The sequence below is a fragment of the uncultured Phenylobacterium sp. genome, assembly GCF_902826855.1.
GTDB lineage: Bacteria > Pseudomonadota > Alphaproteobacteria > Caulobacterales > Caulobacteraceae > Phenylobacterium.
Genome location: NZ_CADEGK010000010.1, coordinates 1 through 47,436, shown reverse-complemented (window position 1 = coordinate 47,436; position 47,436 = coordinate 1). Strand labels below are relative to the sequence as shown.

Below are 47,436 nucleotides of genomic sequence, written 5' to 3'. Positions count from 1 at the left end.
CTCGGATACAGGCGATCTTCACCTCAAACGCCACGCCACTTGGGGAATGCAGGTCCAGTTCGAACAGCAGGGTGTCGTAGTTGACCGCCGCCATGCCGGAGAGCGCCTTGCGGTCGATGGCCTTCAGGCGGCGCAACTGGTCGGTGTTCAGCCGCTTGCGCCGCTCCACGCCCGCAAAGGAGGCGTCGTGGAGTTTCGACTTGGCGTCGGAGCGGGCGCCGTTGTCGAGGCCCAGCGAGGTGGCCAATTCCGGGTTCTCCGCCAGGGTTTCCGCAAACACGTCGTCCAGGAGCTTTGCGAGCTGGGCCTCCGCGCCGGGGGCTTGCTGGGCGAAAGCGCGGCCGGCGAAGGCGCTGGCGGCGGCCGCGGCGACGATCAGCTGGCGGCGGCTCGGCATGCGCGGGTCCCGTTACGTGAAGTGACATGCAAGGCTTAGGGCTCGCTTGCGCGCGGCGGCAAGCCGGCGCCGCCCGCCACGGCATTAAATCCCGGTAATGCAGAGGAGCGCCACCGACCCTAGCGGGGGAGGCGCCGATCGGCTGATATGGACGCCTCTTTCCGGAGGACTCCATCTCGATGTTGCGCATGTCGCGGTCCTTGCTCGCCGCAGCCCTGATCGCCACCCTGGCGGCCGGGGCGCACGCGCAGGCGGCCAAGCCGACTCCCGCCGACCGCACCGTGGCCGCGATCCGGGCCAGCGCCGGCTTCAAGGCCGCGATGGGGAGCCTCGCGGCCCAGCACGACCGGATCGTCGCGGAGACCATCGAGATCACCGAAATCCCCGCGCCACCGTTCAAGGAAACCGCCCGCGCCGAGGCCTATCTCGGCAAGCTGAAGGCGCTGTCCCTGAGCGACGTGGAGATCGACGCCGAGGGCAACGCCATGGGCCTGCGCCGCGGGACCGGGCCGGCGGGCGGGCCGGTGGTGGTGCTGGCCGCCCACCTCGACACGGTCTTCCCGGAGAGCGTCAGCGTGAAGGTGCGGCGCGAGGGGACCAGGCTGTTCGCCCCCGGCGTCGGCGACGACAGTCATTCGCTAGCGGTGCTGCTGGGCTTCGTGCGCGCCCTGGACGCCGCCAAGCTCAAGACCCGGAAGGATATCCTCATCGTCGGAAACGTCGGCGAGGAGGGGCCGGGCGATCTGCGTGGCACCCGCCACCTGTTCACCAAGGGCAGGTACAAGGACCGCATCGCCGCCTTCTTCTCCATGGATGGGACCTCCGCAGAGCGGGTGACCTATGGCGCGGTGGGCTCGCGGCGCTACCGCGTGACCTTCGCGGGGCCGGGCGGCCACAGCTATGGCGCCTTCGGCCTGGTGAACCCCATGGCGGCCATGGCGACCACGGTGGTGGAGCTGAACAAGGTGCGCACGCCCACCCAGCCCAAGACCACCTACATGACCAGCGTCGTGGGCGGCGGCACGTCCGTGAACTCGATCCCGGACTCCATCTGGCTGGAGGTCGACATGCGCTCGGAGAGCAAGGAGGAGCTCGCCAAGCTCGACGGCGTCTTCCTGCGCATCGTCCGTAGCGCCGCGGACCAGGAGAACGCCGCCCGCTCCACCCGCGCCGGCAAGATCACCGCCGACCTGAAGCTGATCGGCGAACGGCCCACCGGCGCCACCAGCCAGGACGCCGGGATCGTGCAGCTCACGGCCGCGGCGGTGCGAGCCGCCGGGTACGTTCCCGTGTTGGGCGCCAGCTCCACGGACGCCAACGTCCCCATCAGCCTGGGCATTCCCGCAGTGACCATCGGCTCCGGCGGCGAAGGGGGCCGGGCGCACGCCGTCGACGAGTGGATCGACGTGGCCAAGCCGCAGAGCCTCCGGGGCATGAGCGTCGGCCTCGCCGCCCTGCTGGCCATGGCCGAGGTCCAGGTGCGGTAGGCGCTACTCCGCCGCCGCCGCGACCCGCGCCATCTCGGGCCACGGATCGACGGTGACCCGGCGCATGTGCCGGCGCTGGCCGGGATAGTCGTTGAGCGCGAAGTGCCAGACCGAGCGATTGTCCCAGAACGCCACCGAACCCTTGGCCCAGGTGAAGCGGCAGGTGAACGCCTCGTAGCGGCAGTGGTTGAAGAGGTAATCCAGCAGCGCCTTGGACTCGCTGGTCTTCCAGCCGTCGATCCGCAGCGTGAAGGCCGGATTGACGTAGAGCGCCTTCCGGCCGGTCTCGGGGTGGGTCAGCACCATCGGGTGGATGAACTCGCCCACATAGCCGTCAGCTTCGGCGACCGACATCGACGACCGCTTCTGGGCGGAGTGGCCCTGAGCGGAGTATTCGCGCGCCGCCGAGTGGACGGCGCTCAGCCGCTCCAGGGTCGCCTTCAGGCCGTCCGAGAGGGCGTCGTAGGCCGCCGCCTGGCTGGCGAACAGGGTGTCGCCGCCGTACTGCGGGACCTCGAGGGCGTAGAGGATCGAGCCGATCGCCGGCGTTTGCAGGAAGCTCATGTCGGAGTGCCAGCCGCCGCCGAAATTGATCTTGTCGGAGGGCTCCTTGATGATCTCCATCACCTCCGGATGGTCGGCCATGCCAGCCACGTAGGGGTGGATGTTCAGCGGTCCGAACCTGGCGCCGAAGGCGGTCTGCTGGGCCGGTGTCAGGTCCTGATCGCGGAAGAAGATCACCTGGTGCTCGACCAGCGCCTGGCGGATCGCCGCCACTACGGCATCGGTCAGCGGCCGCGCCAGGTCGAGGCCGGAAATCTCGGCGCCCAGGGCGCCGGCCACGCGGCGCACGGTCAAGGTCTGGCTCATCGGCGTCCTCCCAATAGCCTATGATACAATATCTCCAGACGAGGGTGCGACATGCATCAGCTGACCGCCCGTTTCGACGCCGACACCCACGCCGCGGAGATCCGCGAGCGGGGCTTCACGGTGATCCGCGACTTCATGGACGAGGCCATGATCGCCCGCGTGCGCGAAACGCTCGCGCCGTACGCGGAGCGCCACCATGGGCGCAACCCGTTCGAGGGTTTCAAGACCGAGCGGATCTACACCCTGGTGGCGCGGGGCAAGGTGTTCGAGGACATGGCGGAGGAGCCGCGGATCCTGGCGATCCTCGACCGGTTCCTGCAGCCGGGGTACCTGCTCACCGCCAGCCAGTCGATCCAGATCAACCCCGGCGAGACGGCCCAGGACCTGCACACCGACGACGGCTTCTACCGCCAGCCCCGGCCGCGCCCGCCCATCAGCATGACCATGATCGCCGCGGTGGACGACTTCACCGCGGAGAACGGCTGTACGGAGGTGATCCCCGGCAGCCACCTGTGGGGGGACCATGGCGACGCCCTGCGGCCCAACGGACACGAGGAGGTGGTGGGGATGCTGGTCCCCATGGAGATGCCGGCCGGAGCCTGTTTCGTGATGGCCGGGACCACCATCCACCGCGGCGGCGCCAATCGATCCGACCGGCCGCGACTGGGCTTCACCAACCAGTACTGCGAGCCCTGGGCCCGCACCCAGGAGAACTTCTTCCTGGGGGTTCCGCCGGAACAGGCCCGCGCGATGTCGCCCCGGCTGCAAACCCTGCTGGGCTACGACATCTGGCCGCCGTTCATGGGGATGGTCAGCTCGGTGCATCCGAGGAAGGCCCTGGAGCCGGGCTGGATCCCCCCGGTGGTCGCGCAGCGGCGCGGCGCGTAACCGCCAAGCGGACCTTCTGAACGTCGGGGATGGGTGGGGAACCGGACGTTAGGCAGATCGGCGCAATGTGCGCCTGTGACGACCGCCTACAACAGCGTTCATGATGTCCTGAGGCGATTTCAGGATGTCGTCGAGTTCCTCGACACCGACCTGGTGTCGGTGGATCAGAAGGGCATCTTCGGAAACACGCCTTTGGCCATCGCGGCGGGCTGGGGCGACGTGCAGGCGGTGGCGTTGCTCATAGCCGCGGGCGCCGACGTGGATGCGAAGGTCGAGGATGGCGATACGCCGCTTCACCGCGCGGTCAGCTTCGGCCACGCAGACGTGGTCAGATTGCTCATCGAGAACAGGGCTTCCGCAGGCATCCGCAATGACGATGGGCTGAGCGCCCTCGACGCGGCCCTGGTCGAAGCGGACCCGTTGATCCTTCAACTAGTCCGGGGTGCAAGCACGTGGCGAGGCGGGCAAACGGGCAAGGTCCGCTAGGGGTCGAACGCGGGCATTGGCGCCGCGGCCTGCAGCAGACCTCGCCGCATTCTAGGAGCACACGCCTTAGCTGAGGTTCCGGGCAAACAGGGCGAACAGCCGCTCCCAGTGCCGCTCGGCCGCCGGCTTGTCGTAGACCGCGGCGCGTTGCGGGAACGCGAAGCCGTGATGGACGCCGGGGTAGAGCTCCACCTCGGCCTTGACCCCGTCGGCCTTCAGCGAGGCGTCCAGCGCCTGGACCATCTCCATCGGCGCATAGTCGTCGTGCTCGGCGCAGGCGACGTAGATCTCGGCTTCGGCCTTCTGGGCCGCCAGGTGGGGACTGTCGGGGGCGTCGGTCACCAGTTGCACCCCGTAGATCGAGGCTGCGCAGGCGATGCGCTCAGGATGCCGGGCCGCGGCGTTGATGGCGTACTGGCCGCTCATGCAGTAGCCGATGGCGCCGGCCGGCCCCGGGCTCGCGGCCGGATCGCGGTCGGCGAAGTCCAACAGGCCGTCGGTGTCGTCCATGATCATCGGGATGGTGATCGCGCCCATGAAGCCGAACATCCGGGCCCGCGCCTCCTTCTCCGGAAGCGGCGGCAGGTCCTTCATCTCCAGCACGCCGGAGCGATAGTAGAGGTTGGGCAGCATGACGTAGTAGCCCACCGCCGCGATCCGGCGGGCCATGTCGCGCAGCTCCTCGCGGATCGCCGGTGCGTCCATGTAGAACAGGATGATCGGGAACGGCCCGCCGCGCTCCGGATGGACGATGAAGGTGGTGGTCGCCCCGTCCTTGGTGGCGATCTCGACGGTCTGCTCGATCATGCGCCCACAAGCTCCGAAGGTTCGACCGCGATCCTCTGCAGGAACTCCGCGGCGTATTCGATCTGGCCGGTCATGGTCTTCGGGTCGCCGGCGGCCAGCTGGTAGACCGCCTCGGCGATGTACTTGATCGGCTGCACGCGATCGCGCGTCGCCTCGGTGATCAGGCCGTGGATGGCGACGCCGGGGGTGTCCACGAGGCCGGGCGAGACGACGTTGACCGAGATGTTGTCGTCATGGACCTCCGACGCGAGCCCGGTGGTGAAGCGCTCCAGGGCCGCCTTGCACATGCCGTAGACCGTGCCGCCGCCGCGGCGCGCATAGGGCGGCTTGGGATGGATGCCGGCCCCGGACGAGATGTTGACGATGGCCCCGGCCCGCTTGCGCCGCATCCCGGGCAGCACCAGCTGGGAGAGGTGCATGGGCGCCCAGACCTGGATCTCCATCATCAGGTCGAACCGCTTCTTCGGGAAGGTCTCGACAGGGATCAGGAAGGTGACCGCCGCGTCGTTCACCAGGATGTCGACGTCGCCGTACGCCTCGACGGCCGCCGCCACGAGCCGCTCGCGGTCGGTCTCGGAGGACAGGTCGGCCTTGACCGCCGTCGCCTCGCCGCCGGCGGCGCGGATGCGCTCCACGGTGGCCGCCAGCGTGCCGGGAAGCTTGCTTTCACCCGCCTCGGCGGTGCGCGCGGACACCACGACCCTGGCCCCCTCCATGGCCAGTCGCACGGCGATGGCCTCGCCGATACCGCGGCTGGCGCCGGTGACCAATGCGGTCTTGCCCCTGAGCGTCCCGTTCGGGTTGATCGCCACCACCGCTCAAGCCTCCAATACCGCTCTTGCGGCGTGGCGGCACGGTCGCGCGTGGCGGTGCGGCTGGCAAGACCCGCGGGCCTGGTTCAGATGCGATGGCAAGCCGCTCAGGGCTTGCGGCGGGCGCGCTTTCCACGCGCGACTTCGGTGGCGAGCGCCTCGAACCGGGGGGTCCAGAACGACCGGAAGCGGTCCAGCCAGGCATCCACCTCGCGCATCGGGCCGGCCTCCACCGAGTAGATGCGCCGCGCGCCGTCGACCCGCACGGTGGCGAAACCGGCGTCGCGCAGGACCTTCAGGTGCTGCGAGACCGCGGACTGGGTGATCCCGAACTCGGCCTGGACGACCGTCACCATCTCCCCCGACGATCGCTCGCCCTCCGCCAGCAGCTCCAGCAGCCGACGGCGGACCGGATCGCCCAGGATGTCGAAGGCGTGCACCCTAGCCGCCGGCGTAGAACTGAGCGGTGTTGGCGGCCATCCGCCGCGCGGTCTGCGGGTCCTCGCCCGAGGCCGCGTGGGCCTCGCCCCAGGCTTCCGCGCAGCCGCGTACGAAGGCCTTGGCTTCGTCGGAGGCCGTCCAGGCTGGGTCGTGTTCGGGGAAGGCGCCGCCGCCGGATGCGAGGTGCAGGCCCAGGCCCAGGAAGCTGAGGTCCCAGCCGACGCCCACCGCGCCCGGCCCGAACTGCTGGAAGTGGTCGCCGGCCATGTCCCGGGCCAGCATGATGTGCTCGAGGGTGAGGCGCGTGCCGGCGCCCTCCGCCGCCAGGCGCAGCGTGACCCAGCTCTTTCCCCCGGCGAACTCCCAGGTGATGTCCAGCGCCTCGGGCGCGTCGCAACGCTCGATCGCACCGCCGGCGTTGCCTTCGATCTGGTAGCGCCCGCCCAGCCTCAGGTCGCCCGTGACGGGGCTGAACCAGCGCGGGATGCGTTCGGGATTGGTAAGCGCGTCCCACAGGTCGGCGGCGTCGGTGTCGTAGGTGCGCGTGGCGACCATGGCCTTGGCCGGCTTGCCGTCCCGGGTGCGGTCGGCGACCTCGCGAAACTCGGCGCCGATGATCGTCGTCAGCATGGATGAGGCCTCCGGTGAGAGCCTCAATGTAGTCGTGACTAATATAAGTTCAACCTAAAATAACTCGCTAGGCCGCCTTCTGCAGTTCCTGCTTCACGCGCTCGGCCAGGGTCTTGATGTCGATGGGCTTGGGGAGGAACGAGACGTTGCGCTCGCCCTCCAGGAGGTCCGAGAACTCGCTCTCGGCGTAGCCGGAGATGAACATAACCGGGGCCGAGCCGAGGTACTGGCGGGCCTGCTTGAGCAGGTCGGGGCCCTGCATGCCAGGCATCACCACGTCGGAGATCATCAGGTCTATCTCTCCGGCGTGTTCCTGAGCGTACTCCAGCGCCTCTTCGCCGGACGCGGCCTCGATAACCTCGTAGCCGCGGGCGCGCAGGAGCTTGGCGGCGACGCCGCGGACCGCGTCCTCGTCCTCGACGAACAGGATGCGCCCCGCCCCCGAAAGGTCCCGAGCGGGCGGGCGCTTGGGGACGTCCACGGGCGCAGGCGCCGGCTCCGAGGACGCCGGGACGATGTGGACCGGCAGGAAGATGCGGAAGGCCGCGCCCTCACCCGGCTTGGAGGCCACGGCAATGTAGCCGTCGGACTGCTTGACGATGCCGTAGACGGTCGCCAGGCCGAGGCCCGTCCCCTCCCCCACCGGCTTCGTCGTGAAGAAGGGGTCGAAGATCTTGTCCATCACCTCGGGCGCGATTCCGGGGCCGTCGTCGCTGACCTCGACCATCGCCTGGTCCCCCACGGCGGTCAGATAGCCCAGGCCGCGAGCTTCCTCCTGGGTGACGCGAGCGGTGCGGATGTGGATCACGCCGCCGCCATGGCTGCGGATCGCGTCGCGGGCGTTGACGACCAGGTTCATCACCGCGGTGTCCAGCTGGCCGCGGTCCGCGCGCACGTGCGGCAGGTTGCGGCCGTAGTCGGTGGTCAGCTTGACGTCCTCGTAGAGCAGCCGGCGAAGCAGCACCTCGGACTCCGAGACCATCTCGCCGACGTCGAGGATCTCGCGCTGCACAGTCTGCTTGCGGGAGAAGGTCAGCAGCTTGCGGACCAGGTCGGCCGCACGCATCGAGGTCTGCTTGATCTCGTTCAGGCCCTCGTAGCTGGGATCGCCCACCGGGTGGCGGGTGGCCAGCACGTCCAGCTGCATCAGGATGGCGGTGAGCAGGTTGTTGAAGTCGTGGGCCACGCCGCCGGCCAGCTGGCCGATGGCCTGCATCTTCTGGCTCTGGGCCAGCTGCAGTTCGACCTGCTTCTGCTCGGAGACGTCCACCAGGTAGGCCACCCAGCGGCCGGAGGTCTGGGACAGGTAGAGGTGGGCGATCCGGGTCGGGTCACGGGCCAGCCGCACTTCCAGCGGCGCGTGGCCGTGGCCGGTGTCAGTCAGGCGCATGGCGGCGTCCAGACGGCTGGCCGGCTCGATCAGCTCGCCGAACACCTGGCCGGCCTCGCCGCCCAGGGCCACCGCGGCCAGCGCGGGATTGGCCTCGATGATGCGGGCGGTGAAGGGGTCATCGCCATCCAGCAGGGCCGCACCGAACGGCGATGCGGCGGCGAAGGCGTCCAGCACCTTGGGCGGCGGCGGCTTTGCGCCCGCGACCGCGTTCAGCACCTCCAGCGCCGAGGACGGCAGGGCCAGCGCGCCTCCGCGGCCAGAGAGGCGGACAAGGAACCGCCGTGGGCCGACCGGGGAGACCAGGACCTCGCGCTCCAGCCCGCCGGCCTTGAGGTTGGCCCGGCCCAGCTCGCCGCGCCGCGCGGTGGCCAGCGCGCCAAATAGGCTGGAGGCGGCGGCCCCGCTCTTGGGCAGGCGCGGCGAGGCGCCCATGACCTCGCGCCAGGCGGGGTTGGTGGTGAGCAGCCGGCCATCCGGAGCCGCGACGGCCGCCGGCTCGTCCAGGGCGGCCAGGAAGGCCTCAGGTCCCACCTCGGTCTCGGCCGGCTCGTCGCCCGGACCGCGAAGCACGAAGAGACCGATGCAGGCCATGCCCGCAACGCCGACCAGGAGCAGCGCGCCGGCCAGGGTTTCCACCCCGGCGTTGAGGGCGGGCGCCATGGCCAGGGCGACGGCCAGCAGGAAGAACAACACCGCGAGCGCGATGAAGGGATCCATCTTGCGGGTCTTGGACACAGGCTCGGCCATGGCCGGATTCAGGCCCTCCGGCGAATCGTTGGTCTGCATTGTCTCACGGGGGTCCAGCGGTCGCACGACGCCGGCCGGCGCCCAGGATGAAGCCGATGATCTTGGCGACCGCCTCATAGTGGGCCGGCGGGATCATCTCGTCGATGTCGACCGCCGCGTAGAGGGCGCGGGCGAGGGGTGCGTCCTCGATGACCGGCACGCCGGCCTCCTCGGCCACGGCGCGGATCTTGAGCGCCAGCGTATCCAGGCCCTTGGCCACGCAGAGGGGAGCGGCGTCCTCGCCCTGCTCGTACCTGAGCGCCACGGCGTAGTGGGTCGGGTTCATCACCACCACGGTGGCAGTAGGGACGGCGGCCATCATGCGCCGCCGCGCCCGCTCGTGGCGCAGTTGCTTCTGGCGCGCCCTGACGTGGGGATCGCCTTCGGACTGCTTGTAGTCCTCCTTGACCTCCTCGCGGGTCATCCGCATGCGGGTCATGAACCGCTGCCGCTGCCACAGCCAGTCGGCGGCGGCGACACTGAGCGTGAGCGCGCAGACCGCAAACACCAGCCGCTTCAGGATCTCCACCGAGAACGGCAGCATGGCCATGGGGTCGAGAGCCGCCAGCAGGGGGAACTGGCCGACGTAGGGCTTCAGGAGCCAGTAGCCGATGGCGCCGGTCATCGCGACCTTCACCAGCGACTTCACGAACTGCATCAACCCGTCCGGGCCGAAGATGCGCGCCAGCCCTTTGCCGATCGAGACCTTGGACCAGTCGGGCTTCAGCTTTTCGGCGGTGAAGTGCAGGCCGCTCTGCAACAGGCTGGCCGCCGCCCCGGAGAGGCCGGTCGCGAGCATGACGATCAGCAGGGCCGGGGCCCCGGCCATCAGCGCGTAGCGGAAGATCTCCATCCCGCTGCCGGCCTCGAGCGTCATGTCCTCGGGATGGGCGAAGAACGGCGTCAGCTGGGCGGCCATGTTCCGCGAGAGCCAGCCGCCCGCCATCAGGATCACCCCCGCCGAGGTCGCCAGGGTGGCGAACGAGCCGAGGTCCATGGTCTTGACGCCATCGCCCTTCTGCTTCGCCTGCTCGAGTTTCCGCGGGGTGGCCTCTTCTGTCTTGGACTCGCGATCGGGGGCTTCGCTCATGGCCGTGCGAACGTCCCGATGAGCTCGCGGTAGCGGTCCACCCAGACCATGCCGATGACGCCCAGGCTGAGTGCGAAGACCGAGAGGCCCAGGATAAGCATCAAGGGCGTGGCCACGAAGAACACCTGGAACTGCGGCATCACCCGCCCCACCAGCCCGGTGGCGATATTGAAGATCAGCGAGAAGACGACGACAGGAGCCGCCAGCTGCAGGCCCAGCGCGAACGAGCGGCCGACGGTCTGCACGGCAAGTTGGCCGGCGTCGGCGACCGGCACGTTCATCCGGAACGGGAACAGGTCGTAGGACTGCAGGATCGCGGCGATGAACAGGTGATGCAGGTTGGTGACGAAGATCAGTACGATCCCCATCAGTCCGAGGAAGGTGCCGATCGTCGTGCTCGGCTGGGCCTGCATGGGATTGGCGGTCTGAGAGAACGCCAAGGTGGTCTGGATCGAGACGATCTCGCCGGCGCTGGCCAGCGAGGTCATGAACAGGCGCAGGATCCCGCCGATCATCAGGCCGATCAACACCTCCTTGATCACCGCCAGCGCCATGCCGGCGGAATCAGTGGGCAGGGCCGGCGCGGCGGCGCCGACCAACGGGAACAGCATCAAGACCAGCGAAAGCGCGAAAGCCAGCCGGATGCGCGGCGGGATGAAGGTCTCGCCCAGGCCGGGGATCAGCATGACGATGGCGCCCAGGCGCGCAAAGATGAGACCGGCGGCGAAGACCTGCTGGGCGGTGGCGTAGCTCTCCACCTCGCTGGCCCTACATGCCCGCGATGCGGGCCGCGATGTTGCGCATGAAGCCGCTCATCAGCGCGCCCATCAGAGGCAGGAAGATAAGCAGCGACACGAAGATCGCCACGATCTTCGGCGCATAGACCAGGGTCTGCTCCTGGATCTGGGTCAGCGCCTGCAGCAGGCCGATCCCCACGCCTACCACCAGGCCCACGAGGAGCACCGGCGCGCAGAGCTGAAGGGTCAGCCAGATGGCGTCACGCCCGACGTCCAGAACCTCGGCGCCGTTCATCGAAAAACCTCATGCGAACAGGACTGTCGGCCAACCCTCGGGCCAGCGCCGCACCTTCGCCCCTCATGGTTAACGAATGGCTAGGGCCTCAGCCGCCTGCGCCGGTGTCAGCTTGCCGGAGTCGCGGTCGACGCTGTAGTTCGCCGCCCGCATCGCCTCGACGGAGATGGCGCCGACCAGGGGCCTGAGGGCCTCGACCAACCGCTCGTCCCCAGCGCGCTCCGGCGAGATCAGGATGACCGCGTCATAGGGCGGGATCGCGGCCCTGGGGTCGGTCAGCACCACCAGGTTATCGGCGGCGATGCGGCCATCGGAGGAGAAAGCGCTGATCACGTCCGCGTCGCCCCCCGAGAGCGCGCGGTACATGAAGGTGGGCTGGAACGACCGCTTGGTCTTGAAGCCGAGACCGTAGGCGGCGTCGACCGCCTTCCATTCCGGCCGCGACAGGAACTCGATGTCGGTCCCCAGGGTGAGCTTCGGCGCCTCGCGGGCCAGGTCGGTCAGGGAGGCGACCCCCAGGGCCTTGGCCCGATCCGCGCGCATGGCGAAGGCGTAGGCGTTCTCGAAGCCCAGCGAGCCCAAGACGACGACGCCGTCGCGGCGCTTCAGCTCGACGGTGAGCCCCTCCAGCACCGCCTGGCGACCGGGGTTGTCCGTGCGGCCCAGCACGTTGGTCCAGAGCGTGCCGGAGTAGTCGACGTAGACGTCGATCTCGCCGGCGGCCAGCGCGCGATAGGCGACGGCGGAGCCCAGGTCCTCCTTGCGCGATACGCGGGCGGCCCCTGCCCGCTCCAGCCGCCCGGCGATCAGCTCGGCAAGGATGTACTGCTCGGAGAAGTTCTTGGCGCCCACCACATAGGCCGCCGGCTTGCCGAGGCCGGCCAGGGGCGCCATCGCCACCGCCGCGCCGATGACGATGCCGGCCAGGCCTGCGACGACCAGGCCGCGACGGCGCGTGCGGGCTCCGGTCTCCACCAGGCCCAGCAGCTGGTCCGCGGCCAGCGCCAGGGCGGCGGAGGCGGCGCAACCGAACAGGACGGAGACCCAGTTCTCGGTCTGCAGGCCCGCGAAGATGTAGTTGCCGAGGCTGGTCTGGCCGACCGGCGTCGACAGGGTGGCCGCGCCGATGGTCCAGACGGCGGCGGTGCGGACGCCGGCCATGATCACCGGGGCGGCGAGCGGCAGCTCGACCTGGAGCAGCTTCTGGCGCGGCGTCATGCCCACCCCGTCGGCGGCCTGGGAGATCGCGGGGTCGACGCCGGTCAGGCCCGCGACGCCGTTGCGCAGGATCGGCAGCACCGAATAGAGCGTCAGCGCCAGCAGCGACGGCAGGAACCCCAGCGCCGAGAAGCCGCGCCCGATGGTGGCGGCAGAGAGGACCGAGAGCGCCAGCAGCAGCGGGAAGAACAGCGCCAGCAGCGCCAAGCTGGGGATGGTCTGGATCAGGCTGGCCAGCGCCAGCACCGGCCAGCGCAGCCGCGGGCTGCGGGCCGCCGCGATCGCCAGCGGCAGGCTGATGGCCAGGCCGAGGCCCAGTGCGCTGACGCTGAGCAGCACGTGCCAGGCCAGGTACTCCGGCAGCAGGGCTGCGGCGGCCTGCAGACTGGGGCTCATGACGAGGCGCCCAGACGCTGGCGCAGGCGCTCGGCCTGGCGCTTGGGGGCCTCCAGCAGAGCGCGGACGATGGGGTCGCTCGCCTCCGCCAGCAGGTCGGCCGGCGCGCCGTCGGCCAGGATGCGACCGTGGTCCAGCACGACGATCCGGTCGGCAAGCAGCACCGCCTCGGCAATGTCGTGGGTGACCATGACGGTGGTCAGGCCCAGGCGGTCGTGCAGAGCCCGGTAGTCGCCGCCCAGGGCGTCACGAATGATCGGATCCAACGCGCCGAACGGCTCATCCATCAGCATCAGCTTCGGCTCGGCGGCCAGCGCGCGGGCCACGCCGACCCGCTGGCGCTGACCGCCGGAGAGCGCCGCGGGCGAGCGCGCGCCCACCTCCCGCGGCAGCGCGACAAGGTCCAGCAGCGCCTCGACGCGCTCCGCGATCCGGGCCTTGTCCCAGCCAAGCAGCTTCGGCGTCACGGCGATGTTCTCGGCCACGGAGAGGTGGGGGAACAGGCCGACCTCCTGAAAGACGTAGCCGATGCGGCGGCGCAGTTCGTGCGGCGCGGAGGCGCCCACATCCTGCCCGCCCACCCTCACCTGGCCGGCATCTGGGTTCACCAGGCGGTTGATCGTCTTGAGCAGAGTGGTCTTGCCCGAGCCGGAGCCACCGACCAGGGCCACGAACTCGCCCTCTCCCACACTCAGGGCCGCTCCATCGAGGGCGGCCACCGCGCCGTAGTGCTTTGACACCCCCGCAAGTTCGATCACCGCCCCGGCCATGCGCCTGACGTAGCACGATCCGCGGCCTTGGGGTCCAGGGCGCGCCAGTCTAGGCTGGCCTACCCGACTTCATATGGAGCCCCCCCATGCGCCGCCTGCTCATCGCCTTCGCCGCCGCCCTGACCGCGTCCGCCGCCGTGGCGCAGCCGGCCTCAGTCACCGCAGAGCTGAAGAACAGCGCCGGCCAGACGGTGGGTTCGGTCACGCTGACCGAGGCGCCGAAGGGCGTGCTGATGCGCATCGAAGCCAAGGGGCTCTCGGCCGGCTGGCACGGCCTGCACCTGCACGCGAAGGGCGACTGCTCGAAGTCGGACTTCACCTCCGCCGGTCCGCACGTGCACGGGAGCGCCACGGCGGTGCACGGCCTCCTGAACCCCCAGGCCAACGAACCCGGCGACCTGCCCAACATCCACGCCGGCCAGGACGGCATGGCGGCGGGCGAGATGTTCTCGACCGAGGTCACGCTCAAGGGGCTGCGCGACGCTGACGGCTCGGCGGTGATCATCCACCTGAACGCCGACGATCACATGACCCAGCCGATCGGCAACGCCGGCGCGCGCGTCGCATGCGCGGTGATCAAGTGACCGCGAAGCGAGTCATCCAGACGTCGGACTGACGAAGCCATCGGAACCGCTGCTTAGATCCCCGCCTGCGCGGGGATGAGTCGCTTCGCGCTCAGATCGGCATCCGCATGATTTCCTGGTAGGCGCTGATCACCTGGTCGCGAACGGCCATGACCGTCTCGAGGCTGGCCTCGGCTGCGGAGATGGCCGTGACGACGTCGACCAGTTCGGTCTTGCCGGCCACCTGGGCGGCGATCTGACGCTCGGCCGTCTTGGAGGCGCCGACCGCGTCGGTGATCGCCGACTTCACGAGGTCGCCGAAGCCGCCCGGCTGGGGGGCCTGGGATATCCCGGGCAGATTGTCGCCGATGCCCATGCCCTTCTGGGCGGCGGCATAGGCTTTGGCGGCGGCGAAGGGGGTGATCATCGGTCAGCCTACTTCTTGAGGAGGTCCAGCGTCCGCAACTGCATGGAGCGGCTGGTCTCGATGACGTTCAGGTTGGCTTCGTAGGCGCGCTGCGCCTCGCGCATATCCAGCGCTTCGACGAGAGAGTTCACGTTGGGCAGCTTCACGTAGCCCTTGGCGTCGGCGGAGGGGTGACCGGGAGAGTACTCCTGGCGAAACTCCGTCTGGTCGCCCTGCACCTTGCTCATCCGCACGCCCTGCGCGCCCGCCACCTTGGTGGGCTCGAAGACCGGCGCCTGGCGGCGGTAGGGGTCGCCACCGGCGGTCTTTGACGTGGAGTCGGCGTTGGCCAGGTTCTCGGCGATGATCCGCATGCGCGCCTGCTGGGCGCGGAGGGCGGAGACGGCGACGGCCTGGGCGACACCCGCGGCGGGCTTGATGTCCGGCATCTAGGTCCCCTTAGCGGCCCGGTGCGCGCGAAGCCATGCGCAGCAGGTTGAGCGACTTCTGGTAGAAACTGATCGCGGCGTCGTAGTTTATGCGCGCGTCGCTGATCTTGATCATCTCGTCTTCGAGCACGACGGAGTTGCCGTTGAGCGTGGTCTCGGAGTCGGGAGTCTTCACCGCCTTGAACGCCGAGCCCAGGCCACGTTTCTCGGACCTGGGCGACATGTGCCCGGCCTGGGTGATCGCCATGGGTGCGGCGCCCTGGGCGCGATTGACCTGAGCGCTGAAGCTGAACGGCCTCAGGTCCTGGGCCGTGTAGCGGGCGGTGTCGGCGTTGGCCACGTTCTGGGCCAGCACCTTCTGCTGCTCGGTCAGATAGCCGAGACGGCCGCGAAGCATCGAGAAGAGCGGGATTGCAGCCAGGTTCATGCCGCTGATCCTTAGGCAACAGGGTTAATCCGCGTTTAAGAGACTCAGGCGCGAACTGCGGCCATTCACCCGGATAGGCCGAAGCGCCCATGGATCTCGCCGAATTCGCCAAAGCCATCTTCGCGCTGGCCGTGACCCTGGGCCTGATCGGCCTGGCCGCCGTAGCCCTGCGCAAGTATGGCCCCGACGCCATCGCGCGGATGTCGATGCAGCGGAAGGACCGGCGGCTGAAGGTGGTGGAAAGCCTGGTGCTGGACCCGACGCGCAGGCTGGTGCTGGTGGACTGCGACGGGGTGGAGCGGCTGATCCTGCTGGGCGAGGGCCGCCTCCTGGCCGACGCGCTGAAGACGCCCGTTCCGAAGAAGGCCGACCTCTGATGCGCGGGCTCTGGCGCGCCCTCGTCGACCTGCCCGCCGAAGAGTGGCGCAAGGCCGCGCTTCTGGCGCTGGTCGCCACCGCCGCGGCGATGATCCTGCCTGCCGCGGCCCTGGCGCAGGCGCTGAACGTCAACCTCGGCACCGGCGCCGGACTGACCGAGCGGGTGGTGCAGCTGGTGGGCCTGCTCACCGTGCTGTCGCTGGCGCCGTCGATCGTGATCATGACCACCTCGTTCGTGCGCATCGTGGTGGTGCTTTCCCTGCTGCGCACGGCCCTTGGTCTCCAGCAGAGCCCGCCCAACGCGGTGATCATCTCGCTCAGCCTGTTCCTGACAGCCATCGTCATGGGGCCGACGTTCGAGAAGTCCTACGCCGAGGGCGTCAAGCCGCTGTTGAACCAGCAGATGGAGCTGCCGGCGGCGTTCGATGCGGCGGGCGGTCCGGTGAAGCAGTTCATGCTGGCCCAGGTGGACCAGGAGGACCTGGCGCTGTTCATCCGCCTGTCCAAGATCCCGCGCCCCGCCACGGCCATGGAGACACCGCTGCAGGTCGTGACCCCTGCGTTCATGATTTCGGAGCTGAAGCGCGCCTTCGAGATCGGGTTCCTGCTGTTCGTGCCCTTCCTGGTCATCGACCTGGTGGTGGCCAGCGTGCTGATGAGCATGGGCATGATGATGCTGCCGCCGGTGGTGGTGAGCCTGCCGTTCAAGCTGATCTTCTTCGTCCTGGTGGACGGCTGGCGGTTGGTGGCGGGCAGCCTGGTGGAGAGCTTCCGCCCGGGCTAGGCCAGCGCTTGCTAGGCTTTCGGAGCGGCCGCCGGCGCTGTGGCCTGGGCCTGCTTGGCGGGGGCGACAGGAGCCTTGCCGGTCCCGACCGGCGCAGGCCGCGTCTTGAAGCGGCCCTTCATCTTCTCGACCCAGCCGGTGAAGGCCTCGTTGTCGGCGGAGACCCGGCCGAAGTCGGCCACGCTGAGACGGCCTGACGGCAGGCCGGACAGGGCGATCTTCAGGGCTTCGGGGTTGTTGGCCTTGGCGTAGAAGCCCTGGTAGCGCTGCTCCAGCCGGGCCAAGGCGCCTTCATCGCCGGCCAGGCTGTAGGCCACGCCGGCGCGGATCAGCCGGCCCTCCTCCTCGCTGGTGAGCGGCGTCGCCGTCTTCCAGCGGTCGCCGAGGCCCTTCTCGAACAGCGGCGCGGCCACGGCCCAGTCCTTCTGTTTCCAGCTCACCTCGGCGCGCAGTTCGCCGGCGTCCTTGCCGGCGTCCCGCTCGATGATCTCCAGGGCGCTGTCGTAGCGGCCCAGCGCCGCCCAGGCGCGGGCCTCCACCAGCCGGCGTTCGTTGTTGAGCGCCGTGGGCAGGATGGTGGTGCGCGAGCCGTTGATCGCCTGCAGCGCCTGCTCGGGCTTCTGATCCATCAGGTAGATCACCGCCAGGTCGGTGGCGACCTGGGCCTTGGGCACGCCGTCGAGACGGTTCTCGGCCTGGTACTTCAGCAGGTCGGCGGCTTGCGGCAGCAGGTCCACGTCGACCAGCCGGCGGACCATCTTGCGCACCATCAGGTCGCCATCGGCGCCGATCGGGGTGAGTTCCTTGAAGTCGTAGAACATGGCCAGCGCCTGCACCGGCTCCAGGCCGTCGGCCAGGCCATCCAGGAAGAGGCCGCGGAACGCCGACGTCAGGTCGGCCTGCAGCTGCAGGGCTTCGGGCAGGTCGGGCAGGCGGACACCCGCCGAACGCAGCGCCTCCAGAGCCTCGCGATAGCGCCCTTGGGCCAGATAGAGCTGGCCCAGCGCACGGATGGTCTCCAACTCGGTGGCGTCGCCACGCCAGCGGTAGCGCAGGCCGTCGAAGACCGTGGCCGCCTGGGTAGCGTTCATCTTGCCCAGCTCGAGCTTGATCTGGGTGGCGCGCAGCACCGCTGGGGCCGAGATCGAGTCGATCGGGGCGGTGGCGACGGCGTTGTAGACCCTCAGCGCGCGGTCCTTGTAGCCCTGCAGCTCGATGATCCGGGCCTTCACCAGGCAGCTCAGCAGTTGTTCCTCGGAGCTGACCTTGTTCTGCATCGAGAAGCGGATGCGGTTGTCGGCCGCGACCAGGTCGCCCTGGGCCAGCGCAGCTTTGGCGTCGGCGCGCGCGAAGCGCGCCTGCCAGGTGGGCGAGAACAGTCCGTAGGCCTCGATACCCCTGGCGAACTGAGCGCGGGCCTCGGCGTGGTGGGCCAGTTGCGCGTCGACGTATCCGCGCCAGAGGGCGGTCGAGGGATCGTCGGCCAGGCTCGGCGAGGAGAAGTCGGCGTCGGCCTCGGCGTAGCGTCGCGCGAGCGTGCGGGCGATGCCGCGCAGACCGCGGAATTCCGGGTCGTCGAGCATCTCCGGATGCTCGCGGGCCAAGGCGCTCAGGACGCCGATGGCCTCGAAGCTCAGTTCTGAACCCACCAGGAAGCGGGCGAGCGCCATGCGCGCGCCGACCGGGGCCTCGCGGTCCTTGCGGCCACCCTCGGCGGTGGCGGCGGCGAGCAGCGATGCATAGCGGGCGAGGAAGCCGCCCTTGCCCGTCTTGGCCCACTCCTCGGAGATCAGCGCCGGCATGGCGGCGGGCCGAGGCGCGCCGAGCTGGGCGACTTCCCTGTCGCGGGTGGCCCAGACAGGGGAGATGTTCAGGCCCTGGGCGCGGCTGATGCGAACGATCTCGCCGTCGCGCTGGACATTGAGGTCCTCTGCCAGGGGCGTGATGGCGAGACCGTGGATCGAGGGCAACAAGACCGCGTCGACGTAGTTCCGGCGGCTGGGCACGCCCTTCGGTGGGCCTAGCGCGGTGACGACCGTGACGATGTCGCCAACCACCGGGTCGGGCACGTTGATCACCCGCGTGGCGCCGGCCAGCGGCGCCTTCAGCGTCGCAGGGCCCCCGGCGGCGTCGCGGGCGACGCGGACCACGGCGGGCTGCGCCTGGGGGCCGGGGCCCAGCGCAAGGGTCCAGGTATTGCCCACAGCGCTCACGAAGATCGGGGCGTCGGGCTCTACGTCGAGACGGATGGCGGCATGATCGGCGCCCTTGAAGGTCTCCACGCTCCGGATCGGGCGCACGCCTTTGGGCGCCTTGGAGACGTCCAGTGTGGCCGGGGCGTCGAAAACCATCCAGACCGCGTCGCCTCGGCGGAAGACCGCCGCCCCGGCCGGATTGGCCCACGTGAACGAGAGCTGCGCCTGGCCGGCCACGACGCCCACATCCATGCGGACGACACCGCCCGGCGGCAGGGGGTCGGGGCGCGGCGGCTCGGCCTCGGCGATCTCGACGGGCGGGGCGTCCGCGGCGGCCTCGGGCGGAGCGGCCTTCTCGAAGACGTTGATGTAGGTCGCGCCATCGGCCTGGCCGATCTTTGCCTCGGCGTCGTCGGCCAGGGTGAGAACCAGCTGCACCGCACCGGCGGTTTTCGTCTTGGCGACAGACTTGATCCACTTCGGCGGCGACGTGTGCAGGCGCGCGACGTCCGGGTTGCCGGGCAGGATCAGGACGATCGTACGGCCTTCGCGGCGGGCGGTGACCTTCCCGCCGCTGATGTCGATGCGGGAGAAGTCCAGCGCGGTGGCCACGCGAACGTCGAGGCCGCCGCGCCCCTTCTCGGACGAAGGATGCGCGATGGCCTCCGCCGCGGGGGCGGCGATCCCGGCGGGGGCGGCGACGCTGGCGATGCAGGCCGCGGCCACCCCGGAACGGAGGGCGTCCCGGAGCGTCATCCGCTACCCAGCTTTGGCCGGGGCAGGCGCGGCGGCGACCGGCGCGGGGGCCGGCGCGGCGGGCGCGGCGACCGGCGTCTCGGCCGCAGGTTTGGCGGCTGCCTGCTGCGTGGCGGGGGCCTTCTTGCGCGCGGCGGCCTTGCGCGGCGCAGCGGCCTTCTTCGGCGCCGGCGCGGTCGGGTCGACGCTGGGCTTGGGCGTCGCGGCGGTCGAGTTGGCGAGCTGGTCGGCCATGACGGCGGCGGCCTGGGCGGCGCCGAAGCGGCGGGCCAGGGATTCGGTCAGCCGCTTGGCTTCGGCGGCGGGCATCTGGGCGATGATGGCAGAGAGCTCGCGCTCCTTCATCTTCGCCGCAATCGGGATGCGAACGCTGTCGTCGAGCACGACCATGCGCGGCGCGGCGTCCTTGGCCTTCATGCCCTCGAACACCTTCACCAGGCGGTCGACCTCGGCGGCTTCCTTGGAATTGGTCTGGACCAAGAGGTTCTTCACCTCGCCCTTCAACCCGTTCAGGGCGCGGATCTTGGCGTCGACCTTGGCCTCGGCGGCGGCCATCAGTGCAAGCTGAGTAGAGAAGCTGTTCTCGCGGGCGTCCAACTGACCGCGGCGAGCGCCGAGGCTCTGTAGGACCTGCAGCTCGGCGGGGCTCAGGCCGGCCTGCTTGGCGAGTTCCGCGGCCGTCGGGGCGCAGACCGCCTTGGGGGCGATGGAGGGCGACGGCAGGGCTGCAGCGTCCGCGGCGGCGCCGGTGGGGGCGGCCTCACCCTCGGCGGGCTTCCCGTCTTCCGACTTGGCGGCCGCCTTCGCGGCCTTCGGCGGCTTCTCGGCCGTGCCCTTGGCGGCCTCCTCGGCGAAGGCCTGGGCGCCGGAGAGCAGGCTCGGCAGGTCGCGCGCACCCGAGAGCGCGTTGACGGCCATCACACCGGCGATGGCGACGCCGACGAGAGGCAGGAGGCGAGGTACGGACTTCAACGACGGGCTCCGGCGTGGCGGTCTGGGACGTGACGGTCGAGGGTCAGCGGCGCGTCCTCGAAAAGGTCGTCGTCTAGCAGCGAGGTCACGCGGCGGCCCGGCAGCGGGGGCCGGCCGACCAGGGGCTCGGCGGCGACGGGCGGGGCAGTCCTGGCCTGCGCGGCCGCGTCCTGCTCGGCGAGGCGCGAGCGGGCCATGGCCAGCAAAGCGCCAAGGCGCTCCTCGGCCGCGTTGGGGCGCGGCGGGGGCGTGACGGGGGGCATCGCGCCACCCAAGGCGCGGCTGGAGGCTCGCTCCGGCGCGGCGGTGCGCGGCAGTTCGGGGGCGGCGCTGACCAGGCGTTCCAGCTTGATCGCCAGCGCTCGGCCCTTCTCGATGCGATCCGACAGCATGTCGGTGGCCTCGTCGGTGGCGGCGCGAAGGTCGGCGAGACCCTGTTCGGCGCGCTGGGCCGCCAGGTTCAGGTGCATGACGGCGGCCTCGAAGCCCTCATGGCTGTCGCGCAGCGCCTTCAGGCGCTTGTTGAGCCGCAGGCCTACGACCATGGCGGCGACCAGGAGGCCCCCCAGCAGCAGGTTCATCCCGATGACGACGAAGGGGCTCATGACGACAACCTCTGGACGGCCTGGCGGGCGGTGGGGGTGAGCGGGGCTTCCACGCGCACGGCGATGTGGGCGTTGCGTCGGCCCATGCGGCCGCGGGTCAGCGGTATGGCGCCGGCCCGCAGTTCGATGAGGCTGTCGGGACCGGCGTTCAGCATTAGCGTGTCGCCGACCTTCAGCTCGAGCACCCGCCTCAGGCTGATCTGCTGCTCGTCGAGCACGGCGCGGACGTCCATCTGGGTGGTCCACAGCTCGGTGGCCAGGTGGCTTTCCCAGATGTTATCGCGGCCGAACTTCTCGCCCATGAACTGCTGCAGCAGCATTTTGCGGATGGGTTCGAGAGTGGCGTAGGGCAGCAGGAGCTCGATACGCCCGCCGCGGTCTTCCATGTCGATGCGCAGCTTCACGAGGATGGCGGCATTGGCCGGCCGGGCGATGGCGGCGAAGCGCGGATTGGTCTCCAGGCGGTCCAGCGTGAAGGTCACCGGCGTCAGCGGCTCGAACGCCTCCTTGGCGTCGGCCAGCACCACCTCCACCATCCTCTGCACCAGCACGCGCTCGATGGTGGTGTAGGGCCGGCCCTCGATGCGCATCGCCGCTGTGCCGCGACGGCCGCCCAGCAGGACGTCGACGATGGAGTAGATCAGGTTCGAGTCGACCGTCAGCAGGCCGTAGTTGTTCAGCTCCTCGGCCCGGAACACCGACAAGATGGCCGGCAGCGGGATCGAGTTCAGGTAGTCGCCGAAGCGGATCGACGAGATGTTGTCGAGGCTGACCTCGACGTTGTCGGAGGTGAAGTTGCGCAGGGACGTGGTCATCAACCGCACCAGGCGGTCGAAGACGATCTCCAGCATCGGCAGGCGCTCGTAGGAGACCAGCGCCGAGTTGATGATCGCGCGGATGCCGGTCCGCTCGGATATCTCGTCGTCGGAGAGGTCGAAGCCCAGCAGGCTGTCGATCTCATCCTGGTTGAGGATGCGCTCAGAGGAGGCCGACTCAGCGACCTGAGCCGAGTTCCATTCGCCTTTGCCCTCCGCGCCCTCCGTGGGGGCTGCGGGCGCTTCGGCCTCGGCTTCGGGGGCGGCTTCGGATTCGCTGGCCATGGGCTTCAGGGATCAACAGGCGCTTGCGCGCTAGTTGATCAACATCTCCTCGATCAGGACGGCGTTGGCCTTGGACGGCGAGATCACCAGGTTCACCCGGCGCAGGATTTCCATGCGCAGCTGGTAGGAGCCCTGACTGCCGGAGAGGTCCTCCGGGCGCAGCTCGCGCAGGAAGCTTTGGAACATGTCCTGAAGGCGCGGCATGTTGGGGTCGAGTTCCTCGACCGCCGCCTCGTCAGGCAGTTCCAGCGTGAGCTTGAGCTTCAGGAAGGTGGGCCGACCGTCGGCGGTCTGCATGTTCACGACCACCTCGGGCATGGTGTAGAAGACGACCCCGTTGGGACCTTCCTTGACCACTGCGGCGCCCTTCTCCCCTTCCTTGCCCTTCTCGGCCTTTTCTTCCTTCTTCTTGTCCTTCTTCTTCTCCTTGCCGTGGTCGCCCTTCTCGGCGTGCGCCTCGGGCTTGGGCTTGAGGAAGATGAAGGCGGCCGCGCCGCCGCCGCCCAGCACGACAAGCGCGCCGACGCCGGCGATGATCATCAGCTTCAGTGGCAGCTTTTTCTTGGCCGGGGCCTCGCCCTCGGCGCCCTCGGCGACCTCCGGGGTTTCCCCCTCGGCCTCCTTCGGCTTCTTTTCCTTCTTCGCCACGCGCGTGGTTCCTTAGAATAACGGCACGACTACGAATGGCGGTCTTTGGTTAAGAAGCGGTTTTTAACATCTCTTAACGGGCGCGAATCCTGCCCGGCATTTTCCGCCGCGCGACGGCTGTTAACTTTCTTGCCCGTTGATCTTGCTGACGTTTTCAGTTGGCCCGAAGCTTGCAGTCCTTGAGAGCCGAAACGTCGCACTCAAGGCTCCAGCAGAAGTCCCATGGACAACGCCCTCTACGTCGGCCTCTCCCACCAGATGGTGCTCCGTCGCGAGATGGACATCATCGCCAACAACATCGCCAACCTGGACACCAACGGCTTCAAGGTGGAGTCGCTGATGCAGAAGACCGATCCGGCCTATCCGGCGGCCACTTTCAGCGCGCCCAAGCCGGTGAAGTTCGTCGCCGCCGACGGCGTGGCCCGCGACTTCGGCCAGGGCATCCTGGTGAAGACCGGCGCGCCGCTGGACATGGCCGTCGAGGGGCAGGGCCTCTTCCAGGTGCAGGGCCCCAACGGGCCGCGCTTCACACGCGACGGCCGCTTCACCACCGATCCGACCGGCAAACTGGTCACCCAGGGCGGCCTGGCCGTGCTGGACGAGGGCGGCGGCGAGATCATCATCGACGCCGAGAAGGGCCAGGTCGCCATCGGGCCCGACGGCTCCATGAGCCAGGGCAATGAGCGGGTCGGCAAGATCGGCATGTTCGTCTTCGCCAACGCCGGCGCTCTCGAGAAGAGCGGCGACAACCTCTATCGCAACACCTCGAACCTCGCGGCCGAGAAGGCCGAGAAGGCCAACTTGCGCCAGGGGTTCCTCGAAAGCTCCAACGTCAAGCCGGTCCTGGAGATCACCCGCATGGTCGAGGTGAGCCGGGCCTACGAAAAGACCGCCAAGATGATCGACAGCCAGGCCGACCTCAGCCGTCGGGCGGTCGAGCGTCTCGGCCGCGTCCAGTAAAGGAATAACGACAGATGCAAGCGCTCCGCACCGCGGCCACCGGCATGGCCGCCCAGCAGATGAACGTCGAGGTCATCTCGAACAACATCGCCAACATGAACACCGTGGCGTTCAAGCGCCAGCGGGCCGAGTTCCAGGACCTGCTCTACCAGACCTTCGAAGCGGCCGGGACGCAGTCCTCCGACCAGGGCACCATCGTCCCGACGGGCGTGCAGGTCGGCGCTGGCGTCAAGGCCGGGGCGGTCTATCGCGTCGGCACCCAAGGCGCCCTGACCCGCACCGACAACCAGTATGACATCGCGATCGACGGTCGCGGCTACTTCCAGGTGCTGACCCCCTCCGGGGAGACCGCCTACACCCGCGCCGGCAACCTGTCGGTCAACGACCAGGGCCAGCTGGTCACCCAGGACGGCTACGCGATCGAGCCGGCGATCACGATCCCGACCGACGCGGTCTCGGTCTCGATCTCCAAGTCAGGCCAGGTGGAGGTGAGCCAGGCGGGCCAGACGGCCCCCAGCGTCGTGGGCGTCATCGAGCTCGCCACCTTCGTCAACGAGGGCGGCCTGAGCGCCATCGGCGGCAACCTGCTGATGGAGACCGCGGCCTCCGGCTCACCCACCACCGGCACGCCAGGCTCGGTCGGCATCGGCACCCTGGTGCAGGGCTACACCGAAGCCTCCAACGTCGACGCCGTGGCCGAGATCACCGCCCTGATCGTCGCCCAGCGCGCCTATGAGATGAATTCCAAGGTGATCTCCACCGCCGACAACATGCTGGCCACGGCCAACCAAGTGAAGGCGTAGATCATGAAGGCGATCGCAACACTGGCCGCTCTCCTCGTCGCCACACCCGCCTTCGCCGGCGCGCCGGTGACCCTGAAGACGGACGCCTTCGACGCGGACGGCGTGGTGACCCTGGGCGAGATCTTCGACGGCGCCGGCGCGGCCGGCCGCACGCCGGTGGCCTCGCGCACGGGCAATTCGGTGATGCTCAACGCCCAGGCGGTGCGCCTGGCCGCCGCCCGCGCCGGCCTGGACTGGGCCAACGCCGAGGGTCTGCGCCAGATCGTCGTCCGGAGCGGAGCCCCCACGGGTCTGGCCGGCCCGGCCGCCGCGCGCGGCAACATCGACATCCTGACCTGGGCGCGGAGCATCTCAGCCGGCGAGGTCATCCGGCCCGCCGACCTGGTCTGGGGCAAGGCGGCGACCGCGCCGGCCGACGCCCCTAGCGACCCGGACATGATGGTCGGCCAGGCCGCGCGCCGCGCGTTGCGCGCCGGGGCCGCGGTCACGGGCCGCGACGTCGCGGCCCTCCAGGTCGTCAAGGCCAACGAGATCGTAACCCTCGTCTACGAAAACGGGGGGGTCTCGCTCTCGCTCCAGGCCAAGGCCCTTTCGGGCGGCGCTGTCGGCGAGACGATCAACGTGCAGAACGTCACGTCCAAGAAGACCGTCCAGGCCGTGGTCACGGGACCCGGCCAGGCGGCGGTCGGTCCCGCGGCCGAGCAGCTGAAGCTGCCCCGGTCCACCCGTGTCGCGCTCCGTTGAAGGACAACATCCATATGCGCCTGCGCATCCTCGCCCTCGCCGCTCTGGCGCCCCTGGCTGCTTGCTCCACCGTCAAGGAGGCCGTCAGCGGCCCGACGCTGTCGCAGGTGGGTTATCCGGCCGCCCTGATGCCGAACGATCAGTCGGTGCTGGGCTCTGCCCGCCTGCCCGGCCCGCAACCGGCCAGCGCCAACTCGCTCTGGCGCACCGGCGCGCGCGCCTTCTTCAATGACCAGCGCGCCAGCCGCATCGGCGACATCCTGACCGTCCAGATCGATATCGACGACAGCGCCAAGACGACCAACGCCACGGCCTCCTCGCGGACCTCCGGCCTGAAGGCGGGCGTCCCGCACCTGCTGGGCCTGGAAACCAGCCTGGGGAAAATCCTGCCGGGCGCCTACGACCCCGCAAATGCGCTGGAGACCAACTCCACGACCTCCAACGCCGGCTCCGGCCAGGTAAACCGGTCGGAGAAGATCAGCCTGACCATCGCCGCCGTCGTGACCAGCGTGCTGCCGAACGGCAACATGGTGATCCAGGGCGTCCAGGAAGTGCGCACCAACACCGACCTGCGCCAGCTGACCGTCGCCGGCATCGTGCGCCCGGAGGACATCTCCTCGGCCAACACGGTGCGCCACACCCAGATCGCCGAAGCTCGCATCAGCTACGGCGGCCGCGGCGACATCAGCCGCGTGCAAAAGGTCCCCGCCGGCCAGTCGCTGATCGAGCGGTTCTCGCCGTTCTAGGCTCCGGGCCGACCAGCGGCGGGTGACGCGCCTATGGCTATTGCAGCGCGGCCGCTCGCCCCCTCCACCATCGGCTCTTCGGCCGATGGTCCCCCTCCCGCCGCTGCGCGGGGGAGGTAAGGATAGAGCGGTCGGCTGGACGTAACCCCTTACCTCCCCCGCGAAGCGGCGGGAGGGGGACCGCCGGCCGAGCGCAGCGGAGAGCCGGGGGTGGAGGGGGCGAGCCTCACGCTCTGCGCGCGCGACAGCCCTTCGACCGTCAACAGGATGCCGTCCATGACGCTGTTCAGCTCGTTGTAGACGCGCGACGCCGGGATGCGCAGCACGGTCACGCCCTGGGATCGAAGCCAGCGGTCTCGCTTCTCGTCACGCCATTGCGCGTCATCGTCCCAATGGGTCGAGCCATCGACCTCGATCGCGAGGCGGACTGAGGGACAGTAGAAGTCGACGATCACCGACCCGATCGGGTGCTGTCTGCGGAAGGTGGGCCGGTCCCCGCTGCGACCTCTCAGGCGCGTCCAGAGGACGACTTCCGCGTCGCTCATTGACTTGCGGAGGACTCGAGCCCGGGTGGTGATGCGTCTTGAGCGCATGAGAACATAATGCGAACATGCCGGGGCAGCTGTCAACCTCGCGCGGCTGCTCACCCCCTCCGCCACTATGCGGAGGCGGTAAGGGGTCTGTCGGGTGGATGGGTTAGCTAGGCCCTGCGCCCCGCCGCAGAGGCGTTGTCGGCGCCGAGGGCGGCCAGGGCGGCGCGGACGATGCCGTCGGCGTCGAGGCCCGCCTGAGCGTACATGGCGTCCGGCTTGTCGTGGTCCTGGAAGATGTCGGGCAGCATCAGGGTGCGCACCCTGAGGCCACGGTCCAGGGCGCCGTGCTCGGCGAGCGCGTGGAGCACGAAGGCGCCGAATCCGCCAATGGCCCCCTCTTCCACCGTGATCAGGGCTTCGTGCTCGCGGGCCAGGCGCAGAATCAGGTCGATATCCAGCGGCTTGGCGAAACGGGCGTCGGCGACCGTCGCCGAGAGGCCGCGGGCGGCCAGCATGTCGGCGGCCTTCAGCGCTTCGCCCAGGCGCGTGCCCAGGGAAAGGATGGCGACGGCCGTGCCCTCGCGGACGATGCGGCCCTTGCCGATCTCGAAGGGTGCGGCGAGGCCGGGGATCTGGACGCCGGTCCCCTCCCCGCGCGGATAGCGGAAGGCGGACGGGCGGTCGTCGATGGCGACGGCGGTGGCCACGGCCTGGGCCAGTTCGGCCTCGTCGGACGGGGCCATCAGGATCATGCCCGGGAGCTGGCCCATGAAGCCGATGTCGAAGGATCCGGCGTGGGTGGCGCCGTCCGCGCCCACCAACCCCGCGCGGTCCATGGCGAAGCGGACCGGCAGCTTCTGGATCGCCACGTCGTGGACCACCTGATCGTAGCCGCGCTGCAGGAACGTCGAATAGATCGCGCAGAACGGCTTCATGCCGTCCGCCGCCAGGCCCGCGGCGAAGGTCACCGCGTGCTGCTCGGCGATGCCGACGTCGAAGGTGCGTTCGGGAAACCTCTGGCCGAACAGGTCGAGGCCCGTGCCCGACGGCATGGCCGCCGTGATGGCCACGATCTTAGGCTCCAGCTCGGCGTGCTTGATCAGCTCCTGGGCGAAGACCTTGGTGTACTGCGGCGCGGCCGGGGTTCCCTTGGCCTGCAGCCCGGTGACCACGTCGAACTTGACCACCGCGTGGTGCTTGTCCGCCGCGCTCTCCGCCGGAGCGTAGCCCTTGCCCTTCTGGGTGACCACGTGGACCAGGACGGGCTTGTCCTCGATCTTGCGGGCGTTCTTCAGCACGCTGACCAGGGCGTCCATGTCGTGGCCGTCGATCGGGCCCACGTAGTAGAAGCCCAGTTCCTCGAAGAAGGTGCCGCCGGTGACCATGCCGCGGGCGTATTCCTCGGCCTTGCGGGCGGCCTCCTGCAGCGGCTTGGGGAAGGCCTTGGACATCGCCTTGCCCAGATGCCGCAGCGACTGGTAGCCGCCTCCCGAGACCAGCCGCGCCATGTAGGCGCTCATCCCGCCCACCGGCGGGGCGATCGACATGTCGTTGTCGTTGAGGATGACGGTGAGCTGCCCCGTCGTTTCGCAGGCGTTGTTCATGGCCTCATAGGCCATGCCTGCGCTCATCGACCCGTCGCCGATCACGGCGACCACCTTGTTGTCCTGGCCCTTCTGGTCGCGGGCCGCGGCGAAGCCCAGGGCGGCGCTGATCGAGGTGGCGGCGTGGGCGGCGCCGAACGGGTCGTACTCGCTCTCGCTGCGCTTGGTGAAGCCGGAGAGGCCGCCGCCCTGGCGCAGGGTGCGGATGCGCTCGCGCCGGCCGGTGAGGATCTTGTGCGGATAGGCCTGGTGCCCGACGTCCCAGATCAGGATGTCGCGCGGCGTCTCGTAGACGTGATGCAGGGCCACCGTCAGCTCGACCACGCCCAGGCCGGCGCCCAGGTGCCCCCCGGTCTGGGAAACCGCGTCGATGGTCTCGGCGCGCAGTTCGTCGGCCAGCTGGCGGAGCTGCGCGATCGAAAGGCTGCGGGTGTCAGCGGGCGAGGAAACCGTATCGAGCAGGGGCGTTTCGGGGGGCATGGAACGCGGACGTCCTCGGCTTTTTACTGGCGGCGCTCTAGCACGAAATCGACACTCGCCCGCAGGAATTCGGCCTGCGCCCCGAACGGATCCAGGTGGGATTTGGTCTGGGTTTTGAGCAGGCCAAGCCGCTCGCGGGCCGCATCGGCGCCCAGCAGGGTGACGAAATTGGTCTTCCCGGCCGCCGCGTCCTTGCCCACCGCCTTGCCCACGGCCTCGGCCTCGCCTTCCGCGTCCAGGAGGTCGTCCACGATCTGGTAGGCCAGCCCGATGTCATGGGCGAAGGCCATCAGGGCGGAGCGCTCCGCGTCCTGGGCGCGCGCGATGACGAGCGGCAGCTCGAAGGCGCAGGCGATCAGGGCGCCGGTCTTGAGCCGCTGCATGCGCGCCACCCCGCCCAGGTCCTCGCGGATGCCCAGCATGTCGATCATCTGGCCGCCCACCATGCCCCGTGCGCCGGCGGCCAGCGCCAGCCGATGGGCCAGTTCGGCGCGGACATTGCCGTCGGGATGGGTGTCGGGATGGGTCACGATCTCGAAGGCGGCCGCCTGCAGGGCGTCCCCGGCCAGCACCGCGGTCATCTCGTCGTAGGCCCTGTGCACGGTGGGGCGGCCGCGGCGGATGTCGTCGTCGTCCATGCACGGCAGATCGTCGTGGATCAGGCTGTAGGCGTGCACACACTCCAGGCCGCACGCGGCGCGCAGGACGTAGCCTTCGTCCAGGTCGAACATGCGGCCGGTCTCAAGGGCGAAGAAGGTGCGCAGCCGCTTGCCGGGGCCAAGCGCCGCATAGCGCATGGCTTCGGTGAGGCGGGCCTCCGGGCCATCGGCCCGCGGCAGCAGTTCGTCCAGCGCCACCGTGACCAGGTCGGCGGCCTCCGCCACGCGGCGGGTAAGGTCCATCAGCCGAACTCGGCGGGTTCGACGCCCACAGACCCGGCTTGCGCGCCGCCCGCCCCCATAACGATCTTCTCCACGCGCAAACGAGCAGCGGCCAGCCGCGTCTCGCAGTGGGCCTTGAGCGCCGCGCCGCGTTCATACATGCGGATGGAGTCCTCCAGCGGCGCCTGGCCGGACTCGAGCCGCGCCACGATCTGCTCGAGTTCCGCCAGGGCGGTCTCGAAGCTCATGGCGGCGATGTCGGCGGGCTCGGACATGTGCGGGGTCCCCAGTCGAGGCGACATTTAGTGGGGCGGGCAGGACGGGTCCAGCCGAAGTGGCTGCGGCAGAGCGCGCGGCAGCCAGCTGAATTGAACACGACGAAGACCCTGGCCACTGCCCGTGGAGCGGGCTGACGGGCGGACGTAGAGGACGCTTGACCGCCTCGGGCCGGAACAGCTACCGGCGGCCGATGGCCAAACCCGTTTTCATGCGCGAAGCGCTCAAGGCCCAAATAGAGGCCGGGCTGGCGGAAGTTGGAGCCCACTCCTACGGGGCGCCCGTCATCCGCTACCCTCGGCGGGGGCTACGGTTCGTCTGCGGCCGCTATTGCTCGTTCGGCGGGGAGGTTCAGGTCTTCCTGGGCGGCAACCACCGGCACGATTGGGTTACGACCTACCCGTTCCCTGCATTCAACTGGCCCAACGCGGCCGGCATCGGCGGCTACCACGTGGGGCGCGGAAACGTCGTCGTCGGGAACGACGTGTGGATCGGCTGGCGAGCTTGCCTGTCATCAGGTGTGACGGTCGGAGACGGAGCGGTGATCGCCACCTTGGCGCAGGTGACCAAAGACGTCCCTCCGTACGCCATCGTTGGCGGCAACCCTGCTCGCATCACCAGCTACAGGTTCGATGAGGAGACCATCGCAGCCCTGACGGCCATCCGTTGGTGGGACTGGCCGGAAGCGAAGGTGAACGAGGCCGTGCCTATGCTGATGAGCGGGGACATCCAGGCGTTCATCGAAAAGTATCGAGCCGGATAGGGCGCGCCGTCGCCGGCGCGCCCATCCTGCACCCGGCTGACGAGGCAAGAGCTTCCGACCGGCTGTCTCAGCGGAGGCGCGGGAGCTTCAGTTTGCGACCGGCTTGCCGGATGAGCTAGGCGTTGCATCGCCGCAGCTCGGCGGCATGCTCGAAGCCAGCCGTCGGAGGCGCGGATGAAGCTCAGGTGGTCCCGACGCCAGGTCGCCGCCGCGCTCGCCACCCTGGCGACCCCAGTCACCGCCGCGCCCAGGAGAACCGCTGTGAGAACCCGCACCGCGACGATGGCGGACATTCCGCAGTTGGTCCCGCTGCTGCTGGCCGACGCCGGGGCCCGGGCCATGCTCGACCCAAAGCTGTGGGCCGTGGCTGCGGACGCTGAAGCGCGGATCGGCGAGAACCTCCGCGCAGAACTCGGACCTGCGGCAAGGCCCGGTCCCAGGATGCTGTGGCTGGTCGCCGAGACGGGGGAGTCGATCGTGGGGGTGACCCATTCGATGATCATCCCGCCGCCCGGAATCTACGCCGTTCCGACTGCGCCGGGCCTTCTATTGGACGACTGCTTCGTCGCGCCCGCTGCGCCAGCGGGAACGGCCGAGGCGCTGTTGTTGGCGACCGAGGCGGCGCTGCAGCAGGCGGGCGCGGGCGACCTGATCGCTTCCTGCCCCAAGGGCGGGGCGTGGAGCGCGCTCTATGCGCGCCACGGCTATGAGCCGGTCACCGACTACCTGGGCAAGGCCGGGTTCGAGGCGCAGCCGGCGCCCGACGGGGTCCGCTCCGCTGTGGTCGGCGACGTACCCGCGATCGTGGCGCTCAGCGCCCGACATCGCAGGACGCTGGCCGAGCTCAATCCGCGGTTCTGGCCGACTCATGCGGAGGCCGACGCCCGCTTCGGGCGCTGGATGCAGATCAGCCTGACGCTCAGGGATCGCGACATGCTGGTCGCCGGGCCGACGGGCGACGTCGCGGGCTACATCATCGCCCAGCCGGCCTCCCCGCTGCACTTCCCGGCGGCCCACGACGTCAAGCCGCTGGGCACGATCGACGACTTCTACGCCGGGGATTTCGCCGAGGTTTCCGCGCCGGGGCGCGGAGCGGACGCCGAAGGCCTGCTGTCGGCGGCAGAGACCGCTTTCGCCCGGCGCGGGATCACCGGGGCCATCGCCGTCTGCCCGACGGCCTGGGCCTCAAAGAGCGCCCTGCTGGAACGGGCGGGCTACAGGAGGACGAAGGTCTGGCTGCTGAAACGGTAGGGCTACGCTGGGCCTGTTCGCAGCGCCAGCACCGCCGCCCGGAACAGCGTGACGGTCTCGATCTCGGCGTCCTCGTCCTTGGGCTCACGCCACGCGCTCTGGACCACGGCGACCACCCGCTCAGCCGGATTGATGTAGATGCGCTGGCCGTGGGCGCCCAGCGCCAGGCAGGCGCCGGCGTGGATGCCGTCCCTGAACGGCGCGCCCGGCAGGGACCACCAGTGGTAGCCGTAGCCTGCGGGCGATCCGGGCAACAGCGCGCCGAAGTCCGTGGCGGCGCTGTCGGGCTGGCCGGCGAGGTCGCGCCAGCCGGGCGGAAAGACCCGCCCGCCGCTGAACCCCTCGCCGTCCTCCATCACCAGCAGGCCGAAGCGGCCGACATCTCGCAGCCGCGCGTTGACGCCGAACCCACCCATCTCCAAGCCGCCCTCGGACTCCAGCAGCCAATAGCCATCGGCCTCCATGCCGGCCGGCCCCCAGACCTTCTCGGCGCAGTAGTCCGCCATCGGGCGGCCCGTGGCAGCGACGACCAGGGCGCCCAGGAGACAGCTTTCGACGGTCGAGTAGTTGAAGACGGCGCCCGGCGGGTGCGCGCGCGGCAGGCTGCACGCAAGGTCCAGGACAGCGCCGGGCCGCCGGGTGGCGAGCGCCGCGCGCAGCCGCGGGAGGTCGGAACGCTCCTCCGGGACGTTTTCCTCGCCCCAGGCCACGCCGGAGCACATGCGCAGGACGTTGCGCAGCGTGACGCCCTCGTAGGCCGAGCCGCCGAGGCGCGACAGGTAGCGGTCGCACCGGTCGTGCAGGCTGCCGATCGCGCCATCGTGGATCGCGGCGCCGACGAGCGTCGCGGTCACTGATTTCGCGGTCGAGAAGCTCACCCAGCGGCTGAGCGGGCCGTGACCGAGACCGTAGCGCTCCAGCGCGATCTCGCCGTCCTTCAGGATCAGGAGCCCGGCCGTGCGGCAGCGGTCCATAAAGTCGCTGACGCTGTGGCGGACGCCACCCACCTCGAAGGTCAGGTCGGCGAGCGAACGGGCGTGCGGCGGAAGCGGCCGCACCGCGCTTGCGCATGGGATGACGCGCGACGGCCAGACCCGGTCCTGGTCGCGGAAGGCGCGCGCCTGCTTGTCGGGTGTGATGTCCATGACGTTCGGAGCTCCCCCTCAAGAGGGCTCCAGATCGGTCGCGGAGGAGGGGCTGGCAACGCACATTGTGTTGGCTTGCAGTGACCCTCTCCCGCTGGCACGCTTGCGCCCAGGCTGGTCCTCTCCTTTCCGGAAGTAGAGCGCGCCTAGCCCCGCTCGAAGCGGCGCATGGACCAGTATTTGTAGCCCTCGCTCTCGACCAGCTTCCAGCCGAGCTTGCGCAACGATCGGCCGATGAGGTGGTTGAAGAAACCGTGGGCGAGGACCACGACGTTCTCGCCGCCCGCGGCCAGGCCGATCAGCAAGGCGGCGGCCTGGTCGGCGCGGGCCTCGGCCTGGGCGCGCGTCTCCTGGCCTTCGTGGTGGTTCAGGTACCACCACCAGACGCGGGCGAGGAACCCCCAGTGGCGGGGGGACAGCTTCAGCCAGTTCGGGAAATTCGGTGGCGGCAGCGGCGCCTCGATCAGCATATCGTGGCGGTCGAAAATGCGCTCACCAACCAGGGTCTGGGCGCTCTCGATTGCCCGCAGGCGGGTGGAGGAGACGAGTGTCCCGGCCTCTTCCACGAAGGTCTTGAGCCGCTCGGGCGGGGTCTGTCCGGGCAGGATGCCGAGGATCTCGTAGTTGGCCCAGAATTCGCGGTACTCGGCCGCGCTGAGCAGCACCTTGCGCGACAGCGCCGGCTCGCCGTGGCGCGCCAGGACGATGGCGCCGTGGCTGCGGATGGAGGTCGTTGGGTGGCTCAAGGCGCTGGGCATCGATCCTGGATGTGCAACCGCCCCTAGCCTTCGCCGAGAGCCTTGACGTGCGCGAGCGCCGATCGGCCCAGAGCCTCAAGGTCGTAACCGCCCTCAAGGGAGGACACAACCCGGCCCTTGGCGTGGCGGTTGGCGACATCGACGATGGCGCGGGTGGCCCAGGCGAAGTCAGCTTCCTCCAGGCTCTGGCCGCCTTCGCCCACGGGATCGCGCCGGTGGGCGTCGAAACCGGCCGACACGAGGATCAGGTCCGGGGCGAAGGCGTCGACACGGTCCAGCAGGCCCTCGAAGGCGCGCCGCCAGACCGCCGGCGGGGCGCCGCCCGGCGAGACGGTATTGACGACGTTGGCGGGGACCACCTCGTCCGGATGGCCGGTGCCCGGCCACATCGGCCAGGACTGGATCGAGGCGAAGAGGAAGCCGGGCAGCCCGCCCAGCGCGGCCTGCGTGCCGTTGCCATGGTGAATGTCGAAATCGACGACGGCGACCTTGGCCAGGCCCGCCCCCTGGGCGGCGCGGGCGGCGATGGCGACGTTGGAAAAGATGCAGAAGCCCATCGGCAGGCCGGGCTCGGCGTGGTGGCCGGGCGGACGCACCGCGCAGAACGCCCGCCGCGCGCGGCCGGCGGCGACGTCGCGCACCGCCTGGACCACTGCGCCGGCGGCGCGGCGCGCGGCGGTGAGGCTGCCGGGCGACATCGCGGTGTCGAGATCCAGCCTTCGGCGGCCGATCGACGGGGCGAGACGCTCGATCTCCGCCACGTACTCCGCATCGTGGACGGCCAGCAGGTCGGCGGCCTCGACGATCGGGGCGTCGTTCGGCGCGAGGTCTAGGCTGGCGTCGTCCAGGGCGTCGACCACGGCGGCCAGGCGCTGCGGCCGCTCCACGTGGCGCTCGCCCGGACGGTGGTCGAGCATGTCCTGATGGGTGTAGAGGGCGACGGTCATGCCCCATCCTAACGCAGTTTTGCGGCGCCCCGATGCGTGATGCCAACGCCTGCGGCATCCGCCGCGCCGGCCCCGCCGACGCCCAAACCCTGGCGGTGCTGGGGGCGCGCACCTTCTGCGACACCTTCGCCCACCTCTACGACCCCGCCGACCTCGCCGCGTTCCTGGCGGAGGCCTACAGCGTGGAGGCCGCCCGCGCGGACCTGGCCGATCCGGCCAAGGCGGCGTGGCTGGTGGAGGACGACGGCCGCGCAATCGGCTACGCACTGGCCGGACCCTGCGCCCTGCCGCATGCGGAGGTGACGCCCTCGTGCGGGGAGCTGAAGCGGATCTACTTCGTCCAGGACCGCCAGGGTGGCGGCCTGGGGCGGCGGCTGTTCGCACAGGTGATGGCGTGGCTGCAGGCCGACGGTCCGCGTGGGGTCTGGATCGGCGTGTGGTCGGAGAATCATGGCGCGCAGCGATTCTACGCGCGCCACGGCTTTGCGAAGGCGGGCGAATACGGGTTCAAGGTCGGGCGCTCCGTCGACCGGGAGTTCATCCTGCACAGGCCTGCGGAGAGCTTTGCCGCAAATGCGTCACAATCCGTCTCACCCGGACACAATTTCGCCTGAGTAATCGCCGTTCACGTCATTTCATTGCTGCAATTTAACCGCCGGGCGTCTTGGCGCTGGCCCTGACATTTGGGACCCTCTACCCAATCGGCGATAGTGAGGTCGGCGGGTGGGGATGCTCAAGATTGGCTATGTTCGGCTGCGGGACACGGCGGCCTACGAGGACTCGGCGCGCCTGAAGGCCGCGGGCTGCCAGGTGGTGCGCGCCGAGGAGCCGGGGATGGATGGCCCGGTGCTGAGATCCATCCTCGATTTCATGGGCCCCGGCGACGAGCTGGTGGTGACCCGGCTGGACCGCCTGGCGACAAGCGGGCGGGACCTGCTCGCCGCGCTGGACCGGCTTGAGACGCGCAGGGCGATCCTCACGGTGCTGCAGCCGGAGTTGAGTTCGGCGGGGGTCGGCGGCGTCGCGCTGCGGGCCGCGCTGCAAGCGGTGGCCGATCTGGAGCCCCCGATCGGACGGCGGCGGCCGGCGTCGGCGGCGGCCCAGGAGATCTTCGCCCTGCAGCAGGCGGGCGTTGGCCCGGTGGAGATAGCCCGGCGCCTGGGCGTCTCGCGCATGACCGTGTGGCGCAAGCTGAAGGCGGTCGAGGGCGCGGCGGCTTAGGCCCGCGCCACTGGACATCGGGCATCCGAAACCCCATCCTCCGCGTTCAAACGACCGTTCGACGCCAAGGCCTGTCCGATGTTCATGCGCTTCTTCTCCGAGCTTCGCGAAGCCAAGATCCCGGTGACGCTGAAGGAATACCTCGTGCTCATGGAGGCGATGGATAAGGAGATCATCGACCGCTCGGTCGACGACTTCTATTACCTGTCGCGCTCGGCCCTGGTGAAGGACGAGAAGAACCTCGACAAGTTCGACAAGGTGTTCGGGCACGTTTTCAAGGGCTTGGACAAGATCGACCTCGACGGCATCCCGATGGATATCCCGGCCGAGTGGCTGAAGAAGATGTCCGAGCAGTTCCTCACCGAGGAGGAAAAGAAGCAGATCGAGGAGATGGGCGGCTTCGAGAAGCTGATGGAGGCGCTGGCCCAGCGCGCCAAGGAGCAGCGCGAAGGCAAGAACGGCGAGGGCGAAGGCGAGGGCCAGCGCGGCGGCCGCCCCGACGGCTCCAACCCCTTCGGCGCCAACGGCTATCATCCCGAGGGCGTGCGGATTGGCCAGGACAAGGGCCGCCACGGCCGGGCCATCAAGGTCTGGGACAAGCGCGAGTACAAGAACCTCGACGACCAGGTCGAACTGGGCACCCGCAACATCAAGATGGCGCTGCGCCGGCTGCGCAAATGGGTGCGCGAGGGCCATCCCGACGAAATCGACATGGGCGCCACCATCAAGGGCACCGCCGAGAAGGGCTACCTCGACATCAACATGCGCCCCGAGCGGCGCAATAAGATCAGCGTGCTGCTGTTCCTGGACATCGGCGGGTCGATGGACAGCCACATCAAGCTCTGCGAGGAGCTGTTCAGCGCGGCGCGCTCCGAGTTCAAGAACATGGAGTTCTACTACTTCCACAACTGCCTCTATGAGAGCGTGTGGAAGGACAACCGGCGACGTCACGCCGAGAAGCTGAACACCTGGGACATCCTTCACAAGTTCCCCCACGACTACAAAGTGATCTTCGTGGGCGACGCGACCATGAGCCCCTACGAGATCACCTATCCGGGTGGCTCGGTGGAGCACTGGAACGAAGAGGCGGGCGCGATCTGGATGGACCGCGTGAGCCAGATCTTCGAGCACGCGGTGTGGCTCAACCCGACGGCCGAGCGGCACTGGGACTACACGCCCTCGATCGGTGTGATGCGCCAGCTGATGGGCGACCGCATGTTCCCGCTCACCATCGACGGGCTGGACAAGGCCATGAAGGAGCTGTCGCGATAGGCCCCGCAGACCTAAGCTGCCGGAACCCCTAAGGGATTCGCATGACCGATCCCCTGCTCCAGGATCCGCCGGACGAGACTGACGAGGCCCAGGTCGCCACCAAGGCCGCGGTGTTCAATGCCGCCGAGCGGCTGTTCGCCCTCCATGGCTTCCAGAACGTCTCCGTGCGCGACATCACCGCCGAGGCGCGGGTCAATCTGGCGTCCGTGAACTACCACTTCGGGTCCAAGGACAGCCTGCTGTTCGAGATCTTCCGCCGGCGGACCAGCGAGCTGAACCGCGAACGGGCCCGGATGCTGCACGAGGCCGCGGCCGAGGCCGGCGGCAAGCCGCCGGTGCGCGAGATCCTCAAGGCCTATTTCGCCCCGCCCCTGCGCTGGGCGTCGCCGGACAACGACCGGCGCATCTCCGTCCAGTTCATCATCCGCGCCCGCTCCGAAGGGACGGCTGAGATGCGCGAGGTGCTGCGCAACGACGTCAGCCACCTGGCCCGGTTCGCCGATGCGCTGACCGCAGCGCGGCCGGAGCTGCCTAAGGAGGACGTCTACTGGCGGCTGCACTTCATCCTGGGGATGGTGCACCAGAACCGCTTCGCCGAGTTCGACCGCCTGCACCACCTGTCGGGCGGGATCACCCGCGAGCAGGACGTCGAGGGGCTGCTCTCACGCATGCTGGACTTCGCCGAGGCCGGGTTCCTGGCTTAGGCCGCCAGCGTCCAGGCCAGCTTCAGGTCCTCCACGAACGCCGCGTAGCCCGCCTGCTTCGCCGCCTCATCAGGCACGCGCAGCAGGAACGACGGATGGTAGGTGACCACGCCCTGGGCCTGGTCAGCCAGCTGCAGGGCCTGGCCGCGGTTCCTGGCGATGGGCGTGGGCTTGCCCATCACCGAAAGGGCCGCCGTCGCGCCCAGCATGACGATCACGCGAGGCCGCACCAGACGCCGTTCCCCGTCCAGCCACCAGCGGCAGGCAGTGACCTCACCGGAGGTGGGGGTCTGGTGAATCCGCCGCTTGCCGCGTTTCTCATGCTTGAAGTGCTTCACCGCATTGGTGACGTAGGTCTCCGCCCGCGGCACGCCGGCCTCGGAAAGGGCCCGGTCGAACACCTGCCCGGCCGGGCCGACAAAGGGGCGGCCCGCCAGATCCTCCTGATCGCCGGGCTGCTCGCCGACGAACATGAGCTTCGCCCGGGCCGGGCCCTCCCCCGCCACGCCCTGGGTGGCGTCGCGCCAGAGGGGGCAGCGGCGGCAGTGGTCGACGCCGGCCGCCACGTCCTCGAGGCTGGTGGGGGCCAAGCCGTCATACGGGGCGTCGCGACTGTTGCGCAGGGCGGCTTTGACGGCGCGGGCGCTGGGGACGGTGGGAGCCTGACGGACCATGGCGTCGGTGCGGCCTTCGGCTTTGGCGATGAGTTCGGGAATGAGCGCCGCCTCGGGCAGGTTCCGCCAGTACATCTTCGGCATCTCCCGCTGCATGGCGGCGGTCTTCAGCCGGGCCGGGTTGAAGATCGAGGCGTAGTAGGTACGCCAGTACTCCTCCAGCGCGTCCTCGCGCGGCGCGTCGGCTGGATCGGCGCCGGGCGTGAAGGCCAGGGCGCGGGTGTCCCAGTGGGCGCAGACGTCGGGGGTCAGGATCGAAAAGCGCATGTTGGTGAAGCGGCGGGCGAAGAAAGGCGCGGTGGCCTCGGTGACGCGATGCGCCGGCTCGAACCAAGCCACATAGGCCTCGCCGTCCTCGTCTTGCGCCAGGCGAAAGCGGACGAAGGCCTTCATCTTGTGCGCCGCGCGGGAGACGCCGCGCTCCAGGTCGTGGGCGCGGGCGACGTCAGGGTCGGAGGCGATGTGGATGAGGTTGGGTTCGCCCTGCAGTCGCCACAGCAGGCGGTAGAGGAGCGAGAACCGCTCGTCGGAGCGGTGCAGGATCACTTTTCCGGCCAGATCGACGAAAGTTTTCGGCACACTGAAGGCCGCGGCCGTCTTTCGGCTGACCTTCAGGGGATCTTCGCTGGCGGCGGCGAACAGGCCCCCTGCCCCATCGATGGTCCAGATCACGGCCTCCGGCGGCGTCCCGGCGGCGCGAAGTTCTCGCGCCGCCCGCCGCCAGCCGTCGAAGTCGGTCTCGTGGGCGAGGCGCGCGACCTGCATCAGAAGAGTTCCAGCTGCTGGGGCTCGACCCTCTCACGCAGGTCGGCTCGGTCGGTCAGCGCGCCCGGCGACCAGTCGGCGCAGACCAGGAAGGGCTTCAGCTTCTCGACCCCGCGCGTCAGGCGCTTCACATCCGCCAGCTCCAGGCGCTTGAAGCGGCGCACATCCAGGATGCGCCCGACCGCCTTTACCCCCAGGCCCGGCACTCGCAGCAGCCGCTCGCGCTCGGCAGTGTTAACGTCGACAGGGAAGTCGCCGCGGTTCCTGAGCGCCCAGGCCAGCTTGGGGTCGATGGCAAGATCGAGGTCCTCGGTCTCGCCGATGATCTCGGTCCGCTCGAAGCCGTAGAAGCGCATCAGCCAGTCGGCCTGGTAGAGGCGGTGCTCGCGGATCAGCGGGGGACGGGCCAACGGCAGGCGGGCGGCGGAATCCGGAATTGGCGAGAAGGCGGAGTAGTAGACCCGGCGCAGGCGGTAGGCGCCGTAGAGGCTGTCCGCCCGGGCCAGTATCGCGCCGTCGCTGGCCCCGTCCGCGCCGACGATCATCTGCGTGGACTGTCCGGCCGGCGCGAAGGGCGGCGGCTTGGCCTTGCGCCCCTTTTCACGGCCCGCGTCAACGCCCAGCCGCACGGCACCCATGGCCTTCTTGATCCCGACCACGTCCTTCTCAGGCGCAAGGGCGGCCAGGCTTTCGTCGCGGGGCAATTCGATGTTGATCGAGACCCGGTCGGCATAGAGCGCGGCCTGTTCGACGAGCCTCGGCGAAGCCTCCGGGATCACCTTCAGGTGGATGTAGCCGCGAAAGTCGTGGACCTCGCGCAGGGTGCGGGCCACCCGCACCATCTCTTCCATGGTGTAGTCGGCCGAACGGATGATGCCCGAGGAGAGGAACAGGCCTTCGATGTAGTTGCGCCGGTAGAAGCCCAAGGTGAGATCGACCACCTCCTGGACGGTGAACCGCGCCCGCGGCGTGTTGGAGCTGACGCGGTTGATGCAGTAGGCGCAATCGTAGACGCAGAAGTTGGTCAGCAGGATCTTCAGGAGGCTGATGCAGCGTCCGTCCGGGGCGTAGGCGTGGCAGATGCCGTGCCCTTCGGTGGACCCGATCCCCTTCCCGCCCACCGAGTTGCGCTTCTCCGAACCGGACGAGGCGCAGGACGCATCATACTTGGCCGCGTCGGAGAGGATCGCGAGTTTACGCTTGAGACTGAGGGTCGCCATGACTGGAGAACGATAGAGTTCGTGATTTGTTCTGACAAGTCCGCTGCTTTCCCGATTGCGTCGAACGCTGACCCCCGGGACGGCCTTGGTGGAAAGGGGCGGCGCGCGGCATAGTGGCCTTTGCGCCGACACCGCAAACCGATCGAGAGCCCCCGATGAGCAACGACGCGCCGGGTTTGGCCGAGGCCGACACCCGTATTGGCCTGTTCAACGATCCGCTGGCGGACTGGACCAACGACGATATCCTTCTGACCAAGCCCGCGCGGGCCATGTTGGGCCAGCGCCACCTGCAGGGCCTTCGGGTGCTGGACTGGCCGGAGTTGCGGCAGCTGTTCGGCAAGTACGAAGCCCCGGCCAACAAGCACGGTCGGCGGGACCGCGGGCTGGGGCTGGCCTCCGTGGCGATGGCGGTCCTGGGCCTTATGCTGGCGGCGTTCGCGCCACTGGCCCTCGGGGTCGAGCGGTGGGTGGGCCTTACGGCGGCGGTGCTGACGCTGAGCGGGGCCGCGCTGACCGCCTTCCACTGGCTGGACCACCAGTCCAAGGCCCGCTGGCTGGGCAACCGCTTCTGGACCGAGCGGGTCCGCGGCCTCTACTTCCAGGCCATCGTCAACAACCTTGACCTGGTGGCGCGGGCGATGACCGACAATGTTGCCCTCGGCGAATGGAAGGTGGTCCGCGCCCGCGCGCTGGAGGCGCTTCCGAAGCCGGACGACGTGGCCCACCAGATCGGCAAGCTGGCCGGAACAGTGGAGGAGACCGACGTCTGGGTGCTGCCGGAATGGTCGCATTCGCAGCCGCCGCCGCCGCCGTCCGAGGGCCTGGACATCCTGCTGCCGCTGCTGCGCAGTCAGCGCTTCGACGTGCAGCTGGCCTATGTTGACCGCAAGCTGTCGGATTCCCTGCGCGCCCCCGGCCGGCGCTCGCAACTGGTCAGCCGGGGTAGTGAAATCCTGCCGGCCATGGCGGTGCTGGCCGCCGCCGCGGCGGGCATCCTGATGGCCACGGGCGTGACGCTCCCGAACCCCTGGGTCCGGCTCGCGCTGGCCACCGCCGCCAGCGCCACGGCGGTCGCCCTGGCGCTGCGGGTGATCAACGACAGCCTGCTGCTGTCGGACGACGCCAGTCGCTATGCCTGGTACTCGGCCGCGGTGATGCGGGCGCGCAGCCGGTTCGACGCCGGCGATCTGGGCGAAAAGCTGGCCGCGCTGCGCGACATGGAGACCGTGGCCTACCGCGACCTGCGCGAGTTCGTCGCGGCCCACTGGCGCGCGAGGTACGTACCATGAGCCTGAGTGGCAATCGCGTCCTGGTGGTCGGCGGCGGCTCCGGGATCGGGTTCGCGGTGGCGCAGGCGGCGAGGGCGGCCGGCGCCGTGGTGACCATCGCCTCGACGAGCGCCGAGCGGATCGCCGAGGCCGCGGACCGGCTGAGCGTTCAGGGCGCCGTGATCGACGTGACCGACGAGGCGGCGGTGGAAGCCTTCTTTGCCGCCGCCGACGGCTTCGAGCACATCGTGACGACCGCCGGCGACTGGGGCGGGCCGCGGCGGGGACCGCTGGCGGACGTGGACCTGGCCGCAGCGGAAGGGCTGTTCCGGGTGCGCTTCTGGGGCGCTGTGGCATTGGCCAAGCATGGCGCCAAGGTGCTGACGCCAGGCGGGTCGATCACCCTGACCGACGGCATGATCGCGCATCGGCCGACCAAGGGCTCGGCGATTTCGACGGCCATGGCCGGCGCGGTCGAGCATCTGACCCGTGGACTGGCGGTGGAACTGGCGCCGATCCGGGTCAACTGCGTATGCCCGGGCCTGATCCGCACCGGGGTCTGGGATCGCATTCCCGAAGAGCGCCGTGAGGCGCAGTTCACCGAGATGACCAAGGGCCAGCTGGTCCCCCGCATCGGGGAGCCGGGTGAGGCGGCAGAGGCCTACCTCTACCTGATGCGCGGCGGCTACACGACGGGCCAGGTGCTCTTCGTGGAGGGCGGCAGCGCGCTCGGCGCCTGAGGACCGTCAGGGGCTACGGATCCCACGGGGCCGACGGGCCGCCGAGGCCAGCGTCCTAGTGGACAGCGGGCCCCGAGGGGGAACCGCCGTCGCCATCGGCCATTTCGCACCCCATGACCCGCCTGCTCATCCGCCACGAGACAACCTACGCCTATGAGCGCCCGGTCTCGTTCGCCCGGCACCGCCTGTTGGTGCGGCCGCGCGACAGCCACGCGATCCGGGTCGTGGACGCCGTTCTGACCGTCTCGCCACCTGGCGACGTCCGCTGGCTCTACGACGCACTCGGCAATTCCGTCTGCCAGTTCACGCCGCGCGGAACCTCCACCGCCCTTTGGATCCGCAGCGACCTGGAGATCGAACGGTTCTCCGCGCAGCTCTCCGACCTGGAGGTGCGGGATCCACAGACCGCGACGCCGATCGTCTATCCCAGCGCGGATCGGGCGACGCTGGCGCCGTTCATCGAGCCAGCGACGGAGGACGCCGATGGCCAACTGCTGAGGTGGCTGCGCGAGCAGATGCGAAGCGCGCACGAGCCGGCGCTGGAGTTCCTGCTGCGGCTCAACCGCACCATCCACGACCAGTTCGAGTACCAGCCCCGCGACCTGGGCGCGGCGCAGGAACCGTCGCACACGGTGAAGCTGAGGTCCGGCACCTGCCGCGACTTCGCCTGGCTGATGGTGGAGGCGCTGCGGCGGCTAGGCTATGCGGCGCGGTTCGTCACCGGCTACCTCTATTCACCACACGGCGGCGGCATGCGCGGCGCGAGCGCCACCCACGCCTGGTGCGAGGTGTTCCTTCCGGCCCTCGGCTGGCGCGAATTCGACCCCACCAATGCCCTCGCCGAGAGCCCAGATCTGATCCCCGTGGCGGTGGCCCGCACCCCCGCCGAGGCGGCTCCGATCTGCGGCGCGATCTATGGCGACGGCGGAAAGGCGAGCCTCACCGTTCACGTGGATGTGCGCCCGGCGGATTCGCTTCGTGAAGCCGCCTGAGGCATGACTACGTACAGTTGTGGAGCTTGGAGGGCTTTTCATGACGCGTGGCTTGCTGCAGCAAGAACCTGATCGCGGGTGGGCCATCCCCCGCCAGGCGGCCTCACCCCAACACGGACAGAAGGCGGCGGCCAAACCGGCCCCCGCGCGCGAACCTCGCCAGAAGCCGCGACCCGATTTGCCGTCCGGCCACTAGTCCGCCATGTATGTCGGGTTAAGCTGACGTCCGAGCACGGATTCTCTTGAGGGTTTCGATGAGCCGTTTGATTGGGCGCCGCGAATTGATCATTGGCGGGGCGGGATTGGCCCTGGCCCCCGGCGCCGTGCTCGCCGCCCTGCCCAACCGCCTGGCGTTCCAGGTCTTCCGCAACGGGAACAAGGTTGGCGAGCACGTGATCGTCTTCACCGGCGACGACAAGGCCCGCACGGCGACCACCAACGTGGCGATGACCGTCAAGGTGGGCCCGGTCCCGGTCTACAAGTACAAGCACACCGCCATCGAGAAGTGGGTCGACGGCAAGTGGGCCAGCATCGAGACCAGCACCAACGGCAACGGCAAGCTGACCAAGGCGTCCGCCCGGAGCATGGGGACCTATGTGGCGCTCACCGGGCCCGCCGGCGCCACGCGCGGCCCCGCCAGCGCCCTGCCGCTCAGCCACTGGAACCAGGGCAACTTCGGCAAGCCGCTGTTCAATCAGCAGGAAGGCAAGATGCTGAGGGTCACCGTCAACCAGGTGAAGCCGGGGCACTGGCAGGTCCGCGGCGAAGCCGAGATCGACGACTTCTACGACGCCTCGGGCAACTGGCTGGCGCTCAAAGGCAAGCTCGAGGACGGCTCGAGCATGGAATACAAGCGGATCTAACACCCGGGCGATCCCGGCCGTCAGACCTTGGCGAGGCGGGGCAGCCTGCCTTGCGCGGCGGCGGCGGCGTGCCTAAGCTCCGCCGCATGTGTACCGAGCGCCTGCGCTAGCCCCTTGCCCCGCCAGCCCGGCGCCCCGTGACCCAGGATGGGAAGGGCGGCTGAAAGCGCGCGCTCGCGCACCACCCGTATCGGGTCGTATTTCCATGAGCTTTTTCCGCAACGTCGCGATCAATCGCGTCAATCTTCATTACGCCGTCCAGACCTTCGCCGAGGCGGCGGGGGGTATCTTCTTCCTTGCTTACATGTTGCAGGCCGGCGTTTCGGCGGCGATCACCCTCGTGGCCATGGCCGCAATCGTGGGCCTGCGCTTTGTCGTGCGCGGCGCTGTGCTGCCGTTGGCCCGGCGGATCGGGATGCGCCGCACTCTGATCGCCGGCACCCTTCTGGAAGCGCTGGCCTTCCCGATGCTGGCCCAGGTGCAGGGCGTCAACGGCTGGTTCATCGCGCTGTGTCTGCTCTCGCCACTGGGCAGCGCGCTGTACTGGACGTCCTACCACGCCTATTTCGCGGCACTGGGCGACGCCGAGGCGCGGGGCGGGCAGATCGCGTTCCGCGAGGCGATGGCGGCGGTCATCGGCATCCTCGCGCCGCTGGCAGGCGGTTGGGCGCTGGTCACCTGGGGACCCACGCCGATGTTCGCGTGCGTGGGCCTTCTGCAGGCGCTGGCCGCGCTCCCGCTGATCGGCGGGCCAGAGGTCCCGATCAAGGACGAGGCGCCTTCCGGCCTCCGCGCCGCGCCGCTGGGCGTGTGGCTCATGATGACCGACGGCCTGTTCGCGGCGGGCTACCACTACGTCTGGCAGATCGCGCTGTTCCTGACCCTGAAGCAGAGCTTCGAGGCCTTTGCCGGGGCGATGGCGCTGGCCGCCCTGGTCGGCGCGGGTTGCGGGCTGGTGTTGGGGCGCTACATCGACCTGGGGCACGGCCGGCGGGCGCTGATCGTGGCCTATGGCGTAGGCGCGGGCGTGGTGGTGCTACGCGCGCTTAGCCTCGACACCCCCTGGCTGGCGGTGATCGCCAACGCCTCCGGCGCCCTGGTCGTGTCCCTGATGATCCCGGCGCTGATGACCCCGGTCTACAACGCCGCCAAGGCCTCCCCCTGCCCCCTGCGCTTCCACATCGCCACCGAGGGCGGATGGGACATCGGCTCCGGCGTCGGGTGCCTGACCGCTGCGGCCTTTGTCGCGAGCGGACAAGGCCTGGCGGCGCCGATCTTGCTGGCCCTCGCCGGGGCCGCGATCGCGTTCGCGATCCTGTGGCGAGCGTACGGGCGGCCTGCGTAGCTCGTTCCTTGGGTCGCGGCGCCGCCTTCGACGTTGCGCCCCGGGCAAATCTCCCTAGCATCGACGGGCGCGGCTCCGCCCGGGCCTTCGACTTTTTCAGGGGAACGCCGCGGGGGTCTTTCAGCCCGCCCGGCGGCAGTGGGACGTTTGGACGCCGAACCCGAGACTCCCGACGCCGCGATCGAGGCCGTCGCCGACAACGACGCCGGCCTCGCGGAGCGGGAGGCCGCCTACGAGAAGTTCGTCTGGGACAACCTGCGGCGCAACTACATCGGCAACTACCTGCACGGCATGCTGGGGATGACCGGCTTCCGGTTGGTCAATGCGCCAACCTTCCTGCCGTCGTACCTGCACATGATCTCCGGATCGAACACCATCGTCGGGCTGGGCCTGGCGCTGCAGCAGCTGGGCGGGATCATCTCGCCGATCTTCACGGGCGCCCAGATCGAGCACCGCACCAAGGTGATGCCGGCGGCCATGTGGATGGGCGGCCTGGGACGCCTGGCGATCCTGGGGATCGGGCTGTCGGCGTGGTTCATCCCCAACGACAAGCACCAGGTCACCCTGCCCTGGGGCGGGGTCGTGGAGGTGCAGCCGCTGGTCTGGTCGGTGCTGTTCTTCATGCTGATGTTCGGCATCTTCATGGGCGCCCAACGGGTGGTGTTCAGCCTCCTGATGTCCAAGGTGATCCCGCTCAGCCGGCGCGGGCGCCTGCAGGCGTGGCGCAATACCACCGGGGGTGCCATCGCCGCGGTGCTGGCCCTGGTCGCGGGCAAGTACTTCATCGACGCCGAACTGTTCGGCAACGGCTATGCCGTGACGTTCGTGTTCGCCTGCGCGCTCACCACCCTCGGCCTGTGGGCCTTGCAGGTGCTGCTCAAGGAGCCCGAGCCGCCGACCACGCGCACCCAGGGGCGCTTCCGCGACCGCCTGCGCGAGTTCCCCAGCCTGATCCGCCAGGACCGCTCCTACGCCTTCTTCCTGGTGGTGCAGATGTTGGCCACCTCGGCGCGGATCGCGACGCCGTTCTACATCCTCTACGTCGGCCAGAGCATCCACCTGACCGGCGCGATGCTGGGGCTTCTGTCCCTCGGCTTCCTCGGCGCGGATACGGCCTCGAACCTCGTCTGGGGCTACTTGGGCGACAAGACCGGCTTCCGACTGGTGCTGCTGGTCTCGATGGCCGCCTGGATTGCCGCCACCATCCTGCTGATGAGCATCCATACCACGCCGGCGATATTCATCGCCTTCGCCGGGCTGGGCGCGTCGCAGGCGGGCTACAATATGGCCGCCCAGACCATGATCCTGGAGTTCGGGTCGCGCGACGACCTGCCGATGCGCATCGCGGTGTCGGCCACGGCGGAGAGCACCACGGCCACCGCAGGCCCACTGATCGGCGGGATCACCTCGCAGCTGTTCGGCTACAACGTGGTCTTCGGCGCCTCGCTGGGCTTCCTGGCGGCGGCCCTGCTGATGCTGTTGTTCGCGGTCCGCGAGCCGCGCAGCCGGGTGGCCTCGGCCTGATCGGCGGGAACCCGCCAACAGCCTTGAGCATTTTTCGCGGCGGGCGGGCTTCTCCCCTCCCGCGACCGAAAGATCGGATGAACACGACCGTGAAGGTGCGCGCGGCGCCGCAGGCCGCCACAGGCATAACAGGCCTCGACGACATATTGGCCGGCGGGTTGGCGCGCGACC

General features: G+C 69.4%; 50 protein-coding genes and 1 pseudogene. 22 read left to right on the top strand and 29 right to left on the bottom strand.

Translation table 11 applies throughout. From position 1 onward, the window contains the following. A pseudogene (locus QZV94_RS03045) lies at nucleotides 1-397 on the bottom strand (DUF885 domain-containing protein); the annotation flags it as partial. A gap of 188 nt (nucleotides 398-585) precedes the next feature. Between QZV94_RS03045 and QZV94_RS03040 the strand changes: the two are divergent. Further along, nucleotides 586-1,884, top strand: coding sequence for a M20/M25/M40 family metallo-hydrolase (locus QZV94_RS03040; RefSeq protein ID WP_293676325.1), 1,299 nt, complete (start codon nucleotides 586-588; stop codon nucleotides 1,882-1,884). Between the two features lie 3 nt (nucleotides 1,885-1,887). Here QZV94_RS03040 and QZV94_RS03035 read toward each other — a convergent pair whose 3' ends face one another. Next, on the bottom strand, nucleotides 1,888-2,754 hold the full coding sequence (locus QZV94_RS03035; protein ID WP_293676324.1) for a TauD/TfdA family dioxygenase: 867 nt from the start codon (nucleotides 2,752-2,754) through the stop codon (nucleotides 1,888-1,890). 51 nt (nucleotides 2,755-2,805) lie between these two features. On the opposite strand from QZV94_RS03035, the gene QZV94_RS03030 reads away from it, so the two are divergent. Further along, nucleotides 2,806-3,642 carry a phytanoyl-CoA dioxygenase family protein gene (locus tag QZV94_RS03030; RefSeq protein ID WP_293676323.1) on the top strand — a complete coding sequence of 279 codons (837 nt, stop codon included), beginning with the start codon at nucleotides 2,806-2,808 and terminating at the stop codon, nucleotides 3,640-3,642. Between the two features lie 75 nt (nucleotides 3,643-3,717). Next, nucleotides 3,718-4,128 carry an ankyrin repeat domain-containing protein gene (locus QZV94_RS03025; RefSeq protein ID WP_293676322.1) on the top strand — a complete coding sequence of 137 codons (411 nt, stop codon included), beginning with the start codon at nucleotides 3,718-3,720 and terminating at the stop codon, nucleotides 4,126-4,128. Nucleotides 4,129-4,194: 66 nt separating this feature from the next. Here the strand turns inward: QZV94_RS03025 and QZV94_RS03020 are convergent, their stop codons facing one another. From QZV94_RS03020 to QZV94_RS02975, 10 genes are all read right to left on the bottom strand, one after another. Continuing rightward, complete coding sequence (locus QZV94_RS03020) at nucleotides 4,195-4,935, bottom strand: dienelactone hydrolase family protein (RefSeq protein WP_293676321.1); 741 nt, start codon at nucleotides 4,933-4,935, stop codon at nucleotides 4,195-4,197. Further along, on the bottom strand, nucleotides 4,932-5,750 hold the full coding sequence (locus QZV94_RS03015) for an SDR family NAD(P)-dependent oxidoreductase (RefSeq protein WP_293676320.1): 819 nt from the start codon (nucleotides 5,748-5,750) through the stop codon (nucleotides 4,932-4,934). The genes QZV94_RS03020 and QZV94_RS03015 overlap by 4 nt, the downstream gene beginning before the upstream one ends. Before the next feature lie 104 nt (nucleotides 5,751-5,854). Further along, complete coding sequence (locus tag QZV94_RS03010; RefSeq protein WP_293676319.1) at nucleotides 5,855-6,187, bottom strand: helix-turn-helix transcriptional regulator; 333 nt, start codon at nucleotides 6,185-6,187, stop codon at nucleotides 5,855-5,857. A gap of 1 nt (nucleotide 6,188) precedes the next feature. After that, complete coding sequence (locus QZV94_RS03005; RefSeq protein WP_293676318.1) at nucleotides 6,189-6,818, bottom strand: SRPBCC family protein; 630 nt, start codon at nucleotides 6,816-6,818, stop codon at nucleotides 6,189-6,191. A gap of 67 nt (nucleotides 6,819-6,885) precedes the next feature. Continuing rightward, complete coding sequence (cckA, locus tag QZV94_RS03000) at nucleotides 6,886-8,958, bottom strand: cell cycle histidine kinase CckA (protein WP_293676329.1); 2,073 nt, start codon at nucleotides 8,956-8,958, stop codon at nucleotides 6,886-6,888. Nucleotides 8,959-9,001: 43 nt separating this feature from the next. Beyond that, nucleotides 9,002-10,087, bottom strand: coding sequence for a flagellar biosynthesis protein FlhB (flhB, locus tag QZV94_RS02995; RefSeq protein ID WP_293676317.1), 1,086 nt, complete (start codon nucleotides 10,085-10,087; stop codon nucleotides 9,002-9,004). Further along, the gene (gene fliR / locus QZV94_RS02990; protein ID WP_293676316.1) at nucleotides 10,084-10,845 is read right to left on the bottom strand and encodes a flagellar biosynthetic protein FliR; all 762 of its coding nucleotides are present in this window, start codon (nucleotides 10,843-10,845) and stop codon (nucleotides 10,084-10,086) included. The genes flhB and fliR overlap by 4 nt, the downstream gene beginning before the upstream one ends. 10 nt (nucleotides 10,846-10,855) lie before the next feature. Then, nucleotides 10,856-11,119: a flagellar biosynthesis protein FliQ gene (gene fliQ / locus QZV94_RS02985; protein WP_293676315.1), complete on the bottom strand. Its 264-nt coding sequence runs from the start codon at nucleotides 11,117-11,119 to the stop codon at nucleotides 10,856-10,858. Nucleotides 11,120-11,188: 69 nt separating this feature from the next. Further along, nucleotides 11,189-12,733 (bottom strand): glycine betaine ABC transporter substrate-binding protein, encoded by a 1,545-nt coding sequence (locus QZV94_RS02980; RefSeq protein ID WP_293676314.1) that lies wholly within the window; start codon nucleotides 12,731-12,733, stop codon nucleotides 11,189-11,191. Then, nucleotides 12,730-13,503, bottom strand: coding sequence for an ABC transporter ATP-binding protein (locus QZV94_RS02975; protein WP_293676313.1), 774 nt, complete (start codon nucleotides 13,501-13,503; stop codon nucleotides 12,730-12,732). Before QZV94_RS02975 ends, QZV94_RS02980 begins: the two co-directional genes overlap by 4 nt. 86 nt (nucleotides 13,504-13,589) lie before the next feature. Between QZV94_RS02975 and QZV94_RS02970 the strand changes: the two genes are divergently transcribed. Continuing rightward, the gene (locus tag QZV94_RS02970) at nucleotides 13,590-14,087 is read left to right on the top strand and encodes a superoxide dismutase family protein (protein WP_293676312.1); all 498 of its coding nucleotides are present in this window, start codon (nucleotides 13,590-13,592) and stop codon (nucleotides 14,085-14,087) included. Nucleotides 14,088-14,178: 91 nt separating this feature from the next. Here QZV94_RS02970 and fliE read toward each other — a convergent pair whose 3' ends face one another. From fliE to QZV94_RS02955, 3 genes are read right to left on the bottom strand one after another with little or no spacing between them, the layout of a single operon-like run. After that, complete coding sequence (gene fliE, locus QZV94_RS02965; RefSeq protein WP_293676311.1) at nucleotides 14,179-14,493, bottom strand: flagellar hook-basal body complex protein FliE; 315 nt, start codon at nucleotides 14,491-14,493, stop codon at nucleotides 14,179-14,181. 8 nt (nucleotides 14,494-14,501) lie between these two features. Beyond that, the gene (gene flgC, locus QZV94_RS02960; RefSeq protein WP_293676310.1) at nucleotides 14,502-14,921 is read right to left on the bottom strand and encodes a flagellar basal body rod protein FlgC; all 420 of its coding nucleotides are present in this window, start codon (nucleotides 14,919-14,921) and stop codon (nucleotides 14,502-14,504) included. A gap of 10 nt (nucleotides 14,922-14,931) precedes the next feature. Continuing rightward, entirely contained in the window at nucleotides 14,932-15,348 is a 417-nt protein-coding gene (locus QZV94_RS02955) for a flagellar biosynthesis protein FlgB (RefSeq protein ID WP_293676309.1), read from the bottom strand. A gap of 89 nt (nucleotides 15,349-15,437) precedes the next feature. On the opposite strand from QZV94_RS02955, the gene QZV94_RS02950 reads away from it, so the two are divergent. Beyond that, entirely contained in the window at nucleotides 15,438-15,725 is a 288-nt protein-coding gene (locus QZV94_RS02950; protein ID WP_293676308.1) for a flagellar biosynthetic protein FliO, read from the top strand. Next, nucleotides 15,722-16,510: a flagellar type III secretion system pore protein FliP gene (gene fliP / locus QZV94_RS02945; RefSeq protein ID WP_293676328.1), complete on the top strand. Its 789-nt coding sequence runs from the start codon at nucleotides 15,722-15,724 to the stop codon at nucleotides 16,508-16,510. The genes QZV94_RS02950 and fliP overlap by 4 nt, the downstream gene beginning before the upstream one ends. An 11-nt stretch (nucleotides 16,511-16,521) precedes the next feature. Here the strand turns inward: fliP and QZV94_RS02940 are convergent, their stop codons facing one another. Genes QZV94_RS02940 through QZV94_RS02920 form a run of 5 tightly spaced genes read right to left on the bottom strand, consistent with a single transcriptional unit; the run spans nucleotide 16,522 to nucleotide 22,786 of the window. After that, nucleotides 16,522-19,461, bottom strand: coding sequence for a tetratricopeptide repeat protein (locus QZV94_RS02940; protein ID WP_293676307.1), 2,940 nt, complete (start codon nucleotides 19,459-19,461; stop codon nucleotides 16,522-16,524). Nucleotides 19,462-19,464: 3 nt separating this feature from the next. Further along, on the bottom strand, nucleotides 19,465-20,433 hold the full coding sequence (locus QZV94_RS02935) for a hypothetical protein (RefSeq protein WP_293676306.1): 969 nt from the start codon (nucleotides 20,431-20,433) through the stop codon (nucleotides 19,465-19,467). Continuing rightward, the gene (locus tag QZV94_RS02930; protein ID WP_293676305.1) at nucleotides 20,430-21,038 is read right to left on the bottom strand and encodes a DUF6468 domain-containing protein; all 609 of its coding nucleotides are present in this window, start codon (nucleotides 21,036-21,038) and stop codon (nucleotides 20,430-20,432) included. The genes QZV94_RS02935 and QZV94_RS02930 overlap by 4 nt, the downstream gene beginning before the upstream one ends. Then, nucleotides 21,035-22,138 (bottom strand): flagellar motor switch protein FliM, encoded by a 1,104-nt coding sequence (gene fliM / locus QZV94_RS02925; protein ID WP_293676304.1) that lies wholly within the window; start codon nucleotides 22,136-22,138, stop codon nucleotides 21,035-21,037. Before fliM ends, QZV94_RS02930 begins: the two co-directional genes overlap by 4 nt. A gap of 30 nt (nucleotides 22,139-22,168) precedes the next feature. Further along, nucleotides 22,169-22,786, bottom strand: coding sequence for a flagellar basal body-associated FliL family protein (locus QZV94_RS02920; protein ID WP_293676303.1), 618 nt, complete (start codon nucleotides 22,784-22,786; stop codon nucleotides 22,169-22,171). 222 nt (nucleotides 22,787-23,008) lie between these two features. Here QZV94_RS02920 and flgF point away from each other — a divergent pair, with 222 nt between their 5' ends. Genes flgF through flgH form a run of 4 tightly spaced genes read left to right on the top strand, consistent with a single transcriptional unit; the run spans nucleotide 23,009 to nucleotide 26,039 of the window. After that, nucleotides 23,009-23,746: a flagellar basal-body rod protein FlgF gene (gene flgF / locus QZV94_RS02915; RefSeq protein ID WP_293676302.1), complete on the top strand. Its 738-nt coding sequence runs from the start codon at nucleotides 23,009-23,011 to the stop codon at nucleotides 23,744-23,746. Between the two features lie 14 nt (nucleotides 23,747-23,760). After that, the gene (gene flgG / locus QZV94_RS02910) at nucleotides 23,761-24,549 is read left to right on the top strand and encodes a flagellar basal-body rod protein FlgG (protein WP_293676301.1); all 789 of its coding nucleotides are present in this window, start codon (nucleotides 23,761-23,763) and stop codon (nucleotides 24,547-24,549) included. Nucleotides 24,550-24,552: 3 nt separating this feature from the next. After that, entirely contained in the window at nucleotides 24,553-25,293 is a 741-nt protein-coding gene (gene flgA / locus QZV94_RS02905; protein ID WP_293676300.1) for a flagellar basal body P-ring formation chaperone FlgA, read from the top strand. Between the two features lie 14 nt (nucleotides 25,294-25,307). After that, the gene (flgH, locus tag QZV94_RS02900) at nucleotides 25,308-26,039 is read left to right on the top strand and encodes a flagellar basal body L-ring protein FlgH (RefSeq protein ID WP_293676299.1); all 732 of its coding nucleotides are present in this window, start codon (nucleotides 25,308-25,310) and stop codon (nucleotides 26,037-26,039) included. A 149-nt stretch (nucleotides 26,040-26,188) separates the two neighbouring features. Here the strand turns inward: flgH and QZV94_RS02895 are convergent, their stop codons facing one another. The 4 genes from QZV94_RS02895 to QZV94_RS02880 all read right to left on the bottom strand — a co-directional run bounded on the left by QZV94_RS02895 (nucleotide 26,189) and on the right by QZV94_RS02880 (nucleotide 29,812). After that, complete coding sequence (locus QZV94_RS02895) at nucleotides 26,189-26,632, bottom strand: endonuclease domain-containing protein (protein ID WP_293676327.1); 444 nt, start codon at nucleotides 26,630-26,632, stop codon at nucleotides 26,189-26,191. 107 nt (nucleotides 26,633-26,739) lie between these two features. Continuing rightward, nucleotides 26,740-28,656, bottom strand: coding sequence for a 1-deoxy-D-xylulose-5-phosphate synthase (dxs, locus tag QZV94_RS02890; protein WP_293676298.1), 1,917 nt, complete (start codon nucleotides 28,654-28,656; stop codon nucleotides 26,740-26,742). 23 nt (nucleotides 28,657-28,679) lie between these two features. Continuing rightward, nucleotides 28,680-29,561 (bottom strand): polyprenyl synthetase family protein, encoded by an 882-nt coding sequence (locus tag QZV94_RS02885; RefSeq protein WP_293676326.1) that lies wholly within the window; start codon nucleotides 29,559-29,561, stop codon nucleotides 28,680-28,682. Then, nucleotides 29,558-29,812 (bottom strand): exodeoxyribonuclease VII small subunit, encoded by a 255-nt coding sequence (locus QZV94_RS02880; RefSeq protein ID WP_293676297.1) that lies wholly within the window; start codon nucleotides 29,810-29,812, stop codon nucleotides 29,558-29,560. The genes QZV94_RS02885 and QZV94_RS02880 overlap by 4 nt, the downstream gene beginning before the upstream one ends. Before the next feature lie 194 nt (nucleotides 29,813-30,006). Here QZV94_RS02880 and QZV94_RS02875 point away from each other — a divergent pair, with 194 nt between their 5' ends. Together QZV94_RS02875 and QZV94_RS02870 are read left to right on the top strand one after the other, a co-directional pair. Continuing rightward, nucleotides 30,007-30,576, top strand: a complete 570-nt coding sequence (locus tag QZV94_RS02875; protein WP_293676296.1) for a CatB-related O-acetyltransferase — start codon at nucleotides 30,007-30,009, stop codon at nucleotides 30,574-30,576. Between the two features lie 261 nt (nucleotides 30,577-30,837). Further along, nucleotides 30,838-31,827: a hypothetical protein gene (locus QZV94_RS02870; RefSeq protein ID WP_293676295.1), complete on the top strand. Its 990-nt coding sequence runs from the start codon at nucleotides 30,838-30,840 to the stop codon at nucleotides 31,825-31,827. 2 nt (nucleotides 31,828-31,829) lie between these two features. On the opposite strand, the gene QZV94_RS02865 is transcribed toward QZV94_RS02870, so the two are convergent. The 3 genes from QZV94_RS02865 to QZV94_RS02855 all read right to left on the bottom strand — a co-directional run bounded on the left by QZV94_RS02865 (nucleotide 31,830) and on the right by QZV94_RS02855 (nucleotide 34,677). Beyond that, nucleotides 31,830-32,972, bottom strand: a complete 1,143-nt coding sequence (locus QZV94_RS02865) for a serine hydrolase (protein ID WP_293676294.1) — start codon at nucleotides 32,970-32,972, stop codon at nucleotides 31,830-31,832. A gap of 146 nt (nucleotides 32,973-33,118) precedes the next feature. Further along, nucleotides 33,119-33,730 carry a histidine phosphatase family protein gene (locus tag QZV94_RS02860; protein WP_293676293.1) on the bottom strand — a complete coding sequence of 204 codons (612 nt, stop codon included), beginning with the start codon at nucleotides 33,728-33,730 and terminating at the stop codon, nucleotides 33,119-33,121. 23 nt (nucleotides 33,731-33,753) lie between these two features. Further along, entirely contained in the window at nucleotides 33,754-34,677 is a 924-nt protein-coding gene (locus QZV94_RS02855) for a histone deacetylase family protein (protein ID WP_293676292.1), read from the bottom strand. Between the two features lie 32 nt (nucleotides 34,678-34,709). On the opposite strand from QZV94_RS02855, the gene QZV94_RS02850 reads away from it, so the two are divergent. The 4 genes from QZV94_RS02850 to QZV94_RS02835 all read left to right on the top strand — a co-directional run bounded on the left by QZV94_RS02850 (nucleotide 34,710) and on the right by QZV94_RS02835 (nucleotide 37,874). Further along, the gene (locus tag QZV94_RS02850) at nucleotides 34,710-35,291 is read left to right on the top strand and encodes a GNAT family N-acetyltransferase (protein ID WP_293676291.1); all 582 of its coding nucleotides are present in this window, start codon (nucleotides 34,710-34,712) and stop codon (nucleotides 35,289-35,291) included. 115 nt (nucleotides 35,292-35,406) lie between these two features. Further along, nucleotides 35,407-35,898 (top strand): recombinase family protein, encoded by a 492-nt coding sequence (locus QZV94_RS02845; protein ID WP_293676290.1) that lies wholly within the window; start codon nucleotides 35,407-35,409, stop codon nucleotides 35,896-35,898. A gap of 78 nt (nucleotides 35,899-35,976) precedes the next feature. Further along, nucleotides 35,977-37,170, top strand: a complete 1,194-nt coding sequence (locus QZV94_RS02840) for a VWA domain-containing protein (protein WP_293676289.1) — start codon at nucleotides 35,977-35,979, stop codon at nucleotides 37,168-37,170. Nucleotides 37,171-37,211: 41 nt separating this feature from the next. Then, complete coding sequence (locus QZV94_RS02835) at nucleotides 37,212-37,874, top strand: TetR/AcrR family transcriptional regulator (RefSeq protein ID WP_293676288.1); 663 nt, start codon at nucleotides 37,212-37,214, stop codon at nucleotides 37,872-37,874. Here QZV94_RS02835 and QZV94_RS02830 read toward each other — a convergent pair. Next, complete coding sequence (locus QZV94_RS02830) at nucleotides 37,871-39,313, bottom strand: UdgX family uracil-DNA binding protein (RefSeq protein WP_293676287.1); 1,443 nt, start codon at nucleotides 39,311-39,313, stop codon at nucleotides 37,871-37,873. The genes QZV94_RS02835 and QZV94_RS02830 overlap by 4 nt on opposite strands. Further along, the gene (locus QZV94_RS02825; protein ID WP_293676286.1) at nucleotides 39,313-40,533 is read right to left on the bottom strand and encodes a putative DNA modification/repair radical SAM protein; all 1,221 of its coding nucleotides are present in this window, start codon (nucleotides 40,531-40,533) and stop codon (nucleotides 39,313-39,315) included. Before QZV94_RS02825 ends, QZV94_RS02830 begins: the two co-directional genes overlap by 1 nt. Before the next feature lie 155 nt (nucleotides 40,534-40,688). Here QZV94_RS02825 and QZV94_RS02820 point away from each other — a divergent pair, with 155 nt between their 5' ends. The 6 genes from QZV94_RS02820 (at nucleotide 40,689) to QZV94_RS02795 (ending at nucleotide 47,265) form a co-directional block, all read left to right on the top strand. Then, the gene (locus tag QZV94_RS02820; RefSeq protein WP_293676285.1) at nucleotides 40,689-41,822 is read left to right on the top strand and encodes a hypothetical protein; all 1,134 of its coding nucleotides are present in this window, start codon (nucleotides 40,689-40,691) and stop codon (nucleotides 41,820-41,822) included. Then, the gene (locus QZV94_RS02815; RefSeq protein ID WP_293676284.1) at nucleotides 41,819-42,541 is read left to right on the top strand and encodes an SDR family oxidoreductase; all 723 of its coding nucleotides are present in this window, start codon (nucleotides 41,819-41,821) and stop codon (nucleotides 42,539-42,541) included. The genes QZV94_RS02820 and QZV94_RS02815 overlap by 4 nt, the downstream gene beginning before the upstream one ends. A 113-nt stretch (nucleotides 42,542-42,654) precedes the next feature. Continuing rightward, nucleotides 42,655-43,533 carry a transglutaminase family protein gene (locus tag QZV94_RS02810; protein ID WP_293676283.1) on the top strand — a complete coding sequence of 293 codons (879 nt, stop codon included), beginning with the start codon at nucleotides 42,655-42,657 and terminating at the stop codon, nucleotides 43,531-43,533. A 254-nt stretch (nucleotides 43,534-43,787) separates the two neighbouring features. Then, nucleotides 43,788-44,396: a DUF6134 family protein gene (locus QZV94_RS02805; protein ID WP_293676282.1), complete on the top strand. Its 609-nt coding sequence runs from the start codon at nucleotides 43,788-43,790 to the stop codon at nucleotides 44,394-44,396. A gap of 205 nt (nucleotides 44,397-44,601) precedes the next feature. Further along, entirely contained in the window at nucleotides 44,602-45,741 is a 1,140-nt protein-coding gene (locus tag QZV94_RS02800) for an MFS transporter (protein ID WP_293676281.1), read from the top strand. Between the two features lie 147 nt (nucleotides 45,742-45,888). Next, nucleotides 45,889-47,265: an MFS transporter gene (locus QZV94_RS02795; protein ID WP_293676280.1), complete on the top strand. Its 1,377-nt coding sequence runs from the start codon at nucleotides 45,889-45,891 to the stop codon at nucleotides 47,263-47,265. The last annotated feature ends 171 nt before the right edge of the window (nucleotides 47,266-47,436 follow it).

Excerpts from the sequence above, each read along its gene's own strand:
- QZV94_RS02980 (WP_293676314.1), bottom strand. The coding sequence starts at position 12,733 with ATGAGCCCCAGTCTGCAGGCCGCCGCAGCCCTGCTGCCGGAGTACCTG.
- QZV94_RS02820 (WP_293676285.1), top strand. The coding sequence starts at position 40,689 with ATGAGCAACGACGCGCCGGGTTTGGCCGAGGCCGACACCCGTATTGGC.
- flhB (WP_293676317.1), bottom strand. The coding sequence starts at position 10,087 with ATGAGCGAAGCCCCCGATCGCGAGTCCAAGACAGAAGAGGCCACCCCG.
- QZV94_RS02835 (WP_293676288.1), top strand. The coding sequence starts at position 37,212 with ATGACCGATCCCCTGCTCCAGGATCCGCCGGACGAGACTGACGAGGCC.
- flgF (WP_293676302.1), top strand. The coding sequence starts at position 23,009 with ATGGACAACGCCCTCTACGTCGGCCTCTCCCACCAGATGGTGCTCCGT.
- flgC (WP_293676310.1), bottom strand. The coding sequence starts at position 14,921 with ATGCCGGACATCAAGCCCGCCGCGGGTGTCGCCCAGGCCGTCGCCGTC.
- QZV94_RS03035 (WP_293676324.1), bottom strand. The coding sequence starts at position 2,754 with ATGAGCCAGACCTTGACCGTGCGCCGCGTGGCCGGCGCCCTGGGCGCC.
- QZV94_RS02955 (WP_293676309.1), bottom strand. The coding sequence starts at position 15,348 with ATGAACCTGGCTGCAATCCCGCTCTTCTCGATGCTTCGCGGCCGTCTC.
- QZV94_RS02970 (WP_293676312.1), top strand. The coding sequence starts at position 13,590 with ATGCGCCGCCTGCTCATCGCCTTCGCCGCCGCCCTGACCGCGTCCGCC.
- QZV94_RS02940 (WP_293676307.1), bottom strand. The coding sequence starts at position 19,461 with ATGACGCTCCGGGACGCCCTCCGTTCCGGGGTGGCCGCGGCCTGCATC.
- QZV94_RS02860 (WP_293676293.1), bottom strand. The coding sequence starts at position 33,730 with ATGCCCAGCGCCTTGAGCCACCCAACGACCTCCATCCGCAGCCACGGC.
- QZV94_RS02810 (WP_293676283.1), top strand. The coding sequence starts at position 42,655 with ATGACCCGCCTGCTCATCCGCCACGAGACAACCTACGCCTATGAGCGC.
- QZV94_RS02825 (WP_293676286.1), bottom strand. The coding sequence starts at position 40,533 with ATGGCGACCCTCAGTCTCAAGCGTAAACTCGCGATCCTCTCCGACGCG.
- QZV94_RS02815 (WP_293676284.1), top strand. The coding sequence starts at position 41,819 with ATGAGCCTGAGTGGCAATCGCGTCCTGGTGGTCGGCGGCGGCTCCGGG.
- QZV94_RS02840 (WP_293676289.1), top strand. The coding sequence starts at position 35,977 with ATGTTCATGCGCTTCTTCTCCGAGCTTCGCGAAGCCAAGATCCCGGTG.
- QZV94_RS02855 (WP_293676292.1), bottom strand. The coding sequence starts at position 34,677 with ATGACCGTCGCCCTCTACACCCATCAGGACATGCTCGACCACCGTCCG.
- QZV94_RS02845 (WP_293676290.1), top strand. The coding sequence starts at position 35,407 with ATGCTCAAGATTGGCTATGTTCGGCTGCGGGACACGGCGGCCTACGAG.
- fliE (WP_293676311.1), bottom strand. The coding sequence starts at position 14,493 with ATGATCACCCCCTTCGCCGCCGCCAAAGCCTATGCCGCCGCCCAGAAG.
- fliQ (WP_293676315.1), bottom strand. The coding sequence starts at position 11,119 with ATGAACGGCGCCGAGGTTCTGGACGTCGGGCGTGACGCCATCTGGCTG.
- flgG (WP_293676301.1), top strand. The coding sequence starts at position 23,761 with ATGCAAGCGCTCCGCACCGCGGCCACCGGCATGGCCGCCCAGCAGATG.
- QZV94_RS03030 (WP_293676323.1), top strand. The coding sequence starts at position 2,806 with ATGCATCAGCTGACCGCCCGTTTCGACGCCGACACCCACGCCGCGGAG.
- QZV94_RS02975 (WP_293676313.1), bottom strand. The coding sequence starts at position 13,503 with ATGGCCGGGGCGGTGATCGAACTTGCGGGGGTGTCAAAGCACTACGGC.
- QZV94_RS02880 (WP_293676297.1), bottom strand. The coding sequence starts at position 29,812 with ATGTCCGAGCCCGCCGACATCGCCGCCATGAGCTTCGAGACCGCCCTG.
- QZV94_RS02830 (WP_293676287.1), bottom strand. The coding sequence starts at position 39,313 with ATGCAGGTCGCGCGCCTCGCCCACGAGACCGACTTCGACGGCTGGCGG.
- flgH (WP_293676299.1), top strand. The coding sequence starts at position 25,308 with ATGCGCCTGCGCATCCTCGCCCTCGCCGCTCTGGCGCCCCTGGCTGCT.
- QZV94_RS03005 (WP_293676318.1), bottom strand. The coding sequence starts at position 6,818 with ATGCTGACGACGATCATCGGCGCCGAGTTTCGCGAGGTCGCCGACCGC.
- fliM (WP_293676304.1), bottom strand. The coding sequence starts at position 22,138 with ATGGCCAGCGAATCCGAAGCCGCCCCCGAAGCCGAGGCCGAAGCGCCC.
- dxs (WP_293676298.1), bottom strand. The coding sequence starts at position 28,656 with ATGCCCCCCGAAACGCCCCTGCTCGATACGGTTTCCTCGCCCGCTGAC.
- cckA (WP_293676329.1), bottom strand. The coding sequence starts at position 8,958 with ATGGCCGAGCCTGTGTCCAAGACCCGCAAGATGGATCCCTTCATCGCG.
- QZV94_RS03020 (WP_293676321.1), bottom strand. The coding sequence starts at position 4,935 with ATGATCGAGCAGACCGTCGAGATCGCCACCAAGGACGGGGCGACCACC.
- QZV94_RS02895 (WP_293676327.1), bottom strand. The coding sequence starts at position 26,632 with ATGCGCTCAAGACGCATCACCACCCGGGCTCGAGTCCTCCGCAAGTCA.
- QZV94_RS02930 (WP_293676305.1), bottom strand. The coding sequence starts at position 21,038 with ATGAGCCCCTTCGTCGTCATCGGGATGAACCTGCTGCTGGGGGGCCTC.
- QZV94_RS03040 (WP_293676325.1), top strand. The coding sequence starts at position 586 with ATGTCGCGGTCCTTGCTCGCCGCAGCCCTGATCGCCACCCTGGCGGCC.
- QZV94_RS02865 (WP_293676294.1), bottom strand. The coding sequence starts at position 32,972 with ATGGACATCACACCCGACAAGCAGGCGCGCGCCTTCCGCGACCAGGAC.
- QZV94_RS02850 (WP_293676291.1), top strand. The coding sequence starts at position 34,710 with ATGCGTGATGCCAACGCCTGCGGCATCCGCCGCGCCGGCCCCGCCGAC.
- QZV94_RS02800 (WP_293676281.1), top strand. The coding sequence starts at position 44,602 with ATGAGCTTTTTCCGCAACGTCGCGATCAATCGCGTCAATCTTCATTAC.
- flgA (WP_293676300.1), top strand. The coding sequence starts at position 24,553 with ATGAAGGCGATCGCAACACTGGCCGCTCTCCTCGTCGCCACACCCGCC.
- QZV94_RS02875 (WP_293676296.1), top strand. The coding sequence starts at position 30,007 with ATGGCCAAACCCGTTTTCATGCGCGAAGCGCTCAAGGCCCAAATAGAG.
- QZV94_RS02805 (WP_293676282.1), top strand. The coding sequence starts at position 43,788 with ATGAGCCGTTTGATTGGGCGCCGCGAATTGATCATTGGCGGGGCGGGA.
- QZV94_RS02950 (WP_293676308.1), top strand. The coding sequence starts at position 15,438 with ATGGATCTCGCCGAATTCGCCAAAGCCATCTTCGCGCTGGCCGTGACC.